The organism is Paraburkholderia sp. Cy-641, assembly GCF_011752945.1.
Classification (GTDB): Bacteria; Pseudomonadota; Gammaproteobacteria; order Burkholderiales; family Burkholderiaceae; genus Paraburkholderia.
Genome location: NZ_VWWM01000010.1, coordinates 114647 through 160802, shown reverse-complemented (window position 1 = coordinate 160802; position 46156 = coordinate 114647). Strand labels below are relative to the sequence as shown.

General features: G+C 64.9%; 39 protein-coding genes and 2 pseudogenes (1 of these 41 only partly in view). 23 read left to right on the top strand and 18 right to left on the bottom strand.

Annotated elements, in window-relative coordinates; genetic code table 11:
- The 5 genes from F3J20_RS08385 to F3J20_RS08365 all read left to right on the top strand — a co-directional run.
- The coding region (locus tag F3J20_RS08385) for a bacteriophage N4 adsorption protein A (RefSeq protein ID WP_167283062.1) at positions 1–2418 on the top strand (2418 nt) is incomplete at its 5' end.
- 79 nt (positions 2419–2497) lie between these two features.
- Complete coding sequence (locus F3J20_RS08380) at positions 2498–3163, top strand: alginate O-acetyltransferase AlgF (RefSeq protein WP_167283060.1); 666 nt, start codon at positions 2498–2500, stop codon at positions 3161–3163.
- Positions 3164–3181: 18 nt separating this feature from the next.
- Positions 3182–4558 (top strand): MBOAT family protein, encoded by a 1377-nt coding sequence (locus F3J20_RS08375; RefSeq protein WP_167283059.1) that lies wholly within the window; start codon positions 3182–3184, stop codon positions 4556–4558.
- 5 nt (positions 4559–4563) lie between these two features.
- Positions 4564–5625, top strand: coding sequence for a hypothetical protein (locus tag F3J20_RS08370; RefSeq protein WP_167283057.1), 1062 nt, complete (start codon positions 4564–4566; stop codon positions 5623–5625).
- Between the two features lie 19 nt (positions 5626–5644).
- Positions 5645–6640, top strand: coding sequence for a twin-arginine translocation pathway signal (locus tag F3J20_RS08365; RefSeq protein WP_167283055.1), 996 nt, complete (start codon positions 5645–5647; stop codon positions 6638–6640).
- 106 nt (positions 6641–6746) lie between these two features.
- On the opposite strand, the gene F3J20_RS08360 is transcribed toward F3J20_RS08365, so the two are convergent.
- The 3 genes and pseudogenes from F3J20_RS08360 to F3J20_RS08350 all read right to left on the bottom strand — a co-directional run bounded on the left by F3J20_RS08360 (position 6747) and on the right by F3J20_RS08350 (position 11340).
- Positions 6747–9332, bottom strand: a complete 2586-nt coding sequence (locus tag F3J20_RS08360; RefSeq protein WP_167283053.1) for an adenosylcobalamin-dependent ribonucleoside-diphosphate reductase — start codon at positions 9330–9332, stop codon at positions 6747–6749.
- A gap of 80 nt (positions 9333–9412) precedes the next feature.
- A pseudogene (locus F3J20_RS08355) lies at positions 9413–10621 on the bottom strand (adenosylcobalamin-dependent ribonucleoside-diphosphate reductase); the annotation flags it as partial.
- 431 nt (positions 10622–11052) lie between these two features.
- Entirely contained in the window at positions 11053–11340 is a 288-nt protein-coding gene (locus F3J20_RS08350) for a DUF3331 domain-containing protein (protein WP_167049255.1), read from the bottom strand.
- 337 nt (positions 11341–11677) lie between these two features.
- Between F3J20_RS08350 and F3J20_RS08345 the strand changes: the two genes are divergently transcribed.
- Positions 11678–12772 carry an AI-2E family transporter gene (locus tag F3J20_RS08345; protein WP_167049155.1) on the top strand — a complete coding sequence of 365 codons (1095 nt, stop codon included), beginning with the start codon at positions 11678–11680 and terminating at the stop codon, positions 12770–12772.
- 81 nt (positions 12773–12853) lie between these two features.
- On the opposite strand, the gene F3J20_RS08340 is transcribed toward F3J20_RS08345, so the two are convergent.
- Positions 12854–13744 carry an alpha/beta hydrolase-fold protein gene (locus F3J20_RS08340; protein ID WP_167283051.1) on the bottom strand — a complete coding sequence of 297 codons (891 nt, stop codon included), beginning with the start codon at positions 13742–13744 and terminating at the stop codon, positions 12854–12856.
- A gap of 116 nt (positions 13745–13860) precedes the next feature.
- Positions 13861–14970 (bottom strand): OpgC domain-containing protein, encoded by a 1110-nt coding sequence (locus F3J20_RS08335; protein WP_167283049.1) that lies wholly within the window; start codon positions 14968–14970, stop codon positions 13861–13863.
- Between the two features lie 591 nt (positions 14971–15561).
- Between F3J20_RS08335 and F3J20_RS08330 the strand changes: the two genes are divergently transcribed.
- Both F3J20_RS08330 and F3J20_RS08325 read left to right on the top strand, forming a co-directional pair.
- Entirely contained in the window at positions 15562–16740 is a 1179-nt protein-coding gene (locus F3J20_RS08330; RefSeq protein ID WP_167283047.1) for a porin, read from the top strand.
- Positions 16741–17429: 689 nt separating this feature from the next.
- Complete coding sequence (locus tag F3J20_RS08325; protein WP_167283045.1) at positions 17430–18386, top strand: peptidoglycan DD-metalloendopeptidase family protein; 957 nt, start codon at positions 17430–17432, stop codon at positions 18384–18386.
- Between the two features lie 545 nt (positions 18387–18931).
- Here the strand turns inward: F3J20_RS08325 and F3J20_RS08320 are convergent.
- A complete protein-coding gene (locus F3J20_RS08320) occupies positions 18932–19330 on the bottom strand; it encodes a hypothetical protein (RefSeq protein ID WP_167283077.1) in 399 nt (132 codons plus the stop codon).
- Positions 19331–19897: 567 nt separating this feature from the next.
- On the opposite strand from F3J20_RS08320, the gene F3J20_RS08315 reads away from it, so the two are divergent.
- Genes F3J20_RS08315 through F3J20_RS08305 form a run of 3 tightly spaced genes read left to right on the top strand, consistent with a single transcriptional unit; the run spans position 19898 to position 23943 of the window.
- Positions 19898–20353, top strand: a complete 456-nt coding sequence (locus F3J20_RS08315; protein ID WP_167283043.1) for a (2Fe-2S)-binding protein — start codon at positions 19898–19900, stop codon at positions 20351–20353.
- Position 20354: 1 nt separating this feature from the next.
- Positions 20355–22607: a xanthine dehydrogenase family protein molybdopterin-binding subunit gene (locus F3J20_RS08310; RefSeq protein ID WP_167283040.1), complete on the top strand. Its 2253-nt coding sequence runs from the start codon at positions 20355–20357 to the stop codon at positions 22605–22607.
- 16 nt (positions 22608–22623) lie between these two features.
- A complete protein-coding gene (locus F3J20_RS08305) occupies positions 22624–23943 on the top strand; it encodes a cytochrome c (protein ID WP_167283039.1) in 1320 nt (439 codons plus the stop codon).
- Between the two features lie 167 nt (positions 23944–24110).
- Here F3J20_RS08305 and F3J20_RS08300 read toward each other — a convergent pair whose 3' ends face one another.
- On the bottom strand, positions 24111–25193 hold the full coding sequence (locus tag F3J20_RS08300) for an ionic transporter y4hA (RefSeq protein WP_167049171.1): 1083 nt from the start codon (positions 25191–25193) through the stop codon (positions 24111–24113).
- A 463-nt stretch (positions 25194–25656) separates the two neighbouring features.
- Positions 25657–26028, bottom strand: a complete 372-nt coding sequence (locus F3J20_RS08295; RefSeq protein WP_167049174.1) for a BON domain-containing protein — start codon at positions 26026–26028, stop codon at positions 25657–25659.
- A gap of 368 nt (positions 26029–26396) precedes the next feature.
- Here F3J20_RS08295 and F3J20_RS08290 point away from each other — a divergent pair, with 368 nt between their 5' ends.
- Both F3J20_RS08290 and F3J20_RS08285 read left to right on the top strand, forming a co-directional pair.
- Positions 26397–27026 (top strand): DNA-3-methyladenine glycosylase, encoded by a 630-nt coding sequence (locus F3J20_RS08290; RefSeq protein ID WP_167049176.1) that lies wholly within the window; start codon positions 26397–26399, stop codon positions 27024–27026.
- 304 nt (positions 27027–27330) lie between these two features.
- Positions 27331–27678, top strand: coding sequence for a DUF4148 domain-containing protein (locus F3J20_RS08285; protein WP_167283037.1), 348 nt, complete (start codon positions 27331–27333; stop codon positions 27676–27678).
- A 406-nt stretch (positions 27679–28084) separates the two neighbouring features.
- Here F3J20_RS08285 and F3J20_RS08280 read toward each other — a convergent pair whose 3' ends face one another.
- The gene (locus tag F3J20_RS08280; protein WP_167283035.1) at positions 28085–28528 is read right to left on the bottom strand and encodes a CBS domain-containing protein; all 444 of its coding nucleotides are present in this window, start codon (positions 28526–28528) and stop codon (positions 28085–28087) included.
- Between the two features lie 360 nt (positions 28529–28888).
- Between F3J20_RS08280 and ribA the strand changes: the two genes are divergently transcribed.
- Positions 28889–29539, top strand: coding sequence for a GTP cyclohydrolase II (gene ribA / locus F3J20_RS08275; protein ID WP_167283076.1), 651 nt, complete (start codon positions 28889–28891; stop codon positions 29537–29539).
- A 629-nt stretch (positions 29540–30168) separates the two neighbouring features.
- Positions 30169–31623 (top strand): DUF2252 domain-containing protein, encoded by a 1455-nt coding sequence (locus F3J20_RS08270; protein WP_167283033.1) that lies wholly within the window; start codon positions 30169–30171, stop codon positions 31621–31623.
- A gap of 55 nt (positions 31624–31678) precedes the next feature.
- Here the strand turns inward: F3J20_RS08270 and F3J20_RS08265 are convergent, their stop codons facing one another.
- From F3J20_RS08265 to F3J20_RS08250, 4 genes are all read right to left on the bottom strand, one after another.
- Entirely contained in the window at positions 31679–32809 is a 1131-nt protein-coding gene (locus tag F3J20_RS08265) for an amidohydrolase family protein (RefSeq protein ID WP_167283031.1), read from the bottom strand.
- Between the two features lie 2 nt (positions 32810–32811).
- Entirely contained in the window at positions 32812–34119 is a 1308-nt protein-coding gene (locus F3J20_RS08260; RefSeq protein WP_167047134.1) for an MFS transporter, read from the bottom strand.
- A gap of 84 nt (positions 34120–34203) precedes the next feature.
- Complete coding sequence (locus F3J20_RS08255; RefSeq protein WP_167047131.1) at positions 34204–35478, bottom strand: CaiB/BaiF CoA-transferase family protein; 1275 nt, start codon at positions 35476–35478, stop codon at positions 34204–34206.
- Complete coding sequence (locus tag F3J20_RS08250) at positions 35475–36458, bottom strand: hydroxymethylglutaryl-CoA lyase (RefSeq protein ID WP_167047128.1); 984 nt, start codon at positions 36456–36458, stop codon at positions 35475–35477. The genes F3J20_RS08255 and F3J20_RS08250 overlap by 4 nt, the downstream gene beginning before the upstream one ends.
- A gap of 180 nt (positions 36459–36638) precedes the next feature.
- Here F3J20_RS08250 and F3J20_RS08245 point away from each other — a divergent pair, with 180 nt between their 5' ends.
- On the top strand, positions 36639–37460 hold the full coding sequence (locus F3J20_RS08245; RefSeq protein ID WP_167047125.1) for an IclR family transcriptional regulator: 822 nt from the start codon (positions 36639–36641) through the stop codon (positions 37458–37460).
- 53 nt (positions 37461–37513) lie between these two features.
- On the opposite strand, the gene F3J20_RS08240 is transcribed toward F3J20_RS08245, so the two are convergent.
- Positions 37514–38239 (bottom strand): hypothetical protein, encoded by a 726-nt coding sequence (locus tag F3J20_RS08240; protein WP_167047122.1) that lies wholly within the window; start codon positions 38237–38239, stop codon positions 37514–37516.
- Here F3J20_RS08240 and F3J20_RS08235 point away from each other — a divergent pair.
- Complete coding sequence (locus tag F3J20_RS08235) at positions 38233–38388, top strand: hypothetical protein (protein WP_167047119.1); 156 nt, start codon at positions 38233–38235, stop codon at positions 38386–38388. The genes F3J20_RS08240 and F3J20_RS08235 overlap by 7 nt on opposite strands.
- A gap of 157 nt (positions 38389–38545) precedes the next feature.
- On the opposite strand, the gene F3J20_RS08230 is transcribed toward F3J20_RS08235, so the two are convergent.
- The 3 genes from F3J20_RS08230 to F3J20_RS08220 all read right to left on the bottom strand — a co-directional run bounded on the left by F3J20_RS08230 (position 38546) and on the right by F3J20_RS08220 (position 41775).
- On the bottom strand, positions 38546–39196 hold the full coding sequence (locus F3J20_RS08230; protein WP_167047116.1) for a LysE family translocator: 651 nt from the start codon (positions 39194–39196) through the stop codon (positions 38546–38548).
- A 267-nt stretch (positions 39197–39463) separates the two neighbouring features.
- Positions 39464–39700: a hypothetical protein gene (locus F3J20_RS08225; protein WP_167283029.1), complete on the bottom strand. Its 237-nt coding sequence runs from the start codon at positions 39698–39700 to the stop codon at positions 39464–39466.
- A gap of 242 nt (positions 39701–39942) precedes the next feature.
- A complete protein-coding gene (locus tag F3J20_RS08220; protein ID WP_240162730.1) occupies positions 39943–41775 on the bottom strand; it encodes an ATP-binding protein in 1833 nt (610 codons plus the stop codon).
- Positions 41776–41856: 81 nt separating this feature from the next.
- Between F3J20_RS08220 and F3J20_RS08215 the strand changes: the two genes are divergently transcribed.
- The 3 genes and pseudogenes from F3J20_RS08215 to F3J20_RS08210 all read left to right on the top strand — a co-directional run bounded on the left by F3J20_RS08215 (position 41857) and on the right by F3J20_RS08210 (position 43661).
- Positions 41857–42522 (top strand): response regulator transcription factor, encoded by a 666-nt coding sequence (locus tag F3J20_RS08215; protein WP_167047110.1) that lies wholly within the window; start codon positions 41857–41859, stop codon positions 42520–42522.
- A 133-nt stretch (positions 42523–42655) separates the two neighbouring features.
- Positions 42656–42802 (top strand): annotated as a pseudogene (locus F3J20_RS32035) (AraC family transcriptional regulator); the annotation flags it as partial.
- A gap of 157 nt (positions 42803–42959) precedes the next feature.
- Positions 42960–43661: an HD domain-containing protein gene (locus tag F3J20_RS08210; RefSeq protein WP_167283027.1), complete on the top strand. Its 702-nt coding sequence runs from the start codon at positions 42960–42962 to the stop codon at positions 43659–43661.
- A gap of 33 nt (positions 43662–43694) precedes the next feature.
- Here F3J20_RS08210 and F3J20_RS08205 read toward each other — a convergent pair whose 3' ends face one another.
- Complete coding sequence (locus F3J20_RS08205; protein ID WP_167283025.1) at positions 43695–44606, bottom strand: LysR family transcriptional regulator; 912 nt, start codon at positions 44604–44606, stop codon at positions 43695–43697.
- A 137-nt stretch (positions 44607–44743) separates the two neighbouring features.
- Here F3J20_RS08205 and F3J20_RS08200 point away from each other — a divergent pair, with 137 nt between their 5' ends.
- The 3 genes in view from F3J20_RS08200 to F3J20_RS08190 are tightly spaced (each overlapping or abutting the next) and all read left to right on the top strand, a layout consistent with a single transcriptional unit that may run on beyond the window.
- Positions 44744–44974: a tautomerase family protein gene (locus tag F3J20_RS08200; protein WP_167283023.1), complete on the top strand. Its 231-nt coding sequence runs from the start codon at positions 44744–44746 to the stop codon at positions 44972–44974.
- Positions 44971–45783, top strand: coding sequence for a fumarylacetoacetate hydrolase family protein (locus F3J20_RS08195; RefSeq protein WP_167283021.1), 813 nt, complete (start codon positions 44971–44973; stop codon positions 45781–45783). Before F3J20_RS08200 ends, F3J20_RS08195 begins: the two co-directional genes overlap by 4 nt.
- Positions 45783–46156, top strand: the beginning of a protein-coding gene (locus tag F3J20_RS08190) for a fumarylacetoacetate hydrolase family protein (RefSeq protein WP_167047095.1). 412 nt of this gene lie beyond the right edge of the window; 374 of the gene's 786 nt are visible here — the first part of the coding sequence; its start codon is at positions 45783–45785; its stop codon lies beyond the right edge, outside the window. The genes F3J20_RS08195 and F3J20_RS08190 overlap by 1 nt, the downstream gene beginning before the upstream one ends.

The following is a 46156-nucleotide window of genomic DNA, read 5'->3' as shown; positions in this document are numbered from 1 at the left end:
GAGTTGGCACCGGGCGCGTCGTCATACCGGCTGTTGCAGATCGACTTGCTGCTGCGCCTGCGCGACGACGCGGCGGCCTCGCGCGCAAGCCGCGACGCGCTGGCGAGCGCCGGCGCCGCGGCTTCGATGATCCATCTGCAGCATGGCTATCTGCTGCAGCGTGACGGCCGTTACGACGAAGCGCGGGCGGACTACGACGAGGCGCTGGCGAGCGTGGCGGACCTGACGGACGTGGTGGACGACTCGCACGGCGCTGAGCAACTGCGCGCGCTGCGTCTGCTCGTGGCCCGCGCCGAGCTGAGCGCCGGCGACACGGCTGCCGCGCTCAAGGTTCTCGAAGCGTTTCCCGACAGCGATGCCGAGGCGCAGCAATGGCGCCGGTTCGCGCAATGGCTCGCAACAGGAGACGCGTCCGCGCGGCCCGCGCTCGAACCGCCGCTTCTGCATTGCGAAGTCAACGGCACCGAACCAGCGTGCTCGCCGATCGCACCGGAAAAGCCGGCAAGAACGCTGGCCGAGGCGGCCTATCGCGCCGCCGCGAACGCCCATCCGCGCGAGGCGCTCGGCCTGTTCGACGCGGCCCTGCAGGTCGGTGGACCCGACCGGGAACTGGAAGGCCGGCGCGACGCCGTGCGCCGCCAGCTTGCGCAGGAGCCCGCGCGCGAAGCCTACGCCGCGCTGGCCGACAACGATCCCCAACGGGCGGAAAAAGCGATTGCCGAGGCGATTGCGAATGCGCCCGATGTAATGTCCTACCGGCTCCTGCTGATCGACGCGTTGACGCGCGAGCAGCGTTACGCCGAAGCGGAAGCCGCCGCGAGCGCGGCGATCCAGGTCGACGACGAGGACGCGGTGCCGCTGCTGCTGCGCGGCCACTTGCGCCAGATGCAGGGCCACTACCGCGCAGCGCGCGACGACTACACGAAAGCCGTCAAGAACGGTGCACTCGGCGACGACGATCTGCGCAACGTCCGGCTCTACGTCGCCGATGCGGCGCTGGCCGAGGGCGATGCGGCATTCGCCAGCGGCGCGTTGCAGCCGCTGCCGGCCGGCGACGCCGAAGCGGCCTGGCGGCGCAGCCTGATCGCGTACTACCGGCATCGCGCGGACCGCCCGCGGTTGCAGGCGCCGTTCCTCGATTGCCGGCTCACGCCTTACGGCACGGTGTGTACCGCGCGTCCCGCCGACAATGCGGCCGATGCGATGGTCCCGGCCATTTTCGCGGCGCTCGCAAAGGGCGACGACGCGACGGCTTTGACGCTCGCGCGCCAACTGGTCGCTGCCGCGCCGAAGCGCGACATGTACCGGCGCGTGCTGGCCGACGCGCTCGACGCGGCCGGCCGCCACGACGAGGCGAAGCAGGCGCGCGCGGCGCTCAAGGATGCCGTGCCCGAACTGGACTACGCGTATCTGCTCGCGGTGTCGGGCGCGTCCTCACAAGCGGCCCAAGCGTTCGGCGCGCTCGACGCGGCCGGCAAGCTGCCCGCAACGGCGCTGCGCGATGCGGCCTTCACGGCCGTCAATGCCGACCAGCGTCCGCTCGCGGCCGGCTATTTCCGGCGCGCCATCGACGCCGCCGATGCTGGCGCGCTCGACCTCACGCCGCAAAGCCTCTACGAGACGCGCCGCGCGGTGTCCGAGCTGGAGCGCCGCTGGGGCGCCTATGTGGCGCTGACCTATCGCGGCAGCAACAACATGCAGGCGGGCCAGAACCAGTCGGCGCTGGTCGGCGACAACCTGCAGATCGGCGCCGAGGCCTGGTGGCGGCCGGCCGCGCTCGAGCGCAACGGCACCTGGGTCGATCTCTATGCGCGGCTCATCGGCACGCCGTATAGCGCGCCGACCACGTCCACCGACACGGTGACGGGCGACAGCTTCACCGGCACCTCGCCGACCGGCTGGCCGAGCCTGCTCTCCGCCTTCGGCGTGCGCTGGAAGCCGTTTGCCTCGCAAAACATCGTGGCCGCCTTCGAGCGGCAGCAGGCGATCGGCTCGGCGGCGCAAAGCGACTGGCTCGCGCGGCTCGGCTACTCGTGGGGCACGGGCGGCGACCTGCGCGTCGACAAGCCGAGCTGGAACAACGTCCAGCTCTATGCCGAGACCGGCTACTACCTCGTGGCGAACACGCGCTACCTCACGTCGGAACTCGACGCGGGCCGCAGCTTCCGCCTGCCCGATACGTGGCTCGGCCACACGATGCTGACGCCGCACGCCGTGGCCGCGGCGGACTACAACAACGTCTACACGAGACCGTGGGCCGTCGGCGCGGGCGTCGGCCTCAACCTGCGCACCTGGCTGCGCGAGGACCGCTATCATGCGCCGCGCTCGTACCTGGACCTGTCGGTGCAATACCGCCTGCGCGTGGCCGGCGACGAACGCGCGAAGGGCTGGTTCATTCGCAGCGTCTTCAACTACTGAACGAAACAGGGATAACTCGATGATGGTCAAGAACCCTACATTGTCCGCGGGCGCACGCCGCCCGAAGACTGGCGCCGCTATGGCCGTCATGGCCGCGGCGCTTTTCGCGGGCGCACTCGCGCTGACCTGGGGGCCGGCCGCGTCCGCCCAGGAGATCGCGCGGCTCTATGCGCCGCAGGCGCCGGCCGGCTCCAGCTATCTGCGCGTGGTGAATCCGTCGGCGAAGGCCGTCAGCGTCGAGTTCGCGGGCAAGCGCGACACGCTCGATCCGAAGCGCAGGGTGAGCACCGATTACCGGGTCGTCGATGCCGCCGCCGGCGTCGAGATCAAGGCCGACGGGCACGCGCTCGGGCGCTTCGACGTCAAGCCGGGCACCTTCAACACGGTGGTGCTGACGGCGGCGGGCCAGCCGAAGCTGATCGCCGACGCCAGCGACGGGCGCGACGACCTGAAGGCGGAACTGCGCTTCTACAACCTCGCGCCGGACTGCAACGGCGCGCTCGCGATCGAGAACGGCGCGACGGTGTTCGATCGCGTGACGAGCGGCGACACCCGCAAGCGCGTCATCAATCCCGTGCAGGCTCGGCTGCAAGGGCGCTGCGAGGCGAGCGGAAGCACGGCGCCGGTGGCGCTGCCCACGCTGAAGTCGGGCGATCATGCGAGCGTGTTTCTGCTCGGCGCGGCCGCCGCGCCGCGCCTCGTGATCCAGACCGACGCCACCGAGCCGTACTCGGCCGGCCACTGAGCGCCGGCCCGCACGCCTATGGTCTTCGCGAGCATCAGCTTCCTGTTCGTTTTCCTGCCGCTCTTCCTGCTGGCCTATGCGCTCGTCGGTGCGCGCTGGCGCAATCTGACGCTGCTCGGATTCAGCTGGATTTTCTATGCGTGGTGGCGTCCCGACTTCCTGCCGCTGATCGTCTCGATCGCGCTCTGGTCGTGGGGCACGGGCTTGCTGATACAGCGCGCCGGGGCACGGCAACGGCGCTGGGCGCTGCTCGCCGGCATCGCGTGGCCGCTGCTCGCGCTGGTCTGGTTCAAGTACGCGAACCTGCTGCATGACACGGCACGCTCGATCGGCGTGCCGACCGGCGCATGGCAGGCCGTCGTGCTGCCGATCGGACTCTCGTTCTTCGTGTTCGGCGCGATTTCGTATGCGGTCGATGTCTATCGCGGCACCGTCGCCGCCGAGCCGAGCTTCGTTAGCTATGCGACCTATCAGTCGATGTTCGGCCACCTCGTGGCGGGGCCCGTCGTCCGCTACGAATGGGTGGCCGAGCGGTTGCGCCGGCGCGCGTTTCATGCCGCGGAGTTCGCGGTCGGCGTCGAGCGGTTCATGCTCGGCTTCGCGCAGAAGATCCTGCTCGCGGACACGCTGGCGCCGCTCGTGACGAGCGGTTATCAGCTGACGTCGCCGAGCGCGGCCGACGCCGCGCTGACGGTGCTCGCCTATGCGTTGCAGCTGTATTTCGACTTCTGCGCCTACAGCAGCATGGCGATCGGCCTCGGCCTGATGGTGGGGCTGCGCTTTCCCGAGAATTTCGACGCGCCTTATCTGGCCGGCTCGCTCTCGGCGTTCTGGCGGCGCTGGCATATCAGCCTGTCGAGCTGGCTGCGCGACTATCTGTACATTCCGCTCGGTGGCAGTCGCCAAAGCCTGCCGCGCGGCTGCGTGAATCTGCTGGTTACGATGGCGCTCGGCGGCCTGTGGCATGGCGCGAGCTGGACCTTCATGGTGTGGGGCCTGTGGCATGGCGCGGGTCTCGCGGCCGAACGGCTGTGGCGCGCGCGCGGCGGGCCGGCGCTGCCGTTCTGGGCGGGCCATGCCGTCACGCTGCTGTTCGTGATGGCGGGCTGGCTGCTGTTTCGCGCCGACAGTTGGGGCGAAGTGTCGACGATGCTGGCGGCGCTCGGCGGCGCGCATGGCTGGGCGATGTCGAGCGCGTTCGCCGCCGCGTTGCGGCCCAACCAGCTCGTCTGTCTGCTGGGCGGCATCGCGCTCGTCTATCTGCCCGCCGCCTGGCCGGCGGGGCACGCGCGCGGCCATGCGCTGCTGCGCTATCTGGCGGTGCCGCTGTGGCTGGTCTCGGTGTGCGTGCTGCAAGGACGCACCGTGGTCCCGTTTCTCTATTTCCAGTTCTGACCGCGATGCGCAAGTTCAACACGATGGCCTTTCTGATCGTCGTCATGGGCGGCGCGCTCCTGCTCGCCTGGCGCCTGAGCGGCGAGGCCGACGCGCTTGGGCGGCTGCTGCGGCAAGCATCGTGGCGCGATGGCGCCGCGACGCAGGCGCTGGACCGGCGCGTGGAAGAGCTCGCCGCGCCGGCGCCCGCCGTGCGGCGCGTCATCAACGGCGTGCTTTACGCAGTGACGGGCGATGCCGATCCGCAGGTGCGCAGCGGCTGCCCCGGCTGGCTGTTTCTGACCGAGGAACTGGTCGAAACGCCCGGCGGCGAGCACAACCTCGAACGGCGCGTGGCGCTCGCGCGCAAGCTCGCGGCCGATCTCGCACGGCGCGGCATTGCCGTCGTGAGCGTGCCGGTGCCGGACAAGGCCGAGCAGGCGGCAAGCGGGCTGTGCGGGCTGCCGGTGTCGCGCCAGGCGCGCGGCCGAAGGCTCGCCTGGCAGCAGGCGAGCGCGGGCCTGGCACTGCGCCAGGTCGATCTGCATGACGGCTGGGTCGCGCCCGGTTACTGGCGCACCGACACGCACTGGAATCGCGACGGCGCGAAGTTCGCCGCCCACCGCGTGGCGGCCGCGGCGCTGGCGTACGTGCCGGCCGGCGACGTCACGATGCGCCTGAGCGTGGCGGCTCGTTCCGGGGCGCGCATCGGCGATCTGACGCGTCTCGCCGGGCTGGCCGGCAACGTGCCGCCGTTCGCGCCGCGGCCCGACCTCGACCACAACGAAACGCTCGACATACACCACGGCGGCGGGCTGCTCGACGACGTGGCCGCGCCGACGGTCGTGCTGGCCGGCTCGTCGTATTCGCTCAATTCCGGCTTTGCCGACTATCTGCAACTCGCGATGAAACAGGAGATCGCGCAGCAAAGCCGCGTGGGCAGCGGCTTTGCCGGCAGCGCGATCGAACTGCTGCGGCATCACCCCGAGCGGCTCCAGGGTGTGCGGCTGCTGATCTGGGAGTGGCCGCTGCGCTCGCTCTACCAACCGCTTACCGACGATGAAAACGCCTATCTGGCGCAACCATGACAACCCAACAGGATTTCCGATGAAAAATCGTGCTTCACCGAACCGGGCCACGCCGCGCGGCTGGACCGCCGTGCTGGCCTTCGCGGCGCTCGCCGCGTCGATTCACTGCGGCGCGGCGCGGGCTGCGGCGTCGGTGATCGAGGGGCAGGACGGCTGGCTTTTCCCGGGCTGGGAAAGCACCGACAAGGTCGACCGTCCGCAGATCGAGGCTAACGTCAAGCTGATCCGCGAGGCGAAGGATGCGCTGGCGGCGAAGCACGTCGAACTCGTCGTGATGGTGGTGCCGGCCAAGTCGGTGTTCTACCCGCAGCGTCTTCCGGTTGACGTCAGGTTGTCGCCGCAGGTTCAGTCGCGCTACGGCGACCTGCTCGGCATGTTCGCGGCAGCCGGCATCGTCACGTTCGACGATCGGCCCGCGCTGCAATCCGTCGAGCACGACCGCCAGAGCGCGTTCTATCGCGCCGACTACCACTGGACCGCGTGGGCGGCGGAAGCTTCGGCCGATGCGACGGCCGCGCTGATCCGCGGCAAGTTCGCCGTGCCGGCCACCGGCGGCGGCAGCGTGCTCGGCGACTGGACCAACGAGCGCCGCTATGGCGATCTCGCGACGAACTTCATGTCGCCCGAGGACCGCAAGCGTATCGGCCGCGACATCTACACCGTGCGCAAGCAGCCGGAAGCGGCCGACGGCCTGCTCGACAGCGGACCGGCGCAGGTCGAGGTGATCGGCAACAGCTTCGTGCAGCCGTATCTCGGCTATCCGCAGAAGCTCTCGAATGCGCTCGGCGTGCCGGTGGGGCTGGCCTGGAATCCCGGCAACATCGGGCCGTGGAAGACGTTCCTCGATACGGTGGCGAACCCCTCGTTCGCGCAGCACGCGCCCAAGGTCGTGGTGTGGCAGTTCAACGAGGATCAATTGCAGACGCGCCTGGATGCGCCCGATAGCTGGGACCCGAAGAGCGTGATGCCGGCCGCGACCTGGCTGGCCGGCGTGTCGGCGGCGCTGGGCAAGTAGGGCCGATCTGGTTCGGTGGGGCGGGGGTGATCCGGGGGCCTTGGGCGGCCCCGTGGTTCCGGGCAATGCTGGCGGCCTTGGGCAACTCCGCTGGCCCTCTGCGGCCTTACCCGCAGGCCCCCACCTCGCCGCACGCCGTGCAGAAATCGCAGCCGTCCTTGCGAATCACCGCATGCGCGCCGCACGAACCGCATTTGCGCCCGAGCATCGTCTGCAGCCCTTGCGCGCTGGCCGGTTGCAGCAGCGCGTCCGCGCCGTCTTCGGGATGGGCGCGCATGCCGAAATCGGCCGATAACGCCGTGTCCGTTTTCATCTGCCCGCGCGGCAAGCGCGCGAGCAGCCGCGACGGCACCTGATTGCCTTCGGCGTCGAGAAAGCCGCGCCGATACAGAATCTGCTGGATCGCAAACGCGAGCGCGGCCACTTCCGAATCGTGCCAGCGCGGCGCGCGATGGCCGTCGAGACGCTGCACGTCGCCCAGCCGCACCTGGCCGCGATCCCACGACACCTTGCGCATGTCCTGCAGATTGCGCGCGACGAAGCCGCCGCGCGCGGCGAGCGACAGCGAGCGCATCGTCGCCGTGATCCATTGCTGCGACTCGTCGCGCTGGCCGGTCGGGATGAAGAACTCGATCGGCCGCTCGATCGTCACGTCCTCGCCGCCGAGGCGTCCCGTCACCTCGATGAACGACACCGCGACGTACAGCGACTTCTTGCCCGCCTGGGTCAGATACTCGACCTTCTCGATGACTGCCGGCAACTCGCCCTTCGGCCGGTGATCCATCGCGATCCGCAGCGGGTCGAGATCGCTGTCGGCGAGCGTGTCGTCGGCCTGCGCGGGCGCGACGCTCAGCACCGCGCCGAGCGTGTCGTTCGGGCGATAGGTGGCGAGGCCCTTCAGGCCGTTTTTCCATGCGTCGAAATAGAGGCTTTCGAACGCGTCGAACGGATAGTCGGCGGGCACGTTGACGGTCTTCGAGATCGACGTGTCGACGTACGGCTGCACCGCCGCCATCATCTCGAGATGGTCGCGCGCCGACATCTGCAATGCGCTGACGAAGTAGTCGGGCAGCCGGTTCACGTCGCCGCCGAGCTCGCGGTAGAGCCGGTACGCGTAGTCCTCGACGTCGAACGATTCGCGGCCGCCGTCGGCCATCACCTTCATGCGCTTGTAGGTCCACGAGAAGGCCGGCTCGATGCCGTTCGAGGCGTTGTCCGCGAATGCGAGGCTCACGGTGCCGGTCGGCGCGATCGACAGCAGATGGCTGTTGCGGATGCCGTCGCGGCGGATCGCCTGCTGGACGTCGTCGGGCAGGCGCGACGCGAAGGTGCCCGCTTCGAGATAGCGCGCGGCGTCGAACAACGGGAACGCACCGCGCTCCTTCGCGAGTTCGACCGACGCGCGGTACGCCTCGTCGCGCATGAGCCGCGCGATGCGCGCCGCGAAGTCGCGGCCTTCCTGCGCGTTGTAGCGCAGCCCGAGCATCACGAGCGTGTCGCCGAGACCGGTGAAGCCGACGCCGATGCGCCGTTTCGCGCGCGATTCGTCGTATTGCTGCGGCAGCGGCCACAGCGTGACGTCGAGCACGTCGTCGAGAAAACGCACCTGGGTGCGCGTGCGTTGCGCGAGGCCGTCCCAGTCGAACGACGGCTCACGGCCCTGCAACTGCGCGAACGGATCGACGACGAAGCGCGTCAGGTTGAGCGGCCCGAGGTTGCAGCAGCCGTAGGCGGGCAGCGGCTGCTCGCCGCACGGATTGGTCGCGCGGATCGTTTCGACGGCGCGCAGATTGTTGTCCTCGTTCATGCGCGAGATGAACACGATGCCGGGCTCGGCGACGTCGTAGGTCGAGCGCATGATGCGCTCCCAGATCGCGCGCGCCGGGTGCTCGCCGTAGACCCACAGGCCGTCCTCGCGCCGCCGCACGTCGCCGGCCGCGCGCAGCGCCGGCGACGGCTCGGCGCGATGGACCAGCTGCCACGGCTCGTCGTTTTCGACCGCGCGCATGAATGCGTCGGTCACGCCGACCGACACGTTGAAGTTGTTCCAGCGCCCCTTCGAATGCTTGGCTTCGATGAATTCGAGCAGGTCGGGGTGGTCGCAGTCGAGCACGGCCATCTGCGCGCCGCGCCGCGAGCCCGCGCTTTCGACCGTGCGGCACGAGGCGTCGAACACGTCCATGTAGCTGCACGGGCCCGATGCCGACGAACTGGTCGTATGAACGCGCGCGCCCTTGGGCCGGATCGCCGAGAAGTTGTAGCCGACGCCGCCGCCGCGCCGCATCGTTTCGGCCGCCTGCAGCAGCGCCACGTAGATGCCCGGCAGTCCCTGCTCGTCGACGCCCTGAATCGAGTCGCCGACCGGCTGCACGAAGCAGTTGATCAGCGTCGCGGCGATACCGCTGCCCGCCGCGCTCATGATGCGGCCCGCGCCGAGCGCGCCGTGCCGCAGGTTGTCCACGAACAGCGCCTCGACCGGCGCGCGCAGTTCCGGCGGCTCGGCCTCGGCGACGCCGCGCGCGACGCGGCGAAAGACGTCGTCGGCCGATTGTTCGTCGCCTTTCGCGTATTTTTCGAGCAGCACGTCGAGCGAGAACTGCTGCGGGGCGATCGGCGTGCTCGCGATCGGCGATGGCGTGGGCGAGGCGGACGCTGCCGGGATCGTGGGGGTGTGCGGCGTGTCTTCTGCCATGATCGGCCCTCAAACGGCGTCGCGGCGGGCGCGGCGCGGTGGGTGGACGGCGCGCACTCAGGTGCCGGGCAGCAGGCCGGCATCACGAGCGTGTCGCCGAGACCGGTGAAGCCGACGCCGATGCGCCGTTTCGCGCGCGATTCGTCGTATTGCTGCGGCAGCGGCCACAGCGTGACGTCGAGCACGTCGTCGAGAAAACGCACCTGGGTGCGCGTGCGTTGCGCGAGGCCGTCCCAGTCGAACGACGGCTCACGGCCCTGCAACTGCGCGAACGGATCGACGACGAAGCGCGTCAGGTTGAGCGGCCCGAGGTTGCAGCAGCCGTAGGCGGGCAGCGGCTGCTCGCCGCACGGATTGGTCGCGCGGATCGTTTCGACGGCGCGCAGATTGTTGTCCTCGTTCATGCGCGAGATGAACACGATGCCGGGCTCGGCGACGTCGTAGGTCGAGCGCATGATGCGCTCCCAGATCGCGCGCGCCGGGTGCTCGCCGTAGACCCACAGGCCGTCCTCGCGCCGCCGCACGTCGCCGGCCGCGCGCAGCGCCGGCGACGGCTCGGCGCGATGGACCAGCTGCCACGGCTCGTCGTTTTCGACCGCGCGCATGAATGCGTCGGTCACGCCGACCGACACGTTGAAGTTGTTCCAGCGCCCCTTCGAATGCTTGGCTTCGATGAATTCGAGCAGGTCGGGGTGGTCGCAGTCGAGCACGGCCATCTGCGCGCCGCGCCGCGAGCCCGCGCTTTCGACCGTGCGGCACGAGGCGTCGAACACGTCCATGTAGCTGCACGGGCCCGATGCCGACGAACTGGTCGTATGAACGCGCGCGCCCTTGGGCCGGATCGCCGAGAAGTTGTAGCCGACGCCGCCGCCGCGCCGCATCGTTTCGGCCGCCTGCAGCAGCGCCACGTAGATGCCCGGCAGTCCCTGCTCGTCGACGCCCTGAATCGAGTCGCCGACCGGCTGCACGAAGCAGTTGATCAGCGTCGCGGCGATACCGCTGCCCGCCGCGCTCATGATGCGGCCCGCGCCGAGCGCGCCGTGCCGCAGGTTGTCCACGAACAGCGCCTCGACCGGCGCGCGCAGTTCCGGCGGCTCGGCCTCGGCGACGCCGCGCGCGACGCGGCGAAAGACGTCGTCGGCCGATTGTTCGTCGCCTTTCGCGTATTTTTCGAGCAGCACGTCGAGCGAGAACTGCTGCGGGGCGATCGGCGTGCTCGCGATCGGCGATGGCGTGGGCGAGGCGGACGCTGCCGGGATCGTGGGGGTGTGCGGCGTGTCTTCTGCCATGATCGGCCCTCAAACGGCGTCGCGGCGGGCGCGGCGCGGTGGGTGGACGGCGCGCACTCAGGTGCCGGGCAGCAGGCCGGCGTGCGGGAGCGGGCGCAACGAGTCCACCTTAACGCACGGGGCGCGGGGCTGCAATCGACGGGGAGCGACCTGGGGCTGCGGCGCGTTCGGCGCTGCCGGGCGTCGTGGGCCGCGCTTGCGCGTGCCGTGCGCGCAAGGACAGCAAAGGCAGTCGGGGCAGGCTGGAAGCCGAGGTGCGCAAGTCGCGCAAATCGCAGCGGGCGAGCGCACCCCGGCGCTCGCGCCAAACCGCAACGGGCATGTATCGGCACAGGCGGCAAAAAGCGGCACTAGCCGCGCTAGCGTCACAAGCGGCACAAAAGCCGCGCAAGCGTCAAACAAGCGGCGCGGCCGCCGCGCCAGCCCGGTCGTCAGGCGGCTTCGAGAATCGGTTCGAGGATTTCGGCGCAGATCATCGCGGCCGCATTCGACGGTGCCGGCCGCTCGGCGGGCTTGAATACCGCGTCGCCGCGGCGAATCTTGCGATGCGACACCGCGCAAGTCCCCGAGGTATGCGCCGACCTGCGCCGCCAGCGTTGCTCGCCATAGTGGCAGCGTCCAGGCTCAACCCAGCGGATGACCAGCGTCGTGTCGGAGCTCTCGAGAATTTCGATGCGCACGCCATTGGTAGCGTCAAGAAGGATGGACTCTACGGTCATCATCGGCTCCGTATTGTGGAGTGCCGAATGTAGACTGGCGCGCGCCCAAGAGCCATTGTGCCGCGGTTGAAACTCTGTTCTCTAAACAGAAATAATCGTAAGCCAGTCGTACGATTGGTTGAAATGACGGACGTTGGGCGCTTTTTTATGTAATTTTTTAATAGTGTGAATTTTTGCAACGCTGTATTGCCGTCAATGCGACGATGCGGCCACCCGCAAGGAGCGCCGGCGCTTCCTTTAAGATGTGAGGGTCGATGGGGGACCGAGCCGCCAGTTTAGCGGGTTTGAAATTTTCAGGTCGGCTCGCGCGCACCCCCTCAGGAAAACCAGGGTTCACATGATTTCAAGGCCACCCGCAGTACCTCCTCCTGCTCCCGATGCGTCGTCGCCCACTCCGGAGCGTCTGAAAAAACAGAAGGCCGCCTCGCTCGTGCTGTATAGCGGGCTCGTGCTGCTCGCGCTGTGGGTCGTGCGCGATTTCATCGTGGCGGTCGCGTGGGCGGGCGTCGTCGCGATCGCGCTGTGGCCGCTGCTGCACCGGGTGGCGGGCAGCCGCTGGTTCAAGGGGCGCATGACGCTGCTCGCCGCCGTATTTACCGTCGTGATCGCGCTGCTCGTGCTGCTGCCGGTCGGGCTCGGCGTCGCCCAGGCGCTGCACGAGGCGCGCGAACTGAGCGACTGGTTCCGCGGCGTCCAGGAGCGCGGCATCGCGCTGCCGGGTTTCGTCGAGCGCCTGCCGTTCGGCGCGCAGCAGATCGCCGCGTGGTGGCAGGCCAATCTCGCGCAGCCGCTGCGCGATTCCGCCGCGATCAAGGGGCTGCACAGCGGCACGGTGATGACGCTCGGCCGCCATTTCGGCGCGCGCGCCGTGCATGCGGCGATGGTGTTCGGCTTCACGCTCGTTACGCTGTTCGTGATTGTCCAGGCGGGGCCGCGTCTGTCGGGCTCGCTGCTGAAGGCCGTGCGGCGCGGTTTCGGCGAGAGCGGCGCGAACCTCGTCCAGCACATGGCGACCGCCGTGCGCGGCACGGTGGCGGGGCTGGTCGTGGTGGGGCTTGGCGAGGGCCTGCTGCTCGGCGTCGCCTATTTCGTGACCGGCCTGCCGCATGCGGCGCTGCTCGGCTTCGTCACGGCGATCGCCGCGATGCTGCCGTTCTGCGCGCCGATCACGTTCGGCCTCGCGGCGCTGTGGCTGCTCGCGCAAGGCTCGGTTGCCGGCGCGATCGGGCTCGCCGTATTCGGCTCGATCGTCGTGTTCGTCGCCGAGCATTTCGTGCGGCCGGTGCTGATCGGCAACTCGACGCGCCTGCCGTTCCTGCTCGTGCTGTTCGGCATCCTCGGCGGGGCGGAGACGTTCGGGCTGCTCGGCATTTTCATCGGCCCCGCGCTGATGACGGTGCTGATGGTGCTGTGGACCGATCTCGTGCAGTAGCGCGTGTTTTGCGCGCCGTGCCGCCCGCGAACCGGACGGCCCGGCGCGCGGTCCGCTGTTCGCGCCGTGCCGGCGCGCGGCTCAAGGCCGATGCATCGATGGGTGATCGAGCGGACGCTCGACCGGCGGCGGTTTCACGCTCACGCAGCCGAGCGTGTATTTGAGCGCGGCGGGCAGCAGTGCGCTCCATACGTCCCACGTATGCCCGCCGTCGATGATGCGCAGCGCCGCCGGATTGCCCGCGAGCCGCAGATGGGTGTACAGCACCGAGGCGTCGGCCTGGATGTCGAGGTCGTCGTCTCCGGATGCGATGAACATCGGCAGGCGGTACGGCCGGCTCATATAGCGGTCCCACTGCGCCGGATAGTTGAGCTCGTGCCAGATGCGCGGATCGAACTGCCGCTCGCCGAACACGCCGACGCGCCGCGCCGCCGACGCGCGCGGCGGCTCGTTGGCATAGATCGCGGGGCTCAGCAGCAGCGCGCCGCAGAACAGCTCCGGCTGCGTGAGCGCGTAGCGTAGCGCGCCGAAGCCGCCCATCGAGACGCCGCCGATCATCCGGCCGCTACGCTGCGTCGCGACCGCGTAGTGCGTTTCGATCTCGGGCAGCAGATCGTCGAAGAACGCGGTCTCCATTTTTTCCTTGCGGTCGACGTACCAGTCCGTGCCGCCTTGCGGCATCACGATCACGACGGGCGGGATGTCCTTGCGCTCGATCAGCGTGTCGGCCGTGCCTTGCAGATGGCCTTGCGTGAGCCAGTCGTTGGCGTCGCCGTTATTGCCGTGCAGCAGGTAGAGCACCGGCAGGCGCGGGCCGTCCGAGCGATAGGCGCCAGGCAGATAGATCGTGTAGTTCCAGTCGCGGCCGAGCGTATTCGAATGGAAGCTGCGGTTCGCGACCATGCTCGCGAACGCCGGCGTGCCGACAGCGACGGAAAGCACAACGAGAGCGAGGCTAAAGAGTCGACGCATGTCAGGGTGGGAGACCGGCGCGCGGTTCGCGCGCCGGCCGTCATGCTATCAGCATTGGTACCGGATTTGAGGCGGATGCGAGGCGTGTCGATCTACGTCCGACGCGGCTGGCGCGCTCAGGACGACGTGCCGAGCCGCGTCGCGACGAGCCGGCCGACATAGCGCTTGAGCGGCTCGACGCCAAGCCCGACCGCGAACAGCGCGCCGACGGCCGCCGCATCGGCGAGCAGGCCGAGCGGATAGTTCAGATAGCCGTCGGTGGCGGCATACAGCACCGAGTCGATCACGAGCGAAATCACCGCGCCGGCGATAAAGCACAGCAAGCCCTGACGTCCGATCAGGCCGATCCACGGCAGCCGGCGGGCGAGCTTTTTCGCCCAGCCGAGCTGGATCAGATTCGCGGTGAGCCACGCGATCGCGAGGAAGTTGCCGGCGCGCAGGTAGGACAGGTTCTGCTTGAGGCTGCCGGGCAGCGGCGCATGCTCGAGAACGAGCTTGTAGTAGGCGGCGCCCGCGACCACCGCGAGCGCGCACAGGCTGACGAGCCAGCCGAGCCGGTGCGCGCTCACGCGCTGATAAACCGGCTGGCAGCGCGCGAGCACGCCGAGCACGAACATCAGCTGCCACGCGAACGGGTTGAAGTCCCAGTGCATGTCGGGTGCCGAGGGCAGGTATTGGCCGATCGCCGGGGCGCCGGCCCACAGCGCGACGCTGCCGGCGAGCAGCAGCCACGGCTGGCGGCGCGCGAGCGGCAGGATGGCCGGTACGAGCAGCGCGAAGAACGCATACATCGGCAGCACCGAGGCGAGATATGGCTGGCGGCGCAGCAGCAGGATGTCGCGCAGCGCGGCGAGCGGGGTGTCGATGAGGTCGTCGAGGTCGGTGGTGGCGAGATTCGGCCCGTCGATGCTGAATGCGGTGAGCACCGCGCTCACGAGCAGCATGAGCCCGGCGGTGACGAGAAACGCGCGGTAGATCTCGAACGAGCGCCGCAGGAAGCGGCCGCGCGCGATCGTTTCGCTGCGCCGCTCGGCGAGTGCGGCATAGGCCGTGGCGGTCGCGAAGCCGCCGAGGAACACGAACACTTCGGCGGCATCGCACAGCGCATACGCATGCAGCGTGACGCGCGACAGAATGCTGCCGCCAATATGATCGACGACGATGATCAGCAGCACGAGTCCGCGGAAAAAGTCGAGTTCGATCAGACGGGACGAGGATTGTTGCATTGTTTGCGTCAAAAGCAGCCCCGTGAGACGGCCACGCTGATCCAGCGGGGCGGGTGTCTCACACGGCGTTTTTAGTATGGGGTGGGGTGTCGCGGCGGGCTGCGCTCTTCATGCGCCCAGTCCGCGCCCCGCGTTGCCGCGCTCGACCGGCGGCGGAGCGCCGTGTCAACGGACTGTAAACCTGACCCCCGGTGCGGCGCGGAGTTCCGCTGCGTCGCAGCAAAGGCGCCCGATTATATTTCTTTCTGTGACAAAGCTGTTGGGAACGGTACGGCGCCATGCGGATTACCGCATCGGCGGCCCCTTATCGGCGACTCGTCTTCGCCGTGCTCACGCGCCACGCGCGCCGTCGCTTACCCGAACCCCGCTGACGAAAAAAGGGGCAAGCGCACCGAGTGGAGAATTAGCAACATTCTCGATCATCGGCGCTTCCTCTCATGGACGGCCAGCCGCCGTCGTGTGACGATTTCCGGAACGCGCAGGTGAACGGAGCAGTCGGCAGAACTGCCTGGGGCATCGAGAACAAGCATCAATCAAGAACAAAGCGACCGGATCGAGTTGTCCTGTTACTCGAAGTGCAGGGAGATCATCATGAACAGGCAAGTGTTCGCGCTGGCTGTCTCCATTGCTGCGTCCGCCGCTTTCGTCGTGCCTGCGCGCGCGCAAACCAGCGTCACGCTCTATGGCGTGATCGACGAAGGCATCAACTACACCAACAATGCCGGCCGCGGCCATGTCTACGAACTGGCGAGCGGGCTGGCGCAGGGCAGCCGCTGGGGCCTCAGGGGTTTCGAGGAACTGGGCGGCGGTCTCAAGGCAATCTTCCAGCTTGAAAACGGCTTCGACCTGAATTCCGGACGGCTCGAACAGGGCGGCCGCCTGTTTGGCCGCCAGGCGTTCGTCGGCCTGAGTTCGGTGCCGTACGGCACGTTGACGTTCGGCCGTCAGTACGATTCGGTCGTCGACTATCTGGCGCAGACCACGGCCAACGGCAGTTGGGCCGGCGAGCTGTTCTCGCACCCGTACGACAACGACAACACCGACAACACGTTCCGCCTCGACAACACGGTCAAGTACACGAGCCCGTCGATTGGCGGCTTCCAGTTCGGCGGCACCTACAGCTTCAGCAACGACACCGGCTTCGCGAACAATCGCGCCTACAGTTTCGGCGGGCAGTACGCGTATGGCGGCCTGCTCGTCGCGGCGGCGTATCTGCAGGCCGACAATCCGGGCAACGGCTCGAACGGCGCGATTACCGCCAACGACGCCGGTTTCGTCGCGACGCGCATGCGCGTGTTCGGCGGCGGCATGACCTATACGTTCGGCCCGGCGACGGCCGGCTTCGTCTACAGCAACTCGAACTATCTCGATCCGACCGGCAACGGCTATCTCGGCATCGCGCCGCTCGTGCCGCTGGTTCCCGTGACGCCGCCGGGCGTGCTGCTGAACTCGCTCAAATATCAGAACTTCGAGGTGAACGGCAAGTATCAGATTTCGCCGATGCTGTTCGTCGGCGCGCAGTACGTCTACACGATGGAAACCCACGATGCGTCGAACGGCGGCGTGAAGCCGCGCATCCATACGTTCGGGCTGATGGCGGATTACAACCTGTCCAAGCGCACTGACGTTTATCTGCAGGGCGAGTATCAGCAACTGACGGGCGACTCCACGCTGTCGATTCTCGACTACGCGTTTATTCCGGGCACGCAGTCGCCCTCGTCGACGTCGAAGCAGGTCGTCGTGCGCGCGGCTATCCGGCATAAGTTCTAGCGTTTTCACGCTGCGCGTTATTGGTTGGTGTAGCGCGGTTTTTTCTTTTGCCTTTTCCGCCAGGGCGCGAGGTTGCCGGAGCCTGGCGGTTTTGTTTGCGGCGAGCAGGCGCAGCGAAATCTCTATTTCTGTCTTGTCTTTATCTCCTTATTCCTTATTTCTATCCCTGGACCGGGCGCGGGTCCGCTCTTTTAACGGCGCGTATTTCACCCCGGTCCGCAGCCGCGATGCCCGGCAATTCAAGTTCCGGGCATGCCTGCCGATATGACAAATGTTAAATAAACGCGAATCGCTCACCGGACGGCGGCGTTTCCGCTTCCAGCCGCGTCGGCTATCCGCTTCCGCCGAATCGGCAGGCCATGGGCGGGAATCCGGCTGGTAACGGTTGTATCAGAGTGTTCGAAGCGGGGCGTTTTCGTTAAAAGTCACTTTACAATTTCGCCGGAATTTTGATCGGCAATCCGGTCCCGATCCGATCTGTTTCGCTGGAGTTGCGCGGTTTTGATGTCTGGAGTCCGGACATGACCGGCCTTCGGCAGCGATTGGAACGGGCCGGCCGGGCATGGGATGAACGCCGTACGAGGCGGTCTCGCCGTGCCGCAGATGAGGCCGCGCGGCACGAGATCGCGCGCAGCGCTGCGGCATGGCGACATCCGGTCCGTCCATGAACAAGGCAGGAGTCGAACAGGATGAAAAAACGTTTCGACAGAACGAGACTGGCCAGTCTCGCCGGCGTGTGGGTTGCGCTGGTAGTCAGCGGTTGCGCGAACGTCGGGCAGCAGAACGGCGCGGCGTCGGGTGCGACGGCCGCCTCCAGCGTACCGGCGGCGAATACGGCGGTAACGGGCGTGGCGGCCGATGGCGCGGCGTCTGCGGCGCTGACCATCGACGCCAACCAGAGCGCGTCGCTGAAAAAAGCGCCGCCGCTCGTTTATCGCGTCAAGCATGGCGACACACTCGCGCGCATCGCGCAGCATCATCATGTGAGCGTCAGGCAGTTGCAGGCGTGGAATGGCATGAAGCCGTCGTCGCGGTTGAGGCCGGGGCAGGTGCTGCATGTCGCGTCGCCGGAAACGGTGGGGGCGGTGAAGCAGGCTAATGCGGCGGCTGCGAGGTCCGCGGCGGGTGTGGCGTCGGCGGGGGCGGCGCTGCCGCAAACGTCGGCGCAGGCTTCGGCGCAAGCCTCTGCTCAGGCGCTAGCGCAGTCCGCAGCGCCGGTTCCCGATGCCGCCGAGGTCCGCGAAGTCACGCAGGAGACGCGCCGGCACGCGAGCAGCGTGACGCTCGCATGGCCTGCGTCGGGCAGCGTCGTCGAAGCGTTCCAGCCGGGCGAAACGCGCGGTATCGAAATCGGCGGCAAGCCCGGCGACCCGGTGCGCGCTGCCGCCGACGGCAAGGTCATGTATGCGGGCACGGGACTGAACGGCTACGGCAGTCTCATCATCGTGCAGCACAACAAGGACTTTCTGACGGCGTACTCGCATAACCGCAAGCTGCTGGTCAAGATGGGCGACGTCGTGCGCAAGGGACAGCAGATTGCCGAAATGGGCGACGAAAGCAACTCGCGGGTGTCGGTGGGTTTCGAGGTGCGCCACGACGGCAAGCCGGTCGATCCGTTGCCGTATCTGCCGCAGGCGCGCGGTTAGCGTCGAGTCTGTTGTTGTATCGGCTTTCGCTATGCCAGACATGGCGAAAGCCTGTTAGCCGCTCGCCGCAACCGGCTTCGAACGCTTCCCGCAAAAGCTCACCCTGGTTTTAGTCAGCAAAGCCAGGTAATTTCCTTGCACGGCGCAGGCACGAAAGCGTTTGATCGAGCGAACCGTGGTGGCGCGCGCCCGCAGTCTTGCGAATCGAACGAGGAATGCCTTCGAGCAAGGTGTATTTGTGCCGGAGATAGAAGGCAATCCAGGCTATTCGCCACCCAGACATCATTCGCGTGCAACCGTCATGCGGCGAATGAAACACGTATTCACGACCCGACGCCGCTCCTGCAACGGTGAGGAAATACAGGAGCCGGCCGTGCGTTCGTCATCAGGTCATTCGCGATCACGCACCATCGCGCGAATCGACAGGTGAAGCAACGGGCAAAGCAACGCGCCGATCAAACCCGTCAAACGCGTGCCTCAAACACACGACTCCCGTCCGATACGCTGCCGGGAACAACCCGGCAATCACACGGCCGCAGCCGCACCTACTTCGCCTGCACGCCGCGCAGCAATTGCGCCACCTGGCCGTGGTAATGCAGGATCGCCGGATCGGCCTGCAACAACGGCAGATAACGCGGCAGAAACGCATTGTTCGGCTGATCGGGCGAGAACAGGCCGACCACGGCTTCCGCGGCCGCAAGGCGGTCGCCCGCATCGGCTTCCTCGTCGTCGAGAATTTCGTCGACGCTCGCGATCACCGTCGAAAGCGGCGTGAGCCAGCGAAACCCCGAGCCGTTGATGAGCACCTGCAGAAACGCCGCCGGCGTCACCGGGCCGAATTCTTTTTCGTACGCCGCGCGCTCGTGATCGAGAATCGCCTTGTGCAGCGCAAGCAGCGGCTTGCGAATGTCCGCGAGGAATTGAGTGCATTGCGGGTCGTTCATCGGCGGCTCCTTCGGATCGGTTGGCTCGACGCAATAGCGCGTCGCAATACGCATCACGGGCGGCGTCACGATACCGCGCGCCGCTTCCCGCTCTAACGCTAGCAGGTAGATGCGTCGATGGTAACGCATTGATTGCATCCCGTTGCCGGGCGTGGGTCCGTGCATCGGCATGGGCTTCGAGACAGGCATCGGGACAAGCATCGGCATGGGCTTCGATATAGGCATCGGGACATGTATCGCAGCCTATATCGAGATACGTCTCGGAATTGATGCGCGATACTTGCGCACGAGGCGCGCTGCACACCTGCGAAGCAAACTTCGTTTCTCACGACTACAATCAGCCGGACTGTTAGCGGCACATGCTTCGTTTCTCACGACTACAATCAGCCGGACTGTTAGCGGCACATGCTTCATCAGGACCGACCAGCATCGCGTGATTAGCCCCGCATGTCGAACAAACGCGGCGAGTCTTTGCGTTCCGATGCGGTGCCGCTGTCTAAACAGTATGAATAAGCAGCCTGAATAAACAGCCTGAATCCCACACTATAAATTCCACCGGAGCCGCGCATGACAACGTTCAATATCAACGGCCAAACCCATACCGTCGACGCACCCCCTGACATGCCCCTGCTGTGGGTCTTGCGCGATCTCGTCGGCCTGACCGGCACCAAGTTCGGTTGCGGCATCGCTCAATGCGGCGCATGCACCGTGCATCTCGACGGCGTCGCGGTGCGCTCGTGCGTGTTCCCGGCGGCCGCCGTCGGCGAGCGCAAGGTCGTCACGATCGAAGCGGTCGGCGGCACGCCGGCAGGACAGAAAGTGCAGGAGGCCTGGCGCGAACTCGACGTCGTGCAATGCGGCTACTGTCAGTCGGGGCAGGTGATGTCGGCCGCCTCGCTGCTCGCGAGCAATCCCAACCCGAGCGACGCCGACATCGACGCCGCGATGGCCGGCAACATCTGCCGCTGCGGGACCTACAACCGCATCCGCGCGGCGATCAAGCATGCCGCGAAGGGAGCCTGACATGTCCCAGGGATTGCTCGATGCACAGAACGGCGCGCAGCCGTCGAACGACGATACGCAGCCCGCGCGCGGCCTCTCGCGGCGCAGCTTCCTTAAATTCGGCGTGACGGTCGGCGCTGCAGCCGGCGGCGGTCTGCTGCTCGGCTTCAGCATGCCGGCTTCGAGCCAGGATCAGAAGACCGGCAGGAGCGTGATCGGCGGCGATGCGAACGAGGCGCCGCAAAGCGGCGTGTTCGCGCCGAACGCGTTCATCCAGATCGACACCGCGGGCAAGGTCACGCTGGTGATGCCGAAGGTCGAGATGGGCCAGGGCGTCTATACGTCGATTCCGATGCTGATCGCCGAAGAACTCGAAGTGCCGCTCGACGCGGTCACGCTCGATCACGCTCCGCCCAACGAAAAGCTCTTCGGCGACCCGCTGCTCGGCGGCCAGCTCACGGGCGGCTCCACGTCGATCCGTTTCGCGTGGGAGCCGATGCGCCGCGCGGGCGCGACCGCGCGCGTGATGCTCGTCAACGCGGCCGCGCGGCAATGGCAGGTCGATCCGGCCAGTTGCCACGCGCAGGCGGGCCAGGTGATCCACGCGGCCAGCAATCGCAGCGCGAGCTATGGTCAGCTTGCGCAGGCCGCGTCCGCGCTGCCGGTTCCGCAGAACGTGCCGCTCAAGGAGCCGAAGGATTTCAGGCTGATCGGTACGCCCGCGAAGCGGCTCGATTCGCCCGAGAAAGTGGACGGCACCGCGCTGTTCGGGCTCGACGTGCGCCTGTCCGGCATGGTCTACGCGGCGATCGCGAATTGCCCGGTGTTCGGCGGCACGCTCGCGAGCGTTGACGATACGCATGCGAAGACGATCCCCGGCGTGCGCGAGATCATCAAGGTTGACAACGCGGTGGCGGTGATCGGCGACCACACATGGGCTGCCAAGCGCGGCGTGCAGGCGCTCGACATCAAGTGGAACGAGGGCGCGGGCGCACAGGTGTCGATGAAGACGATCGTCGACGATCTCGCGGCGGCCTCGCAACGCAGCGGCGCGGTCGCGCGCAAGGAAGGCGACGTGGGTCGCGCGTTCGGCGATGCGAAGTCGCGCGTCGATGCGGTCTACCAGCAGCCGTTCCTCGCGCACGCGACGATGGAGCCGGTCAACTGCACGGTCCACGTGCGCGCCGATGCGTGCGAAATCTGGCTCGGCTCGCAGGTGCCGACGCGCGTCGTCGATGCGGCGGTGGCCGTCACCGGTTTGCCCGCCGACAGGATCATCGTGCACAACCATCTGATCGGCGGCGGCTTCGGCCGGCGGCTCGAAACCGATATGGTCACGCAGGCGGTCAAGGTCGCCAAACAGGTGTCGGCGCCCGTGAAGGTGCTGTGGACTCGCGAGGAAGACATCCAGCACGACATGTACCGGCCGTACTACTACGACACGATCTCGGCCGGACTCGATGCGAACGGCAAGCCGGTCGCGTGGCAGCATCGCATTGCCGGCTCGTCGATCATGGCGCGCTTCGCGCCGCCCGCGTTCAGGAACGGGCTCGATCCCGACGCGGTGGAAGTTGCCGCCGATCTGCCGTACGACCTGCCGAACCAGCTCGTCGATTACGTGCGCGAGGAACCGCACGCGGTGCCCACTGCGTTCTGGCGCGGCGTCGGGCCGACGCGCGGCACGTTCGTGGTGGAGAGCTTCATCGACGAACTCGCCGCGCACGCGAAGATCGATCCGGTGCAGTACCGGCGCAGCCTGCTCGGCAAATCGCCGCGCGCGCTGAACGTGCTCAATACCGCCGCGCAGGCCGCGAACTGGGGCAGCGCGCTGCCGCAAGGGCAGGGGCGCGGCGTCTCGGTCATGCATGCGTTCGGCAGCTTCTTCTCGATCGTCGTCGACGTCGCCGTCGACCAGGGCGAGGTGTCCGTCAAGCGCATCACGTGTGCGGTCGATTGCGGCATGGTCGTCAATCCGAACACGATCGAGGCGCAGGTGCAGGGCGGCATCATCTTCGGCATCACGGCGGCGCTTTATAGCGAGATCACGATCAAGGACGGCCGCGTCGAGCAGAACAACTTCACCGACTACCGGATGCTGCGCATCAACGAGACACCGCCGATCGACGTGCATATCGTGAAGAGCGGCGAGGCGCCCGGCGGCATCGGCGAGCCGGGCACGGCGGCGCTCGCGCCCGCGCTGGCCAATGCGATCTACGCGGCCACCGGCAAGCGGCTGCGGCAGTTGCCGGTGGGCCGTCAACTGCAAAGCGCGTGACGCCAAGGAGCCCGACATGAAAATCACTTTGAAGGGTCTTGGCGCGGCGTTGTGCGTCGCGTTGCCGTTGCTTGCGCAGGTGCCGGCCAATGCGGAAACGGCGGCGGTGACGTCAATGGCAGCTACGTCATCGGCCGATCAGGCGCTCGTGCAGCGCGGCGCCTATCTCGCGCAGCTCGGCGATTGCGCGGCCTGCCACACGGCGCCGAAGGGCAAGCCGTTCGCGGGCGGTCTGCCGATGAACACGCCGATGGGCCGCATCTACACCACCAACATCACGCCCGACGCGCAGACCGGCATCGGTGGCTACACGGAAGGCGACTTCGTGCGGGCGCTGCGCGAAGGCGTCGCGCAGGACGGCCACAACCTGTATCCGGCGATGCCGTATCCGTCCTATGCGAAGGTCAACGACGACGACGCGAAGGCGCTTTACGCGTTCTTCATGCACGGCGTCGCACCGGTGCAACAGGCGAACCGGGAGCCAGACATCAAGTGGCCGTTGAACATGCGCTGGCCGCTGAAGCTCTGGAACATGGTGTTTCTGGAAAAGAGCGCCTATCGCGACAAGCCGGGCAAGGACGTAGCGTGGAATCGCGGCGCGTATCTCGTGCAGGGGCTCGGGCATTGCGGCTCCTGCCATACGCCGCGCGGCGTCGCGTTCCAGGAGAGCGCGCTCGACGAAAGCGGCAGCGGCTTCCTGAGCGGCGCGCTGCTCGACGGCTGGTTCGCGTCGAACCTGACCGGCGAGCACAACGAGGGGCTCGGGCGCTGGAGCGACGAGGATCTGCGCACCTTTCTGAAGACCGGTGCGAATCGCCATGCGACGGCGTTCGGCGCGATGACGAGCGTAATCAACAACAGCACGCAAGGCATGACCGACACCGATATCGCGGCGGTTTCGACGTATCTGAAGTCGTTGCCGCCGGCGGGCGGCAGCGGCGCGCCGCTTTATACGTACGATGCCCAAGCGACCAAAGTATCGCTCGATCGTCCCGCCAACGATGCCGGCGCGCGCGTCTATACGGCATATTGCATGCACTGCCACGGCGTCGACGGACAGGGCTTCGCGCCGATGCTCGCGCCGCTCGCGGGCAATCCGAACGTGCTCGCGAAGGACGCGTCGTCGCTCATCAACGTAACGTTGAACGGTACCGGCGATCTGGTGATCGACGGCGTGCCGTCGCCGTTCCCGATGCCCAGTTTCGCGGCGGTGCTGAGCGACCAGCAGATCGCCGACGTCCTGAGCTTCGTGCGCGCGGGCTGGAACAACGGCGCACCGGCGGTGGGCGCGGCCGAGGTCGCGAAGCTGCGCAAGTCGACGCAGGCGGCGCGCTGATCGCCAGAGTGAGGGACGTGGCGGTCAGGTGAGGCGGGCCGCTTCACATGCCGCCCGCTCCCGACTCATGGCGCGCGTGGCGCCGCTGGCGCACTCGACGGGCGCAACGTGCCTGATGCACCGCACGGTGCACCCCGCAGCGCACGCCACGGCGCACCCCGCACCGATCAAGGCGCGAACGACAGAAACAGATACGCAGCGAACAGCGACAAATGCACGGCGCCTTGCAGGATCGTCGTGCGTCCGGTGCTGAGCGTCAGCGTGCCGACCACGAGCGTGAGCGCGAGCAGCACCATTTCCTTGCCGTTGATGCCGAGCACGATAGGCTGGCCGATGTACAGGAACACGCCGGCCACGGTCGGAATGGTCAGGCCGATGCTCGCGAGCGCCGAGCCGAGCGCGAGGTTCAGACTGGTCTGCAGACGATCGCCGCGCGCCGCGCGCAGCGCCGCAAGCCCTTCGGGCAACAGCACCAGCGCTGCGATCACGATCCCGACCACGGCCGGCGGCGCGCCCGCGTTGAGCACCGCGGATTCGACGACCGGCGACAACACCTTCGCGAGCAGCACCACGGCGACGAGGCTCACGACCAGCAGCGCGCCGCTGATCGCCGCGAGGCGCGCGCTCGGCGGCTCGGCGTGAACGTCTTCGTCGGGCACGCCGGCGAGGAAGTAATCGCGATGGCGCACGGTCTGCACGAACACGAACACGCCATACAGCACGAGCGACGAAGCGCCCGCGAACGCCAGTTGCGACGGCGACAGGACCGGACCCGCGCTCGTGGTCGTGAAGTTCGGCATGACGAGCGTCAGCACCGACAGCGACGCGAGCACCGCGAGCGCGGCCGCCGCGCCGCGGCTCTGGAAGTCCTGTTCGAGATGGCGAATGCCGCCCACCAGCAGACACAGTCCGACGATCCCGTTGCAGACGATCATCACGGCCGCGAACACGGTGTCGCGCGCAAGTCCTGCTTTTTCGGGACCGGACGTGAGCATGACCGAGACGATCAGCGCGACTTCGATCACGGTGACGGCAACGGCGAGCACGAGCGTGCCGAACGGCTCGCCGACGCGATGCGCGACCACTTCCGCATGGTGCACGGCGGCGAACACCGCCGCGCACAGCGCCACGCCGACCAGCGAGAGCAGCAGCGCATTGCCGGGAAGCGCATAGGCGGCGCCGAGCACGATCCAGCCGACGAATGGCACGACAACGGTCCAGCGCGGTAAAACGGTCGTGGGTGAGGTCATTCGGGCTTCCTTTTGACGCGGGTGGATGACGGGGCGAAGCGGCATCGCCGGATTTTCACTGTGCTCGGCAAAGCTGAAGCAATATCTTAATAAAGCGCTTCAAGCCATTAAATTATAAGGGATCGTGCTGCCTGGGCCGAGCATGGTCGCACGGCTGAGCGCGCAATGGAGCGGACGCGGCGCAGCCATGGACGCAGGGTGCCGCCCAGTGGGAAATCATTGTGCCGTGGAAGGACTGCTCGTGCGTTACAGCATGCGCCGGGCGTTGCAAACAGGATGGCGGACGCACCGTCGAAGCGCACCGCTGGACTCGAAAACGGCTGGAACAGGCGGGGCGGATATTAACCTTAGCCGGCAAGGCTGCCGCGAACGGCGTGCCGGGCCCGCGACAAACAGCAGGCCGGCGTCGATGCGGTTCGGACATCGGCGCCGGCGTGTTTGTCTACCTCTACGGCGACTTCTCTTACTGGCCGATTGCGCGGATCGTCAGCGCGTTGCGCACCGACGTCACGCCTGCCACGCTCTTCGCGGCCGTCGTCGCGAGATCGACCTGCGCTGCCTCGGGCACCGAGCCGGCCAGCGTGATGTCGCCACCGCGTGCGCGCACGGTGATGTTGCTGACCGTCAGGCCCTTGGTGTGCGCGAGCGCTGCACGGATCTTGCGCTGCATCGCGCGGTTAGCCTGGCGAGTCTGCTTGGCGGTCGGCGCCGAGGCCGCCGCTGCCGCGGGTGCTGCCGCCGAGGCCGCTGCGTCGTTGTTTTGCGCGTATGCATTGAGGGAGGCCAGAACGACCAGCGCGCCGCCGATCACCTTCATTGCCGGAAATGCTTTCATGCGAGTTCTCCTGTTGTCGTAGGTACATCGTTCCCGAATGGGGACACCGGTCACACCAATGGGTACAGCGGGATTCGATCCGGATGGAACGGGTACGGCCACCGCGCAAATGCTTTGAGCCGGATGGCCGGGCTGGGCAGCCCGCGCGGCGCACGGGCCCGAACAGGCTGGATGCCAGCCCGAAGGCACACAATACAACAATTAGTGCCATGTTGACCTCGTGCGGCCCCGATGGGCCGAGAAAATGAGGCTTTGACACAACGGATCGGCCGGGCGGCGCGCCGCCATGGCGGCGGGGCGTTGGACCTGCGGGCGGTTTTCCCCCATGCTGCAAGCTCCTCGCGACACGTTTCAGGACGACGGCATCCATGCGAACCGCGCCTCTTCCGATCCGGCCGCTGCGCCGCGACGATCTGCCCGTCGACACGGTCGAACTCGCGCGCTTCATGGTCGGCAAATATCTCGTGCACGACCTGCCCGAGGGGCGTATGAGCGGCCGCATCGTCGAGACCGAGGCGTACCCGCTCGGCGATTCGACGAGTCATGCGTTTATCGGCCGCCGTCCGTACAACGGTTCGATGTTTCTCGCGCGCGGCCATGCGTATGTGCGGCTGACCTATGGTGTCTCCTACATGCTCAACATGTCCGCCGAGGCCGAGGAGGTTGGCGCTGGCATCTTGCTGCGCGCGATCGAGCCGCTCGAAGGACTCCCGCTGATGGAAGCGCGCCGCCCCGGCGTGCCGCTGCGCGATCTCGCGCGCGGACCCGGCCGGCTGACGACGGCGCTCGGCATCGGCCAGGCGTTCGACGGCCGCGATCTCTGCACGGGGCGAGGGTTGTGGATCGGTGTGATGGAGAGCGGCGACGCGCCGATCGGCGTGACGACGCGCATCGGACTGTCGCGCGAGATGCATCGGCCGCTGCGGTTTTTCGAACCGGGCAGCGCGTTCGTTAGCGGTCCGCGCAAGTTGCTGTTGATCCCGCATTCGGGTGCATGAAATTGCCGGACGCGCGGGCACCGGTTCCGGCCGATCAGGCGGCGCGCGCCGGCAAAACTTCCTCAGATCAGACGTATTGCGGAAACATCAGACGCAAACACCCGGTTTCCAGTCATTATTGCTACGCGGCTCATGTTCTCGCACAGGTTCCAGTCAATTCGAAATCATTGTTGCGACGAAAACAATTATCTATCTCGAAATTAAGGGTTTTCCCTCGAAAGCGTGATGACTAGACTGAAGTCAATCGCTTCCACGACAGCGTGGCGAGGCGAGGCAGACAAAACCAGATTGGAGGTAGGTCATCATGAAATCGCTCTTCAAGGCAGTTGCCATTGCAGCCTTTCTCGCCGCACCGGTCGTTTCGTTCGCTCAATCGGGCGACCAGCCCGTCACCCGCGCGCAAGTGCGCAGCGAACTGATCCAGCTGGAACACGCGGGCTATAACCCGGTGACGTCGAACGACTCGAACTATCCCCAAGACGTGCAAGCCGCCGAACAGCGCGTGCAAGCGCAAAACCCGGCTCTCGCGCAGACGCAGACCCAGCCGGTCGCCGATACGAGCGGCTATGGCGCGCCGGCGAGCGGTTCGTCGCAGTCGGGCGCCGCGCTTCAGACGACGGGTGGCCCGCACGGCATCTATTTCGGTAACTGATTGGGCAACTCATGGATTGGATGCGTGGCGGCGGTGCGCGCACGGGGCCGGCGAACATGGCCTGTGTCCTCGCGAATGATCCCTGCCGGAGTGTGTGCGACTCGTTTTTGAGCGCTGCGCCTCAAGCCTGGTCGTTGCCGTAGACCCGGCCCAAAGCCGGCGCTCCGTCGAGCGGACAGCACGACGCGTGCGCATCGCGACCCGCGCGGCGCACACAGTCTCGACCACGAAGTGTTCCAGTCCAGCGCAACGCACGTACGAGCTACCCGGCGTGCCGTTCGTGCGTTGTGTTCCTGTTTGAAGGAACCTCCGCTGCCGCAAGGTAGCTTGGCCCAGGCTTTTCGAGGTTTGGGCTTTTTTTGCGTTCGCGCCGAGGTTCGCTTCGGTGCCTGACTTCGTTATGACCTCAAGGCCGTTCGCCGTGAATATAGAACTCGAGTTGCTGAATCGTGAACTGCTGTTCCGCGATGATGTTCTTCACGAGGTCGCCGATCGACACCATGCCGATGAGGCGTTCGTTCTCGATCACCGGCAGATGGCGCATGCGCCGCTCGGTCATCAGCGCCATGCATTCCTCGGTCGTCTGGCTGGGGCGCACGAAGCGCACCGCCTTGCTCATGATGTCGCGCACCGGCGTCTCCTTCGACGAGCGATCCATCAGCACCACCTTGCGCGCATAGTCGCGCTCCGTGACGATGCCGGCGATGCTGTCGCCGTCTGTCACCACCAGCGCGCCGATGCCCTTTTCGGCCATCAGCCGGACCGCCTCGTAGACAGAATCGTCGGCGCCGATCGTATAGACGCCGGTGTTGTTCGGTTTCGTTTTAAGAAGTTGTGCAACGCTTGTCATGGAGCGGCTCCGTTTCGCAATGCAGCACGCCGAACTGGCGCGCCGTCGTGAGGGACAGGCCATTCCAGTATAGGCCCGACGCACCGCGGCGGTACACCGGGAATACGTGTGGCGGGTCACACGATGCACGGCGGACCGGCGTGGCAAGCGCGTGCGCGGATGCAGGCGTGCGCGTCCCGCTGGCGGTCTCGCTGCCTCTTCTGCGGGCGCGCCGCCGTGCCGCCGCGCGATGCCGCTTCGGGTCGCGTCCCGCGGTTGCGAAGGGGCATCCGCGTATGTCATGCGGATTAGCGGTAAACTCGCAGTCCACACCTTATCCCCGGCTCGTTCGGGTTCATGTCAGCACCACTGTTTAACGCCATGCTCACGTCTCACGATCCATCGCCCGCAGCGGACGGCGTCATCACCAGCGAATGCGTCGTTCTCGACGCCACCGCCACGCTTCCCACGCGCTACGGCACGTTCACTTCCTATGTGTTTCGCGTGGTCGACAGCGGCGCCGAACATCTCGCGCTCGTGATGGGCGATGTCGCCAACAAGTCGTCCGTGTTGACGCGCCTGCATTCGGAATGTCTCACCGGCGACGTGCTCGGCTCCTATCGCTGCGACTGCGGCGAGCAACTCGACCTCGCGCTGCGCTATATCGCGGCTGAAGGCTGCGGCGTGCTGCTCTATCTGCGCGGACATGAAGGGCGCGGCATCGGCCTGTCGAACAAGATTCGCGCGTATGCGCTGCAGGAGCAGGGACGCGATACGGTCGAAGCCAACCTCGATCTCGGCCTGCCCGACGATTCACGCGAATACGATTCGGCCGCGGGCATTCTGCGCACGCTCAAGGTCACGTCGGTGCGGCTCATGAGCAACAATCCGGAGAAGTTCCACACGCTGTCGAAGCATGGCATTCCGGTGTGCGAGCGTGTTGCGCTGGCGATTCCGATGCGCGAGGAGAACGAGCGTTATATTCGTACGAAGCAGGTTAAGTTTGGGCATTACTTCGAGGAGAACGAGTAGTTTAGGGTTGCACAGCGATGGCCCGTTTTGATTTACCTGCGCCGGGGAGCGACAACCTTTCACGCATCGCCACGACACCATCCACCCGGAAGGGTGATCTGCCAGCCAGGCAGTTTGCGCGTATGGCAGTCGATCGCCAGGGCCAGCGTCGCTCAACCGTCACGGCTATTTACATAGGAGCAGAGGAGTACGGGCTTTGTCCGCATTGGTATGCTTCTGTCTCGGCCCGGCTTCGGGTGTAACGGTTGTCGGAACTCCAGTACATATGCGTCGTCACCGACAGCCGCCATTCGATCTTCGAACGATCGGCAAGGCTCAATCCACCACTTTGAAAATGAATATGGCCTGTCAGTATCGCTGACGGCATCTGCGTGACCGCATTGAGCGGAAACGCCGTCTCCAGGATGGTTCGGGAGACTAACAGCAGAATTGACTTCCTAACAGTATGGAATAATGCCGTGGCAGGCAGGAATCAGGGAGGCCTTCGATCCTGGAGCCAGGCGTCAAACCCGGCATAGACCTGCGGGCAGAATAAAGATGCCTTCGTCCCCGCCGGGCGCCAGGCCGGAATGAAGCTAAGCGCAATGGCGAACATCCGCCTCCGTCTCTAACAGAACGAGGAGTGACGCATGCCCGATTCAACCGACGCAAAGCGCACCAAAGCGGCCACGCCTGCCGCCGACCCAGGCACACTCGCGACACAGGAAGATCCGTCCATGCTGTTTGCGGGGCGCGGCGCATCCGCCAGGCGCGTCGAGGCGGGCAAGGCGGCGCGCAGCAAGGTGCCGCGCGAGAAGCTTGCGGAATGCAAGGTGACGGATCGCGATCCCATCGCGCTGCTCGACGCGTCCAACGCCGGCCGCGTGACCGAGCTGATACCGATCCGCTACGGGCGGATGGTCGCGAATCCGTTCGCGTTCTATCGCGGTGCCGCGCCGTTGATGGCGCACGATCTGTCGAAGCTGCCGCATTCGGATGTGATCGTGCAATTGGGCGGCGACGCGCATCTCGCCAACTTCGGCTTGTTTGCCAGCCCGGAGCGGCGCATTCTCTTCGGCCCCAACGACTTCGACGAAACGCTGCCGGGTCCGTTCGACTGGGACGTGCGCCGGCTGGCCACCTCATTCGTGATTGCCGCACGCGAACGCGGTTTCGCGCAGCGTGACCAGCGCGGTGTGGTGCGCCGGCTATGCGAGACCTTCCGGCAGCAGATCGCCGAATTCAGCCGGATGGACACGCTCGATATCTGGTATGCCCAGTTCAACTCGGACAACATGCTGGCCATTGCCGATTCGGCGCAGGAGCGGCAGAAAGAGCAGGCCGTTATCGACAAGGCGAAGCAGCAGTCATCGCGTTCCGTGGTGAATCATGCAACCGAGCTCGTGAACGGCAAGCTGCGCATCAAGGATCAGCCGCCGCTCGTGTATCACGTGCCGTTTGAAAGCCCGCACGAGAACAAGCAGTACGACGCGATGGTGCGGCGCTTCTTCGCCGACTACCGGCTGACGCTTCCCGACGACCGGCGCACGCTGTTCGATCGCTATGAACTGGTGGATGTCGCGATTCGAGTGGTTGGCATCGGGTCCGTGGGAACGCGTTGCTACGAAGCGCTATTCATGGCCGACGGACAATGCCCGCTGTTCCTGCAACTCAAGGAAGCGCGGGCTTCCGTGCTGGAGGGCTATCTGCCGCCGAGCCGTTATCCCAATCACGGTCAGCGCGTGGTGAACGGGCAGCGCCTGCTGCAGTCGGCCAGCGACATTTTTCTTGGCTGGTCGAAGATGCGTCACACAGGCAACGACTTCTACGTGCGGCAATTGCGCGACATGAAGGGCGCATTCGACTTTACGACTTTCGATGTCGAAGATCTCGGCGAGTATGCGGTGTCCTGCGCTCACGCGCTGGCGCATTCGATGGCGAAAGCGGGGGACCCTGCGTTGCTCAGCGGATATGTCGGCAAGTCGGATGCATTCGACGAAGCGATCGTGCAATTCGCGCTCGCTTACGCGGACCAGAATGAAGCTGACTGGACGGTTTTGAAATCGGCCGTCAAGGCGGGACGCATTCAGGTCATTCGGGAATGAACGGGTCATCCCCGGCGCTGTCGTTTGCTCCATCGGCCAACGACAGCGCAGAAGATTACGCGAGACGGTAGACCTTCGACACCGTGCCCCGGAACAGGGCTTCCCGATCCTGCGCACTCGCCTGCGCGGTCAGGCGTTTAAATGCATTCCAGCCGTTGCTATAAGGATACGAGCCTTTATCGACGGGGAAATTGCTTTCGAACATGCACCGGTCCACGCCGAAAGCCTCGATGCACGTATGCATCCACGGTTTCCACGTTTCGGCGAGTTGACTCGACGAAGGCGGCCGCTCGCCTTTCTCGAAGTCAAACCCGTTGATGCGCATGCCGAGGCCACCGAGCTTCACATACACGTTGGGCAACTGCGCCAGCTCGTGCATCGAACGCGACCATGTTTCGAACACTTCCTTGTGTTTGTCCGCGTAGCTGGCGATTCTCACGACACCGCCGCAATGGTTGATGATGAACGGAATGTCGGGATAAGCCTTGGCCAGATCGAATAGTTCGGGTAACTGAGGAAAGAAGAGCCACGCATCGCAGGAAAGACCCAGTGCCCCGAGTTGCGCCACGCCCGCACGATAGGCCGGATCGAGCAGCAGTCCGCGCGGCGAGGCCGACAACGGATTCACGAGCGTCGCGTCCGCATCCCACGTCGCGAGGTGCCGCACGCCCCGCAAGCGGCCGTCGCCGGCCTGACGCTCCGCTTCGAGAACCTCGCGCACCGCCGCGCCGCGGCGCAGGTCCGCATAGCCCACGATACCTTTTGCGACCTGCGGCTTGCTCTTCTGCAACGGAGAGGTGACCTGAGCCACGTATTCGATTTCTCCAACCGGGCGCAACGGTTCCGGGCCCGATTGCCGATAACGCGTGAGTGCCTGCATGTACACCGACGCGGTGATGTTGTGGCCCGATCTCGCGTCCTCGAGATAGTCGTCGAGCAGGTACGTCCATCCCGGCCGCTCGTAGAAGTGATGATGCGCGTCGATGATCGGCAGGTCCGGTTCGAGCGCGGCTTCGGTGCCCGAGGCGAGCCATGCCGCGCGAACGGGAAGGTAGTTGCTGGTCGTGTTCATGCCGTGCGTTTCCTCTTTTGCGAATCCGTGCCGCGCGGTGACGGCGGGGATCATGATCGATGCGGCCGCCATCCCGAGGAGCCGGCGCCGTCGTGGCGAACGAAGCTGGGTCATCTTCACTTTTCCGTGCTGAAGGCATACAGCGAGAGGGTCAGCAAGGTCGTGACGAACAGCACGATCGACAGACCGATCATGCCGGCCGTGAACGTGCCGAAGCTGTCCTTGAGATAACCCACGAGATACGGTCCCGCAAACCCGCCCAGCGCGCCGATCGAATTGATCAGCGCAAGGCCGCCGGCGGCCGCCTGCCCCGAAAGGAACCTGGCTGGCAACGTATAGAAAATCGTGCGGCCCGCGATCGTACCGATGAGCGCCAGCGTGATACCCGTCATGGCGGGCACCAGGTGATGGAAGTGGGTCGATACGCCGAGCGCCACGGCCCCGATCAGAAGACCCACCGCCAGATTCGCGACGGGGCCGCCGCGGCGGTCGACGCGCCTCGCCCACCAGAGCAGCGCAATGGTGGCAAAGAAGTACGGTATCGCCGAAACCCAGCCGGTCTGCGTCACGCTCATGCCGTGCGCCTTGAGCATCTGCGGCAGCCAGATGCCGATGCCGTAGGAGCCCATCGTGAAGCCGAACGAGATCATCGCGAGAATGTACGTGCGCACATCCTTCAACGCGGCGGAGAAATCCTTCTTCTTCTGGCTGGCCGAGCCCTCGCGGTCGAAGGCGCTCTGCAGCGCCTGCCGTTCTTCCGGCGACAGCCACGCGGCATCGGCCGGCCTGTTCACGAGCATCTTCAGCACGAGGAAGCCGAGTAGGCATGCGGGCAGTCCTTGCGCAATGAACATCCATCTCCAGCCAGCGAGCCCGAGGAAGCCGTCCATATTGAGCAGCCAGGCGGAGAGAGGCGCACCGACGAACGATGAAAGCGGCGTGGAGACGGTGAACCACGCGAGCACACGCGTGCGATAACTCGCGGGAAACCAGATGGCCAGAAAGAAGATAACGCCGGGGAAAAAGCCGGCTTCGCCGATACCCAGCAGGAGCCGGACTGCGTAAAAGCTCTTCGGCCCCACCGCAAGCGCCGTGGCCGCCGCAAAAAAGCCCCACGTAATCATGATGCGCGCCAGCCAGCGCCGCGCGCCGAAGCGATACAGCGCGAGATTGCTTGGCACTTCGAAGATACAGTAGCCCGCGAACATGATGCCGGCACCCCAGCCGAACTGCGTGGCGCTCAGGCCGAGGTCGTGGTTCATGGTCAGCGCGGCGAAGCCCACGCTGGTGCGATCCAGGTAATTGAAGAAATAGGCGAGCGCGAGAAGCGGGATAAAGCGCCACGCGGCCTTTTTCACGGCCTGCTGCTCGAGCGCGGAATCGGCAAGGCTGTCGGCCGCTATAGTCGAGGAAAGGGATGTCATCTATCGTCTCCTGTCGAATCACTGGCCGAGTCGAGCCATGCCGCTTACGCGCGGCACCGTGATTCTCCGTGTGCTGTTCGGGTATCAGGCGCTGGCGGCTTCGTTCGCCGATGGCCTCGTCGTATCGCCGGGCTGCGGGTCCTGACACCTGACGACGCCCGCTTCGGTCAACTGTCTGAGATCTTCCGGCGTGTAGCCGAGCTGCATGAGAAGCGCCCGCGTGTCCTGACCGAGTGAAGGCGGCGCGGCACGCAGTTGCAACCGGTCCCCGCCGAGCGTCAAAGGCAGCAGCGCGGTTTTCGTGGCGACGGCCTGGCCGGCACCGCTGGCGTCGGCCGGCAACGTCACGTCGGCGAGCCCGCCCGTGGCGAGCAGGTGAGGGTCGTCGAACAGATCCTGAGGCTTCGTAATCGGCGCATACGGCAACCCGTTGCGTTCGAAGATCGCGCTGATCTCGGCCGCGGTGAAGGCTTCCATATGCTTGCGAAGCTGCGGCATCAACCAGTCGCGCGCCTGCACCCGTTGATTGTTGGTCGCGATGCGCGCGTCCGCCTTCAGGTCCGCGAGGCCGAACGCGTCGCAGAAGATCGCCCATTGCGTGTCGGACACGACCGCGAGAAAGATCTGTTCGCCGTCCCTGACCGAAAACACGTCGTAGATGCCCCATGCGGAGATGCGGCTCGGCATCGGCGCGGCGGCTTTTCCGGTCACGGCGAACTGCATCATGTGCTGTGCGACGAGAAACACGTTGTTCTCGAATAGTGCGCTTTGAACTTCCTGGCCCAGCCCGGTGCGCTCGCGTTGAGCGAGCGCCGCCATCGCGCCGATCGCGCCGAACATGCCGCCCATGATGTCGTTGACGCTCGTGCCGGCCCGCAACGGACGGTCTTCCGGTCCTGTCATGTAGGCGAGGCCGCCCATCATCTGCACGACCTCGTCGAGCGCGGTACGGTGATCGTACGGACCGGGCAGGAATCCCTTGTGCGATACGTAGACGAGACGCGGATTGAGCCGCGAAAGCGCGGCATAGCCGAGGCCGAGCTTGTCCATCGTGCCGCTTTTGAAGTTCTCGCTGAACACGTCAGCACCGCCAAGCAGCTTGTGCAGAATTTCGAGCCCGCGTGCATCTTTCACGTCGACGGCGATGCTCTTCTTGTTCCGGTTGAAGGTACCGAAGAAACCGGCTCCGGAGCCGCGCAGTACGCGCGTACTGTCGCCCGCTATCGGTTCGACCTTGATGACTTCCGCGCCCAGGTCGGCGAGTACCATGCCGCACGTCGGTCCCATCACCATATGCGTCATCTCGACGACGCGTACGCCGCTATACGGCAGCGCCTGATTCGCTTGCACCTCGCTCATTGCGCCACTCCCAGCAGGCAGCCTTCCGGTTGCGGCGCGCTCGGTACGCGCCCGTCTGAATAGGTAAAACCTTTTGGCAGCCCGGCGTCCTGCACGTGCCCGTACAACGCTTCTCCCGGCAACGCTTCGGCCAGAATCGCGCGCGCGGCGACGAGTTGGTCGATGTCGACGCCCGTGTCGTAGCCCATGGCCTCCAGCAGGAACGCCAGGTCTTCCGTGACGATGTTGCCGGTGGCGCCCGGTGCATACGGGCAGCCGCCAAGGCCGGCCTGACTCGAATCGATCGTCGTCACGCCGACATCGAGCGCGGCAACCACATTGGCCAGTCCCTGGCCGCGTGTGTTGTGGAAGTGCGCGCCGCCCGCCTTGCCGCCGAATTCGGATTGCAGCCGGCGGAACAGACGGCGAACCTGCGCCGGGTTGGCGTAGCCGCTGGTGTCGGACAGGCCGATCTCGTCCACGCCGCATTCGGCCATCGCGGCGCACATGCGCATCGTCTCGTCGTCGGTGACCGTGCCGGCGATCGTGCAGCCGAATGCGACCGACACCCCCGCTTCGATCTGCACGCCGGGAAACCGCTCGTTACGCAATGCAACGATGCTGCGGACCTCTTCGATCATCTGCGCCGTCGTCTTGCGGATATTGGCCATCGAATGCTCGTTGGTCACCGAGACGGGCAGCGTCACCTTGTGCACGCCGGCTTCGAAGGCGCTCTGGGCGCCGCGCAGATTCGGCGCGAGGACCGCGACGTGCAAGCCCGGAATCGACAGCGCATGCGCCACGACCTCGCGGATGTCGGCCATTTGCGGCAGCAGCTTCGGCGGCACGAACGAGCCCACCTCGATCTCCTTGAGTCCGCCGGCGGCCAGCGCGGAGATCCAGCGCAGCTTGGCCGCTGTCGGCATGACGCTTTTGATGCTTTGCAGGCCATCGCGCGGCCCGACTTCGCTGATCAACACCTTGGGGTTGGACGTACTCATCACTGGCTCCTAAGTTCTTACTAAGTTCTATTGGATAGACCTATGTTCTGTTTGAAAGAACTATAGGCGTGCATAGGAGGCCGGTTAAGAGGGGTAAACCCCAGAATTTCTAAAATAATAGAACTTGAGTTCTGTTGAGTAGAACTGTAAAGTCGGGGTGACGATCAAGGAGGAGAACACATGTCTAACAATGCGCTTGCGCCGACGGAGCCGTCGGCCGATGCGTCGGAAACGTCGAGTGGCGTTGCGGTCCTGGATCGCGCATTCGCGATTCTCAACGCCTTTGGACCGACCGATGACCGCCTGACGCTCACCGAACTTTCGCGCCGAACCGGCTTGTACAAGAGCACGGTTTTGCGGCTGCTCGGGGCTTTGGAGCATGGCGGATTCATCCGGAAGCTGAATGACGGGCAGTACGCGATCGGCCATCAGCCGTTGCGTCTCGCCACGCTGTATCAGCGGTCATTTCAGGTCGGTCCGGTGGTCGAGCCGATACTTCAGCAGTTGAGTCGGGAGCAGGGCGAGACGGCCTCTTTTTACGTGCGGCAGGGCGACCAGCGGCTGGTGCTCTACCGGGTGGAGCCGTCGAGAAGTGTCCGGGTCGCGATACGCGTCGGCGAGGAGTTTGCGATCGACAGGGGTGCCTCCGGCAAGGTGCTGCTCGCGTTCACCGAATTATTGGACCCGCGCTGGGATGAGGTGCGCGAACGGCTTTGGGCCGTCTCGTACGGCGAACGCGATCCTGAAACGGCCTCGGCCTCGGTGCCGGTGTTCGATTCGACGGGGCAACTGGTGGGGGCGCTGACGTTATCCGGACCTAAAGGCCGATTCGATGTCCCAGCCGTCATGAACGTTGCGTTGGTGGCTTTGCTCGACAGTGCGAAGCGAGCGACAACGGCTCTCGGCGGCAGGGGGGCGAGATACGATGCGAGCATCGCCAGGTTTGCTCATGAGGACGCTGTCGACGGCATGAGACGACGAGATGCGGATGCCGGTGGTTAGCTGCGGTTGAACTGCCGATGGGCTGTGTGGCGGGGGCTATCGTTGCAGGACTGTTATGCCCTGAGCCAGCCTATCAAGTTCGAAAGCATCGAGGTGTCTTTCACACCTTCGCAATAGACCTGCCCGTACGGATACTTTGAAGTCGGGGGATGGGTGATTTCCGTCACTTTATAGCCGCGTGCTTCCAGAGCAGCGCGAGCCTGTGCCCGGTAACTTCCGTCACCGTTGTAAAAGATGACTTTCCCTGACTTGTTCAGCAGCGTGTCCGCGCCTTCAATCCAGCCGTCGATCTCGGTCTGGCTGAATCGATCGCGGGGGCCGCGATTGAGGTACTCGAAAGCCACGGTGTCGAATCGACCCTTGCCATGTTCGTATAGCTCGCTGTTTTTATAGTCGGCAAAGTCGAGGGTCAGGTTGGCACCCGCGTCAGGGCTGATATCCACGGTGAAGTCGTTGTGATGGTCGCTCCGGTTTGTGCATGTTGTGCCCTGCATCGTGCCCATTGTGACTTGCTGCGGAGTCGTGCCGCAGCCAATGACGAGGTTCTTTGTTCGTTCATGACGAATCACAAGGTATTCGCGGATATTGAGCGGTGGTGGCGGGCTCCGCTTTCGCTCTGAACTTAGATTGGACAGGGCTGCCAGATCCCCAACGGCACTGGGGTGGGTCGGCGATCGCGGTTGCTGGAGGCGGCGAGATTCGGCTGGCTGGGTACCGCGTGCGTGCTCAGTGGGATTGAGAGGCGGCGACGCAGAGGTGGAACGATTGATCGATGGCATGGGCGATTCTCAGGGTTGCGGCGTATGCGATCGGTTATCGGCAAATAGCGTGGGAAACAGGGCCGTTGAAAGAAACGGCGAAATGGCGATGCAGCAAAGCAGGTTGGATCGCAGGTCAGTTGCCCCTCATGCGCCATGGCGTGATCTGATCATAATCAGCCAGCGTGCCGGTATGGGATCGCTTCGCGAAGCGATTGCGCAGATAGCGAAGGGTCGCCGCCAAAGCGGCACAGCAGGCCGGCCCGGCGATACAGCAGCATGCCGACGTTTCATGCTTCGGCAGCGGACCCACCCGGTGAGTCGTTCTCAGGCGACGAGCAACCGGGCAGCAAGCGCCGTTGCGGCTGGAACCGCCAGTTTCAACCCGAAGGCAGTCAAGGTACTGCCGGAAAGGAACTCGACGCGCCGACGCTGTTTCGCGTAGAAATTCGCCACTGACTTGACCGTGGCAACCAGTACGATATTGCAGCGGGTCAACACGCTGACGCAGGCCACGCCAACGACCAGAGCCACCGCCACGGAGAGCGGCGGTTTGACGGAAAGAGCCGTGAGAAACAGGGACGAAAAAAAGATGATGGCCTGTGCATTGAGCATGCCGGCAGTGAGGCCGATCCGGTAGGCATGCGAGGCGCTCAAGGCGACTGCACGCCTTTGTGCATCGGACGAGGGAGACGGTGTCCGGTTGCTCAGCATGAACCGCAATCCGCCCTGGATAAACCAGAGTCCGCCGAGCAGACTGATGCCTTTCACAAGGAAAATGCTCTGGCCTAAAAGGGTCGCGAGGCCGGCGGTAGCTGCTACCGCAAACAGGGTGTCGGCCGTCGCCAAACCCAGTGCGATGAACAAGCCCGAACGCTGACCATGATTCATGGCATTGCTAACTGTCAGGACGAAAGAGGCGCCGGGCGTCAGGACATTGAGCGCGAAAACGCCGAGCATGGCGAAGAAAGTCGTCAATTTCGTTTCCTTTGGCAGCTCACGTGCCGGGCAGGACGTGTCATGCCATTCGGCATGCATGCGGTTGGGTTGACAGGCGAACATACGTGTCGATCCGTTGCCGACAGGACACGACAACGTCAATGCCTTTCCTCGGTGTTCTTTTCTGGCTACTGACTACGACGGGCGAGGTGCGCCCTGTCGGGTAATCGGCAATGACTTGGGAGGCCCCGTGCCCGACGTCGGCGGAATATCGTGGTTCGATTCGCTGAGGATCGTGTCGTGCGCTTACCCGTTGCTACACAGTTCGGAGCTGGCGGTGCCGATACGTTCGTCGATTTCGCCTATCGCCGCGCGGATCCGCTTCACCCGTAAGGTCTGTGCGGGGATGAGTTCTACGGTTTGCATCGCCTCGACACGATTACGCCAATATGAAAGCGAAAGCGGAATAGAGTCCAAAACCGACAGTCGAAAAATGACATGTTCGAGATGTCGAATGTCCTGTTCGATCTGCTGGCAATTCATTATTTCCCCGATCCATACGAAACTGCCCGGCCTTCAATGGGCCGTTTGCCGTGTTGTTTTCGGTCTTCCCGTTTTCCCCGAGGTCCCTCGCGCTTGTTCTGTTTCTCAATGGGTAGAACGGTACCGGACGGGCGGGTTCCGAGTAAATACTGCATATGCAGTATTTACCCGGCAAAGTTGTCGGCGTGGCGCAGCGCAGCGCCTCGCATGAGGCCGCGGGATGGTGAGATGGCGAGACGCGCTCAGCCGGGCGGCGCGTCGATCAACGCACGGAGTTCCTGCGGATCGAGCGGTTTGTGCATGACGCGAAAGCCGCTCGACGACGTGGCATTGATGCCGTCTGTCGAGGTATCCCCGGTAATGATGATTGCCGGTATTGTGCGATCGATGGAATCGAATACGGCATGGATAATATCGGTGCCGCTGACGTGCCTCGTCAACCTGAAGTCGGTCACGAGCATTTCCAGCGCGTCGCGATGCGACTTTGCCGCCGCGACCGCGTGTTCCAGCGATTGTGCGGTGATCGCCGTGTGTCCCCACGCCCGCAGCAGGCTCTCCATGCTGGACAGCACATCGCGGTCGTCGTCGACGACCAGAATCGTCTTCTGCCGGCGCTCCCGGGCCGGCAGGCCGAGCCGTCCCTCTCCCCTGGCGCCGGGCGTCATGGCATGCGGCATCGACCGCAGCCGCACGGAGAATCGCGAGCCGCGCCCCGGCACGGAACGAACATGGACACGGGCTCCCAGCAGTGCCGCCGTACGCTGCACGATGGCGAGGCCGAGGCCCAGCCCTTGTTCCCGGTCGCGTGCCGCATTATCGACCTGATAGAACTCGCGGAAGATGTTCGATAGCTGATCGGGCTCGATGCCGATGCCGGTGTCGAATACCTGGATCTCCACATGGTCGCCGCGATGCCGGCTGGCAACCAGAATGCCTCCGCGGCGGGTGTAGCGCACGGCATTGGACAACAGGTTCGAGAGCATGTTGAGCAGCAGGACGGCATCCGTTTCCAGCCAGATCGAGGTCGGCCTGATTCTGAGCGTCAGGCCTTTGGCCGTCGCCGCCTGCAAAAACTGGTTCTCCAGCGCGTCCAGTTCATGCTGCAACTCGAAGCGGCGCGGTTCGACTTCGACGACGCCGGCGTCGAGCCGCGAAATATCCAGCAATACGTTCAGCAATTGAGACATGCCTTTCAGCGCGGTCCGAAGCCGTTCGGCAATGTCGTTGAGCGCTTCGCGCTCGACGGCCGGAGCCTCGGCCATCGCGCGCAGCGTCGCGATGTAGAGACCCAGCGCATGGGTCGGCTGGCGCAGGTCATGGCTGGCGGCAGCGAGGAATTGCGATTTGCTTCGATTGGCGAATTCGGCCCGCTCCTTTTCCTCGGTCAACTGCCGGATCAGGCCGATATTTTCGAAGCGCAAGCAGACGGTGTCCCGCACGGTGTGCTGCAGCGTTCGGCTGAAGGCGAGATTCACCCCCAGCAGAAACAGCGAAAGGAATCCCAGCACCGAGAACAGCGCGTTGCCGTACGCAAACGAGCGAATGGCAAACGGCAGGACAGTCAGCAGTGCAAACGTGACGTAGGTCGGCCACCAGGAGGACAGTGAGGCAACCGAACCGCCGGTCATGCCTGCCAGCACGATGCAGGTCAGTACTGTCACGATGGTGTTGTCCGGGGCGAAGAACAGAACGCCCATGGAACCCCACAGACAGCCGGACAGGGCGGCGAAGAAGGTGTAGCGCATCGCGCGGCTGTTCGCTGTTTCTACCGGGTGCCTGGCGGTCCGGCGATCTCGCCATATCATCACGAAACGAATGCTCGTCAACACGTAGATCGCGGCAGCCCAGGCAAGCAGATCGTGCCGAGGAACCTCGTGCCACAGCAGGAAGATCGTCAGGCTGACCACCGCGAGATTGCCGAAGAGAATCGGCGGCGACTGGCGATACAACGTATTGATCAGTTCCAGTCGCACGTCGGCACTATGTTCTTGAGGTATCTTTCTTCTCGCCATCTTGAAGATGTTTTTATCTGAACTTGTGTGGAATCGGGCTTTTCGTAAAATACCGTCGGCCATAGGGGCAGTGTATCGGACACTCGTCCGGCATTGTCGTAAGAACGCGGGCTGTCAGTCGGCTCGAAAAACAGCGAAAGAAAAATGAAAAATATCGTACTGGCTGAAGATCACGCCATGATCCGCGACGGGATGAAATTGCTGTTGATGACCCAACCCAACTGGCGCGTTGTGGGCGAAACGGGAGACGGGGCGGCCGTGAGTCGACTCGTACGCGAGACGCGAGCGGATTTGTTGCTGCTCGATCTGGATTTACCCGGTTGCCGCGGCCTCGATCTGGCCCAGCAAATCAAGACCGAATCGCCGGGAACCGGAATCCTGGTCGTTACGGGCAACCAGAATGCGTCCGCGGTGCGATCCGCGCTGGCTGCCGGGGTGGACGGATACGTGCTCAAACACGAGGACAGCAGCGAACTGCTGCAGGCCATTTCCCTCGTCTTCTCCGGCACCCGCTACGTGAGCAAGGTACTCGCCCACGCGCTGGAAAGCACTGACCACGGCGCTGGGCAATCGATGACATCTCGCGAGAAGGAGATTCTCGTCCTGATCGCAAACGGATACTCCAGCCAGGACATCGCGAGAAAGCTGACGTTGAGCGTACTCACCGTGAGAAAACATCGGCAGAACCTGATGTCGAAGCTGGCGTTGCACAACGTGGCCGAACTGACGGCCTATGCGATCCGTGACGGTTTGGCCTCCGCGGTGCCGGAGGTTGTCCCGTCCGTTCGGACCGATTGCGGCACGACTTGACCTCCGGGGGCATGGTCTCGTGCCGCCGGCGCCACCTGTCGTGTCTGGAGACCGGCAAGGCTCAGCTGAGCCGGGAGAGGGTGATCCGGCTCGCGGGATACCTCGATATCCCGCTGCAGGATCGAAATACGCTGACGGGCACGACACGCCCGAACGGGTCACCGCCCAATGCAGATTCTCCCATGTCGACACGCTGAGACAATCCTTTGCGAGGCATGTCGGGATAATGCCGGCTGAGTATCGGAAACGCCTGGTGTACATGGCTCGAATCGATGCCTGATCGGCACGCCACATGCGATGGCAGGAAACGACGGTCGCCTGGCAGAAATGCCTTGCATTCGACTATTGAGGGAGCAGTGCGATATCGCAATACTTGAACCCGATAAAGCGGGCTCGTATCCGCGAGTCATGTTACCTACCTCAAAAGGAGTCATCCTATGGCCACTACCATTGCCGGAATCCGGATTCCCGACAGCGCGATGGCACGCGCGGCGACCGAATTTGTTCGCGACACCGAATCGGACCTGCTCTATAACCATTCGCGGCGCGTGTTTCTTTTTGGTGCCCTTACCGGAGAGAGAAAGCAGTTCAAATACGATGCGGAATTGCTCTATATCGGCGCGATGTTTCATGACATCGGTCTGGTCGATGCCTATAGCAGCAAGGCGGACCGCTTCGAAGTCGATGGGGCGAATGCGGCACGGGATTTCCTCAGGCAGTACAACGTGAGCGAGTACGACATCGAGCAGGTATGGCTGTCGATCGCATTGCATACGACGCCCGGCGTGCCGGAACACCTGAAGCCGGTTGTCTCGCTGGTGACGGCGGGTGTCGAGATGGACGTACTTGGGCTTGCGTACGGCGAGTTCAGCGAGGAGCAGCGGGTGCAGGTGGTGGCGGCTCATCCGCGCGAAAAGGACTTCAAGAACGGCATCATCGATGCGTTTGCTCATGGCACGAAGAAGAAACCCGAGACGACATTCGGTAACGTCAAGGCCGATGTGCTCGATCTTCGCGACCCCACGTACAGGCGACTGAACTTTTGCAAGATCATTTTGACGTCGGCGTGGGACGATTCGAACGGGCACGTGCACGACACGCACTGCGCTTGCGGCGGCGCTGCTTCTGCAACGGTGTAATAGCGGCAGCAGTCGGGAAAGTGCCGATCGCCGTCAGGGAGCAGACCTCATTCGCGCCGACTGCCGGCGAAACGCCCGCACGACTTCCAGAAACGCCGTCAGCGCGGGCGCCGTATCGCCTTTCCGGTACAGGCAGTTCAGTTCGATATGGCGAAGACGTCGCGAACGCAATGGCCGATAAGCGAGGCCCGGTAGTTTGAGATTTGCCGCAGAGGCCGTTGTAATACAGACGCCGAAACGGCTCGCGGCAAGACTCATCGCGGTAATGACATCCTCGACTTCCTGCTCCACGACGAGCGCGATGCGTTCTTCGGCAAATGCGTCGGTGACTTCCTGCGCGAGACCGCGAAGCGCCGCATTGGGATAGAGAATCATGGGCTGGTTGTCCAGATCACCGAGCGATAGGGTGTTCTTGCGAGCGAGTGGATGCTGCTCGTGCAGGGCGACGATAAATTGTTCCTTCAGCACCATCTCTACGACAATGTCGTCTTCAGCGGGCACGTAGCGATTAAATCCGACGCTGATGCGGCGCTCGCGTAACGCCTCGATTTGGCCGGCCTTCGACAGGTTGTGCAAGCCGATTTTCACGCCCGGCCGATCTGTATGAAATCTTGCCAGCAGCTGAGGTATCGCATGTAGTACCCCTGACGTAAAGATGCCGACATCGAGCCTGCCCAACATGCCTTGGCCTGCCAGTTGGGTATGTTCCGTGGCGCGCCGCGTGAGCGTCAGGATATTGGGTACTTCTGCGAGCAATGTTCTGCCCGCTTCCGTCAGTTCCGCTCCCTTGGGGGTGCGAACGAATAGCGCCGCGCCCAATTCGTCTTCCAGAGCCCTGATATGCCGGGTCAACGGCGGCTGGGCCATATGCAGGCGTTGCGCGGCACGCCCGAAGTGCTGTTCTTCAGCCACAGCCAGGAAGTAACGCATCTGTTTCAGTTCCATGGACCACGGGTCTCCTTCATACCGAAACCGTATCGTAACGGCAAAAAACGGTATTGGACTGTATCCGGGCGGCCTCGGCAAGATGACGTACATCGCGGTGCCGTTCGTGCTCGCCGCTCAATCAGGATGGATTCTCTATGCCTATCGTGCACATTTCCCTCGTTGCCGGTCGCAGTGACGACGCCGTCAAGGCCTGTGTCAAGGCCGTTGCGATTGCCGTTCACGAGAGTATCGGCGCACCGCTCGACAGTATCCGCGTCTATGCCACTCAGGTGCCGTCCGCTCACTGGGCCGTAGGCGCTCAAACCAAAGACGAGCTGGTCGCGGCGAGTGATGTGAACGCGTCTCCGGCTGGAGCGGTGAGATGAACGCCGGGCAGATCAAGGATGCGGCGTCGGCTCTGCGCGCCGCGGCCCACACGCATGCGTTTCTGGCGCCGTTGCGCGAAACGTACCCTGACATGACCATCGACGACGCTTATGCGGTCCAGAGCGAGAACGTCCAGTGGCGGATCGATGAGGGGCGGCGCATCGTCGGCGCCAAGATCGGCCTGACGTCCGTGGCAGTTCAACGACAGCTCGGCGTCGATCAACCGGATTTTGGCGTCCTGTTTGACGACATGAGCTTCGGACACGGCGAACCGGTTCCCGTTGGCTTGCTCACACAGCCGAAGGTCGAGGCTGAGATCGCGTTCGTGCTGGGCCGCGATATCCACGTGGGCGACGCGGGGCATGCAACGTTCGCGGATGTCGTGGCCGCCGTCGACTATGCGCTGCCCGCGATCGAGATCGTAGGCAGTCGCATTGCGAACTGGAATATCGGCATCGTCGACACCGTAGCGGACAACGCATCGTCGTCGGCGTTCGTATTGGGGGGCCGCCCCGTGAAGCTGGATGCCTTCGATCTCCGGCTGTGCGGCATGCTGCTCGAGCGTCGCGGCGAACCCGTCTCGGTCGGGGCGGGGGCTGCTTGCCTTGGCCATCCGCTCAACGCGGTCACATGGCTGGCGCGCACCGTGATCGAGCGAGGCACGCCGCTGCGCGCCGGCAGCGTGGTGTTGTCGGGCGCGCTGGGTCCGATGGTATCGGTCGAGCCCGGAGACCGATTTGAAGCTCATATTCATGGTCTCGGTTCCGTCAGCGCTGTTTTTGAATCCCATTCGAAAGAGCCATCCTGATGAGCCAGATCCAATCCATTGCCGCACAACTCGACGACGCAGCTCGTCACGCGCACGCGATATCGCAATTCGATCCTCAGGGAGCGTTGTCGCTTGAGGACGCGTACGCGATCCAGCGCACGTCGATCGAGCGACGTCTCGTGCGAGGCGAGCGACGAGTCGGCGTAAAAATGGGCTTTACCAGTCGCGCCAAGATGGCGCAGATGGGTCTTTCCGATGTTATCTGGGGGCGTCTGACGTCCGCGATGCAGGTTGAAGAAGGTTCGGCAATCGACCTGTCGCGCTATGTGCATCCGCGGGTCGAACCCGAGCTGGCCTTTGTTTTGAAGCGGGGTCTTCACGGCAACGAGACGGGCCCTGCTGCGCTGGCTGC

What these genes read in the sequence shown, in the direction of transcription:
- F3J20_RS08245 (WP_167047125.1), top strand. Translation starts at nt 36,639, where the DNA reads ATGTCTAACAATGCGCTTGCGCCGACGGAGCCGTCGGCCGATGCGTCG.
- F3J20_RS08300 (WP_167049171.1), bottom strand. Translation starts at nt 25,193, where the DNA reads ATGACCTCACCCACGACCGTTTTACCGCGCTGGACCGTTGTCGTGCCA.
- F3J20_RS08375 (WP_167283059.1), top strand. Translation starts at nt 3,182, where the DNA reads ATGGTCTTCGCGAGCATCAGCTTCCTGTTCGTTTTCCTGCCGCTCTTC.
- F3J20_RS08200 (WP_167283023.1), top strand. Translation starts at nt 44,744, where the DNA reads ATGCCTATCGTGCACATTTCCCTCGTTGCCGGTCGCAGTGACGACGCC.
- F3J20_RS08370 (WP_167283057.1), top strand. Translation starts at nt 4,564, where the DNA reads ATGCGCAAGTTCAACACGATGGCCTTTCTGATCGTCGTCATGGGCGGC.
- F3J20_RS08320 (WP_167283077.1), bottom strand. Translation starts at nt 19,330, where the DNA reads ATGAACGACCCGCAATGCACTCAATTCCTCGCGGACATTCGCAAGCCG.
- F3J20_RS08360 (WP_167283053.1), bottom strand. Translation starts at nt 9,332, where the DNA reads ATGGCAGAAGACACGCCGCACACCCCCACGATCCCGGCAGCGTCCGCC.
- F3J20_RS08330 (WP_167283047.1), top strand. Translation starts at nt 15,562, where the DNA reads ATGAACAGGCAAGTGTTCGCGCTGGCTGTCTCCATTGCTGCGTCCGCC.
- F3J20_RS08215 (WP_167047110.1), top strand. Translation starts at nt 41,857, where the DNA reads ATGAAAAATATCGTACTGGCTGAAGATCACGCCATGATCCGCGACGGG.
- F3J20_RS08265 (WP_167283031.1), bottom strand. Translation starts at nt 32,809, where the DNA reads ATGACCCAGCTTCGTTCGCCACGACGGCGCCGGCTCCTCGGGATGGCG.
- F3J20_RS08195 (WP_167283021.1), top strand. Translation starts at nt 44,971, where the DNA reads ATGAACGCCGGGCAGATCAAGGATGCGGCGTCGGCTCTGCGCGCCGCG.
- F3J20_RS08365 (WP_167283055.1), top strand. Translation starts at nt 5,645, where the DNA reads ATGAAAAATCGTGCTTCACCGAACCGGGCCACGCCGCGCGGCTGGACC.
- F3J20_RS08285 (WP_167283037.1), top strand. Translation starts at nt 27,331, where the DNA reads ATGAAATCGCTCTTCAAGGCAGTTGCCATTGCAGCCTTTCTCGCCGCA.
- F3J20_RS08380 (WP_167283060.1), top strand. Translation starts at nt 2,498, where the DNA reads ATGGCCGTCATGGCCGCGGCGCTTTTCGCGGGCGCACTCGCGCTGACC.
- F3J20_RS08280 (WP_167283035.1), bottom strand. Translation starts at nt 28,528, where the DNA reads ATGACAAGCGTTGCACAACTTCTTAAAACGAAACCGAACAACACCGGC.
- ribA (WP_167283076.1), top strand. Translation starts at nt 28,889, where the DNA reads ATGCTCACGTCTCACGATCCATCGCCCGCAGCGGACGGCGTCATCACC.
- F3J20_RS08350 (WP_167049255.1), bottom strand. Translation starts at nt 11,340, where the DNA reads ATGACCGTAGAGTCCATCCTTCTTGACGCTACCAATGGCGTGCGCATC.
- F3J20_RS08295 (WP_167049174.1), bottom strand. Translation starts at nt 26,028, where the DNA reads ATGAAAGCATTTCCGGCAATGAAGGTGATCGGCGGCGCGCTGGTCGTT.
- F3J20_RS08250 (WP_167047128.1), bottom strand. Translation starts at nt 36,458, where the DNA reads ATGAGTACGTCCAACCCCAAGGTGTTGATCAGCGAAGTCGGGCCGCGC.
- F3J20_RS08310 (WP_167283040.1), top strand. Translation starts at nt 20,355, where the DNA reads ATGTCCCAGGGATTGCTCGATGCACAGAACGGCGCGCAGCCGTCGAAC.
- F3J20_RS08225 (WP_167283029.1), bottom strand. Translation starts at nt 39,700, where the DNA reads ATGAATTGCCAGCAGATCGAACAGGACATTCGACATCTCGAACATGTC.
- F3J20_RS08340 (WP_167283051.1), bottom strand. Translation starts at nt 13,744, where the DNA reads ATGCGTCGACTCTTTAGCCTCGCTCTCGTTGTGCTTTCCGTCGCTGTC.
- F3J20_RS08210 (WP_167283027.1), top strand. Translation starts at nt 42,960, where the DNA reads ATGGCCACTACCATTGCCGGAATCCGGATTCCCGACAGCGCGATGGCA.
- F3J20_RS08260 (WP_167047134.1), bottom strand. Translation starts at nt 34,119, where the DNA reads ATGACATCCCTTTCCTCGACTATAGCGGCCGACAGCCTTGCCGATTCC.
- F3J20_RS08335 (WP_167283049.1), bottom strand. Translation starts at nt 14,970, where the DNA reads ATGCAACAATCCTCGTCCCGTCTGATCGAACTCGACTTTTTCCGCGGA.
- F3J20_RS08205 (WP_167283025.1), bottom strand. Translation starts at nt 44,606, where the DNA reads ATGGAACTGAAACAGATGCGTTACTTCCTGGCTGTGGCTGAAGAACAG.
- F3J20_RS08290 (WP_167049176.1), top strand. Translation starts at nt 26,397, where the DNA reads ATGCGAACCGCGCCTCTTCCGATCCGGCCGCTGCGCCGCGACGATCTG.
- F3J20_RS08325 (WP_167283045.1), top strand. Translation starts at nt 17,430, where the DNA reads ATGAAAAAACGTTTCGACAGAACGAGACTGGCCAGTCTCGCCGGCGTG.
- F3J20_RS08235 (WP_167047119.1), top strand. Translation starts at nt 38,233, where the DNA reads ATGGCATGGGCGATTCTCAGGGTTGCGGCGTATGCGATCGGTTATCGG.
- F3J20_RS08255 (WP_167047131.1), bottom strand. Translation starts at nt 35,478, where the DNA reads ATGAGCGAGGTGCAAGCGAATCAGGCGCTGCCGTATAGCGGCGTACGC.
- F3J20_RS08305 (WP_167283039.1), top strand. Translation starts at nt 22,624, where the DNA reads ATGAAAATCACTTTGAAGGGTCTTGGCGCGGCGTTGTGCGTCGCGTTG.
- F3J20_RS08270 (WP_167283033.1), top strand. Translation starts at nt 30,169, where the DNA reads ATGCCCGATTCAACCGACGCAAAGCGCACCAAAGCGGCCACGCCTGCC.
- F3J20_RS08315 (WP_167283043.1), top strand. Translation starts at nt 19,898, where the DNA reads ATGACAACGTTCAATATCAACGGCCAAACCCATACCGTCGACGCACCC.
- F3J20_RS08240 (WP_167047122.1), bottom strand. Translation starts at nt 38,239, where the DNA reads ATGCCATCGATCAATCGTTCCACCTCTGCGTCGCCGCCTCTCAATCCC.
- F3J20_RS08220 (WP_240162730.1), bottom strand. Translation starts at nt 41,775, where the DNA reads ATGGCCGACGGTATTTTACGAAAAGCCCGATTCCACACAAGTTCAGAT.
- F3J20_RS08345 (WP_167049155.1), top strand. Translation starts at nt 11,678, where the DNA reads ATGATTTCAAGGCCACCCGCAGTACCTCCTCCTGCTCCCGATGCGTCG.